We start from the raw sequence: 57,671 nt of genomic DNA on the forward strand, positions 1-57,671 counted from the left end.
TAACTGTTAAAGCTCTTGCTAACCACGCAAACCTAAGTTACCAAGAAGCAAAAAGAGCAAAAAAAGAAGCTAACTTCATTACATATGTTGTTGCAAAAGTTAATGATAAAATCGTTTATGAAGTATCGTCAAGTCAATTTTTATCTAAAAACCCTTATATGAAATTTAAATTCAACGCAGATGCAGTTGGAGCTAAAGAAGGTGATACATTAGTGTTCTCTTGGGTTGACTTAAAAGGTAACACAAGAACAGACGAAGCGAAAATTAAATAATCAATCACTTTTTGTGATTGATCTTATAAGGAGATATGTATGTTATTAAAAATTGCTAAAACGACTGCATTGGCTGCTCTTACTGTATGTACTTTAAATGCAGCAAATTTTAATGCACAAGCTGAGAAAGATAGACTTGCTTTAATTGATTACTTTGAAGCAAAGTTTGAAAATCCTGAGAAGAATAAAGCTACTTTCTTCCCTTATTCTACTGATGATGAATTAAAGAATAATATTATTAGTGGACTTAAGCATGAAGATTTTGCTATAGGAAACTATGCTTTCTCTAAAAATGGAAAAGTGTCATATGAAGAGATTAATGAATTCCCTCCATATGGAGAGTTTATTGAAAATGGTGAAGCTTTATATGAAGAGAAGTTTGCAAATGGTAAATCGCTTGCTACATGTTTCCCTGATCCAGTAGAAGCAGGTTCTAAATACCCTTACTTTGATGAAGAAAGAAAAGAAGTAATGACATTAACTGTTGCTATTAATGAGTGTAGAACAAATAATGGTGAGGAAAAATGGAATACTAAAAAAGGTAAAATGGCTCATGTACAAGCATTCTTTGTTTCTTCTGCAAAAGATGAAGATAAAGTTGTAAATACAAAAATTGAAAGTGCTGACGCTGCAGCTGCTTATGAAAGAGGAAAAGAGTATTATTATAGCCAAAAAGGTTATTTAAAACTTAACTGTGCAGAATGTCACGTACAAGGTGCAGCTTTAAGAGTTAGAAATGAGTCTTTATCTCAATTATTAGGACAAACTACACACTTCCCTGTATATAGATTAAAATGGGGTGCAGCAAGTGCTAACAATGATGGATTAGGTACTTTAGAAAGAAGAATGATTGGGTGTGTAAAAGATCAAGGTCAAGTTCCACCAAAAGCTGAAGACAAAGAATTGAGAGAACTTTTATTCTTTATGTCTTACATGAGTAATGGACTTAAAATTGATGGTCCAGATATTAGAAAATAAGTAGGAGATGGTTATGAGAAAATTATTATTAAATTTATCAATTGCAGCAACTACAGCTATAATTTTTACAGCTTGTACAGGAAATGCACCAACTCCTCAAAGTGCATATAAAGTAGATGAAAAAGCTCTTTGTAGTGTAGAAAAGAATGGTATTGAAAAAGTTTTAGAAACTGCAAAAGTTTATAACGAAGCAGCTAAAGCAAACAAATTAGAATTTAGAAGATTAGGTGTAAATAATTCTGATTTAATTATCGCAGTAGAAGAGGGTATTAAATCAGGGGCTAAAGAAGTTAATCCTAAAACTTTTAAAGGTAAAGAATCAAAAACTGTATTACCAATTGACTTTGCAGCAACAAGAGCTTGTAAATTTGGTATTGCAGCATTAAGTCAAGCATATGAAGCTAAATCTACTTGGAGACTTGCAGTTCCAGGAGATGGTTTCAAATACTAATTTATTAAATAATTAGACACAATTTAAAAAGTCAAGGATAACACCTTGGCTTTTTTTCTTTAAAATAAAAAAAGACTAGGAGAAGAGATGACAATTTTAAAAAAACTATTAACGGCTTCTGCAATTTTCGCAGTATGCTCAACATCAGTTATAGCTGAAGGGGACTCAAAGTTTGTTCCTATTTCAAAAGGTGTTAAATCTATTGAAATGAATTTAAATGGTGAAAAGTTTACTTTAATGAGAAATCAAAAAGCAGAAAATACAATTTCTGAGCTTTATAATACTACAAATAGAGGTGCTCCTCAACCTATGATTATAGCTCCTGGCGTAGAAACAGTAGGTGAATTAGAGTTTATTGAGTATATGAAAAAGGCTCAAACAGATAAATCTATTGCGATAATTGATTCTAGAAAACCAGGATGGAGTGCAAAACTAAGAATTCCAGGTTCAATTAATGTTCCATTTACAAACTTCAATGAAAAAGAGACTGCTATTGAGTGGATGGAAGATGAAATGGGTGTGATTGATAATGATGGAAAATTAGATTTTTCAGAAGCAAAAACTGTTGTTTTATATTGTAATGGTTATTGGTGTGGACAAACACCAGCAATGGTTAAAAAAGCTAAATACTCACTTTTAAACATGGGATATCCAGCTGAAAAAATCAAATACTACAGAGGTGGAATGCAAGCTTGGACTTCACTAGGATTTACTGTAGTAGGAAGTGGAAAATAGTTTTAAAAAGTTGTCAAAAATTAAAAGAGGATTTATAAATGAGTAAATTAAGTAGAAGAGAGTTTGTTTATATGATGGCAGTACTTGGTACTGCTCCTGTTTTTGCAAATTCTCATACAAGAATGACAAATACAAATAAAATGGAAGACTACTATAAGTTAAAGCCATTTGGTAATGCAAGATTTATGCATATGACTGACTCTCATGCACAGTTACTTCCTGTATATTTTAGAGAACCAAGTGTTAACTTAGGTTTTTATAGTAATTATGGAAAACCTCCTCATATTGTTGGAGAAAAGTTTTTAGATTATTATGGAATTAAAGATAATAAAAGATTAACTTACGCATTAACTTGTGTTGATTTTGAGAAACATGCAAAAGTAATGGGTAGAACAGGTGGTTTTGCTCAAATTAAAACTGTAGTTGATTTTTTAAGAAAAAGTTTTGGCGAAGATAAAACTTTATTACTAGATGGTGGAGATACTTGGCAAGGTAGTGCAACTGCTCTATATACTAGGGGTAAAGATATGGTTGGTGCTATGAACTTATTAGGTGTTGATGTTGCTGTTGGACACTGGGAATTTACATATAAAGCACAAGAAGTTTTAGATAATATAAAATTGTTAGATGCTGAATTCTTAGCACAAAACGTTAAAGTAAAAGAAGATGCATTATTCAATGAAACTGAAATTGCACAACAAGCTTATAGTGAAGATACAGGTCATGCATTTAAACCATATACTATTAAGAAAATGGGTAATGCAAGAGTAGCAGTTATAGGTCAAGCTTTCCCTTATACTACTATTGCAAATCCACAAAGATTTATTCCTGATTGGTCATTCTCTATTAATGATGAAGGAATGCAAGAATTAGTTGATGAAGTAAGAGAAACTGAAAAACCAGATGCTGTAATTGTTCTTTCTCACAATGGTTATGATACTGATAAAAAAATGGCAGAAGTTGTTACTGGTATTGATTTTATTATGGGTGGACATACTCATGATGGTGTACCTGAAGCATATCCTGTTAAAAATGAAGAGGGTGTTACATATGTTTGTAATGCTGGTTCAAATGGTAAATTTTTAAATGTTCTTGATTTAGATATACAAAATGGAAAAATCAAAGATTTTAAGTTTACTTTATTACCTATCTTCTCTGATTTAATTCCTGAAGATAAACAAATGAAAAAATATATTGAAGATGTAAGAGCTCCTTATAAAAAAGATTTAAATAGAGTAATTGCAACTACTGAACAAACACTGTTTAGAAGAGGTAACTTCAATGGTTCTTGGGACCAAATTATTTGTGATGCTTTAATGGATGTAAAAGGTGCTGATATCTCTTTATCACCTGGATTTAGATGGGGTACCTCTGTAATTCCAGGTCAAGACATTACTTTTGATGATTTAATGACTCAAACAGCCATGACTTATCCAGAAACATATGCAAGAGATATTTCAGGTAAAGATATTAAGCTTATTTTAGAAGATGTTGCAGATAACTTATTCAATGAAGATCCATTCTATCAACAAGGTGGAGATATGGTAAGAACAGGTGGAATTTCTTATAGAATTAATCCAACTGCTAAAATCGGGGAAAGAATTTCTGATATCACACTTACTAAAAATGGTCATAAACTTGAAGCAAATAAATCTTATAAAGTTGCAGGTTGGTCAACTGTTGGTTCTAAATCACCAGGTGAACCAGTATGGGAAACTGTAGAGACATATTTACAAAATGTTAAGCATATTGCTAATTTAAAAATAGATACTCCAGATATCGTTGGTATAAAAGGTAATCCTGGAATTGTTTAATAGTTTCAAAATGATAAAACATAAAGGAATACTCCTTTATGTTTTTGATTTATAAAGTATTTAAAAAAGTATTTTATAAATCAAAAGAAGGATAAAAAATGATTAAAAAGGCCTTTATAGTTATATTTGCCTGTTTTATATCTACAAGTTTATTTGCAGATTTTAAAGAGGGTAAAAAACTTTTTGAACAAAAATGTGCCCAATGTCATAAAGGATATATTTCATTTAAAAAACTAAAAGAAAATTTTTATGAGAGAAATAACCAATTATTAAATTTAGAGATACCTACAGAAAATATGCTTGCTTGGGCTATTATAGACAGTAGTAGAAAAATTGGTGATCCAAATGACGAAGAAATGAGGCTAATAGAAATTGAAGAGTATTTAAAAAACTATTTAGCAAACCCAGATACAAATAATAGTATTTGTGATCAAGCAGCCTTAAAGTATTATAAGAAGAAAGAACCACTTAAAATAACAGAAGAAGAAGCTGAACTTTTAGCTGAATATTTTATGGGATATAAAGAAGATAGACTTAAAAATATGCCAGAAGCAAATAAAGTTTTAAGCTCAAACTATGATGAAAAAGAGATTTTAAAAGAAGCACAAAATAAAGGAAAACATATAATTGTTTATGCTACTTCAAAAACATGCTATTTTTGTAAAAAAATGGAAAAAGATGTTTTAAGTAAACAAGATGTTAAAGATATAATGGCAGAAGATTATATTTTTTTAAAAGTTGATGTAGATTATGTAAAACTACCTTTTGGGCTAAAAAAACACTTTAAAGGAATGACGCCTACATTTTTTGTTTTAACTTCAGGAGGAGAGTTATTAAATACTTATCCAGGAGCTTGGGTTAAGAATGATTATTTACAAATTTTAAAAGAGAATTTATAATTTCATGGTTATAGGTAAAGTATTAGGTACTTTTAGTGCTAAAGAAGGTGATAGTGGACTTCCTAGACCAAAGGTTGATAGTTTAAAACTATTTGAAGGTTTTGGAATAGAAGAAGACAAATTTGCTGGAAAAAACTTAGAGAAAACAGTAATGATAGTAGGACAATATAGTTATGATATTTCATCAAAAGAAGGTATTATTATTGAAGTAGGTAGTTTAGGAGAAAATATTTTATTAGATTTTAACCCGCATGATTATAAGGTTGGAACAAAGTTTAAAATTGGTGAAGCAGTTATAAAAATAACTGAAAATTGTACCATTTGTAATCATTTATCAGTATTTGGTAAAAAACTACCATTTATTGTTAAAGATTGTAGAGGTATTTATTGTACTATAGTAAATAGTGGAGTTATAAAAAAAGATGACTCTGTAGAGTTAATATAAAGGATATATATGAAAAAAATTTTTATTTTGATGTTTGTAACTACTTTGTTTTTATTTGGAAAATCAGAGTTTAGTGAACCACATCCAACATTTGATGAACCAAGAAAAGTCGCAATTCAACTTTATGATTCAAATTTAGACAAAGTCAACCATAACCTTAGTACTATTTATAATATTTTAAAAGAGTATCCAGCAGAATCTTTAAAAGTAGTAGTTATTGCTTATGGAAATGGCGTAAGAGCTTTAAAAAAAGATTATGATGCAGCGACTCTTAAAAGAATTAAGTCTTTAGTAGAATATGATGTAGAGTTTATTGTTTGTAAAAATACAATGGAAACAATGAAATGGACAGAAGATGATTTTATTGATGATGCTTCATTCGTACAAGCAGGAATTGTAGAGCTTATAGAGAGACAAGTTGATGGCTATATTGGAATTATAGCTTACTAAATTTTGTATAAAGGAGTTAACATGTTAAAGAAAATTTTTACGTCAAGTTTTTTGTTATTAGTATTAAGTACTTTTGTTTATGGTTCTACTGTTACAAAAGAACAATGTGAAGCAAAAAATGGAAGTTTTATATATGCAGGAAATGAATGTATAGAATATAAAGCTTATGGTAGTGAAGACAGTGAGACTATTACTGTTATTGTTCATGGAACTTGGGATTTAGGTACAAATACATTAGGAAGATATGGTCCTTTTGCCGAAACAATGAATATGATAACTGATTTAACAACAATTGCAGTTGCTCTTCCTGGTTATTCAGATTCATCAACAAACAATTTAAAGCCTTTAGCTAGTAAAGAAGTTAAAAACTTAGCTGCAAAAAAGGAGTATGTTGAATTTTTAGGTTCTTTAATTGAAGCTTTAAAAAAGAAATATAACGCTCAAAATGTAAATTTTATTGGTCATAGTGCTGGGGCAATGATGGGTGCAACTTTAATTGGTTTAAAACCTGATTTAATTCAAAATATTGCTTTAGCAGGTGGAAGATATGATATTCATAAAGAAAGTGATGAAAAAGACTTAATCTCAATGATTGATGTTTTAGATAATATTAGTAAAGATACTAAAATTCTATTTATTTATGGTACAGAAGATAAAATCTCAAAACCAGAAGTTACTACAAGTTTTTATGAAATAGCTAAAGAAAAAGGTTTAAACGCAAAATTAGTAAAAGTGCAGGGCTCAGCTCATATAGATTTAGATATGACAGATACTGCTACAGAAGCAACTGTAGAAATGTTTGAAGGGGAGTAATTACTCCTTTTCAAAAACTTACTTCAATACTTTCTCTAACACCACAATATAATCAACAAACTTTAGGAACATTTATGGATAAAAAAAGACAAATGAATTTTAATTTAAATAACTTTTTATTGTTATTATCAAATGCACTTGATGAAGTTGAAGCAAGATACTTCAATACAAGTAAAAATCACTCTAAAAGAGTTGCTTACTTAAGTTTAAAGTTTGCCTTAGAATTTAATTATAAGCAAGATGCTTTATTTGATATTTGTGCATACTCTTTAATGCATAATATTGCTTTATCACAAGAACAAGAAGATAAAGAGAAGTTTTGTAACTTGGCAAATGAATATGCAATGAGACTTCCCTTTGATTTTAAAGAACAAGAAGATGTTTTAAAATATCAATATGAAAGTTTTGATGGAAGTGGACCATTCAATCTAAAGGAGTATGATATTCCCTTATTCTCACAGTTTATTTACTTTGCAAATAATATAGATACAAAATTTGATTTAAGTAAGACTTTAATAGAAAACAGAACAAAAATACTTGCTTATATAAAAGAAAATGAAAATATACTATTTTCAAGTGATTTAGTTGAGTGCTTTGAAGAGTTTGCTCAAAATCAAAGTTTTTGGCTTGATTTACAAAATGAAAATGAATTGCTTACTTTTATTTTTTCTACACTTCATGATAAAACTATAGTTTTAGATTTTGAAGAACTTTTAGAGATTAGTTCTATTTTTACATTACTTACAAATGAAGACCTAAATATTATAGAAAATGCTTCTAAAGTTGCGCAGTTTTACAATTTTGAACACAAAGATAAACAAACATTTATGATAGCAGCTTCTTTATGTAATATTGGAAAACTATACATAGATGAAAATATATTAAATAAAGAAAATACTTTAACAAAGAATGAATATGAAAAAGTAAAAGCATATCCATATTATACAAAGAAGATTTTATCAAATATAATAGGCTTTAATGATATTTGTTCATATGCATTTAAAGTACAAGAACAAATAGATTCAAAGGGCTATCCTTTCAATTTAGAGGCAAAAGATTTAAGCTTAAAAGATAGATGTTTAAGTTTAACAAATATTTATACTTCTTTAAGAAGTAATAAGTCATATAGAAAAGCTTATTCTAAAAATGAAGCTTTTAATATTTTAGAAGAGATGGCAAAAGAAAAGAGAGTAGATATTACTATAGTAAATGATTTTAAAGAGATTTTTAAATAGTAAATCAAATTAATGATTTACTATTCTGAAGTGGTAGTTAGGTTTAACATTTTCCAAGAATACATTCCACCTCTATACCAAGATATTTTATCTTGAGGATAACCTAATTTTATAAGATTCTCAATTGCAAGTGTTGATTGAGGACACCAAGCTCCATTACAAAATAAAACTAATTCTTTGGCCTTTGAAAAATCATATTTTCCTTTTGAAACTTCTTTTACTCCAATCATATCTAACACATCATAGAAGTCATCAGGATATTTATCTTTGTTAAAGTATGGAAAAGGAATATTTTCAGCAGTTGGAATACTCATTTGTAAAAACCAAGCAGGAAGTCTTGCATCAATTAGTAACATATCATCTCTATTTTGAGATTTCTTAATAAAGTTAATAACTTCAATTTCACCTATTGTTTGGATTTCATCTGTTATTTTTATAGGTGTGATTTTCCCTACAGTTGTAATAAACTTTTTAACACATTTTGAAGATAAGCCTTCTTTAGCATAGTTTCCTGACCAAATATTAATAGGATCTGCCCCATTTATATTTCTACACTCTTCATCATGTATTCTTTTTATGTTGTAAGTTTTATCATTAAACTTTACCTCTACACCATCACCTCTAAGATTTAACTCACTTGCACTTAAAGATAAACATAGTACTGAAGTAGCTACGGCTATTTTTAGTATTTTGCTAAACATATCAACTCCTTTGTAGTTATTAGTAAATTTTATAATAATTCCATATATTTAAACTTAAAAATTTTAAATAATAATTCCTTTAACAAAGGCTAAGTAAATATAACGTTACGTGTGGTACAATTGGGAAAAAATATGGAGAATACAATTAAATCTCAATCACAAGCATACAAATTTGCACTAATTGCAGTATTTCTTTGGTCAACTGTAGCTACAGCATTTAAGTACTCATTACAATATTTATCACCAGAAGAGTTAGTATTACTTTCTTCTTTAACTTCATTAGTTGCATTATTTTTTGTACTAATAGTAAATAAGAAATTAAATCAAGTAGTACCATATATAAAAAAGAATATAAAATTAGTATTTATTTTAGGGTTTATTAACCCTTTTTTATATTATCTTGTTTTATTTAAAGCATACGATTATTTACCAGCCCAAGAAGCACAGGCTATTAATTATACTTGGGCTTTAATGTTAGCATTTCTTTCTGTTCCATTTTTAAAACAAAAACTTACATTAAATGATATCGTTGCAGGTATTATATGTTATTTTGGTGTTTTAATAATCTCTACTAAAGGAGAACCTTTCTCTTTGAGTTTTTCAAATGTTGATGGAGTATTATTAGCTTTATTTAGTACTATTCTTTGGTCTTTATATTGGATATTTAATACTAGGTCAAAGGCGGAATCAACAGTAATGTTATTTTCAAACTTTTTAATTGCTACACCAATTATCATAATATACTTCTTTTTAACTCAACCTATTATTATTCCTAATTCAAATGGAATACTAGCAGCTATATATGTAGGTTTATTTGAAATGGGTATTACTTTTTTATTTTGGTTGAAAGCAATGCAGAGTGCTGAAAATACTTCAAAAATTGCAAATTTAATTTTTATTTCACCTTTTGTGTCTTTAATTTTTATATATTTTATTTTGAACGAAAAAATTTTTGTATCTACTTTAATAGGTCTTGCATTTATTATAATTGGATTACTAATTCAGCAAAAAAAAGTCAAAGAATAGCATTAAGATAGCATTTTATAGATTTTGTTACATATTGTATAAAAAGCAATCAGTTTTGTCTTGTATTTACAAAAATCTTAAGTTTCGATTTATATTTAATGTGAAATAATGAATAGTTTTAAAAAGTCATTACTTTTAGTACTACTAAAAAAACATTATAGGTTTTTTCTAGTTTTACTAGAAAAAAAGATTTAATTTAATGAAAGGGGATTAGATGAAATTAATTAAATTGGCTAGTGCTTTTGCACTAAGTGCAGCTGTTGCAACTTCAGTATTTGCAGCAGATACAGTTAAGATCGGTGTTCAAGCACCAATTACAGGAAAGTATGCAAATGAGGGGCAAGGTATTGATAACTTTGTTAGACTTATTGTAGATGAAAAGAATAAAGAAGGTGGACTACTTGGTAAAAAAATTGAGGTAGTTACTTGTGATGATGAAGCAAAAGCTCAAAAAGCAGCTGTTTGTGCTAAAAAACTAGCAAATGCAGGTGTTTTTGCGGTAATTGGTTCTTATACTTCAGGGGCAACAGAAGCTGCTCAAACTACATATTATAGAAATAAGATTCTTCAAACTTCAGATGGTACTTCTGATTCTTTAATCAAAAGAAAATATTGGACGTTCTTTAGAAACTCATTTCCAAACTCAGCTCAAGGTGAATTTACAGCAGACTATTTTGTAAATCAAAAGAAATATAAAAGAATTGCAATATTATCTGATTATTCTTCATATGCAGATGGTTTAGCAAATTCTGTGGAAGACTCAGTTAAAAAACTTGGTGGAAATGTTGCGTTTAGAGGAAAGATTAAATCTGGAACTCAAAACTTTACAGCTATCTTAACTAAGATTAAAGCGTTAAACCCAGATGTAATTTATTACTCAGGTTATTATACTGATGGTGGACTTCTAAGAGTTCAACAACAACAATTAGGAATTAAAGCTGATTTTGTTGGTGGTGACTCAAATGATAACCCAGACTTCTTAAAACTTGCAGGTGATGCTGCAGAGGGTGTTTATTTAGTAAATGTACCAACTCCAGATATCTTACCTTATGAAGCTGCTAAAAAATATTTAACAGCGTATGAAGCAAGATTTAATATGAAACCACCTTCAATTTGGGCAGTTGTTAACGCTGATGGATTAAGAGCAGTTATGGAAGGTGTTGAAAAAACAAACTCATTTGATACTAAAAAGATTTCTGAATATATTAGAAATGATATGAAAGATTTCCCAGGTATCACTGGACCATTTAATATTAGAGAAGATGGTGAAAGAGTTGGAGCATCTTTAATGGTTTATCAAATTCAAGAAGATGGAAGCTACAAAGTATCGTTCAATAAATAATAAGTGAGTTTAATAAATGGATATTTTTCTTCAACAGTTAATCAATGGTTTAACTATAGGAAGTTTATATGCATTAGTTGCTTTAGGTTATACGATGGTTTACGGTGTGATGAAGTTAATCAACTTCGCACACGGTGACCTTGTTGCCTTTTCAGCTTATGTAGGACTTACTATATTTACGCAGTTTTTTGGTGCAAGTGCAGTTTCTTTTGTTAATGTAATTATTATTTTCTTATTAACTGCTATTATTATTGCTTTTGTGGGTGTTCTTCTTGAGCGTCTCGCATACAGACCTTTAAGAACGGCACCAAGGCTTAGTGCAGTTGTTTCAGCACTTGGTGCAGCTTTAGTTATTCAAAATGGAATAATGCTTATTTGGGGACCAAATATGCAAATTTTCCCATCAGATATATTACCTAGTACAACTTGGAATATTTCAGGGGTAATTATGACATTTACACAAGTTTGTATTTTAGTTCTTTCAGCTGTTTTAATGATTGCTTTATACTTCTTTATTAATAAAACAAAGATTGGTACAGCAATTCGTGCTACAGCAATTGATCAAGATGCAGCAAAATTAATGGGTATTAATGTAAATAGAATTATTATGATTATTTTTGTAGTTGGTTCTATGCTTGGTGCTATTGGTGGTCTGTTCATTGGTATTTATTATAGATCATTAACATTCGATATGGGATGGGTTTATGGTTTAAATGCATTTATTGCAGCTATTATTGGTGGAATTGGTTCAATTCCAGGAGCTATGATTGGTGGATTATTACTTGGATTATTTAATGCTTTAATCGCAGGTTATATTTCAACACAATGGGCTGAGACACTTACTTTTGTTCTTTTAATTATTATTTTAATTGTTAGACCAACAGGTATTCTTGGTGAAAAAACAGCGGAGAAAGTATAATGAATAAAACTACTTTAATTGCTACTATATTTATTTTAGTTATGGCTGTTTTCCCATTTACTGTTGATTCAGCTTGGCTTAGTATTGGTATTACATTTTTAGTATTTGCTACAGTTGCTTTTTCTCAAGATATTATTCTTGGAAGAGCAGGGGTATTTAATATGGGACATGCCATTTTCTTTGGTATTGGAGCATATACAACAGCAATCTTAAATGTACATTTTGGTTTAGAAATAATTGCAACTATTCCATTTGCAATTATTTTCCCAGTTATTGTTGCAGTTGTTTTAGCAGGTCCAATTATTCACTTAAGAGGGGATTATTTACTTGTTGCAACAATTGGATTTAACATCATCTTTGAACAGGTTTTATCAAATGATTTATTTGGTTTAACAGGTGGTCCAAATGGTATTTTTGGAATCGATGTTGTAAGAATCTTTGGATATGAATTATTCTCTGATAAAGCTATTTATTATATGGCATTTGGTCTATTATTAATTACATTATTAATAATTAGAAATCTAGATAATTCAAGATATGGTAGAGCTTTATATTATATAAATAAAGATGAGATTGCTGCAAAGTCTATGGGGATTAATATTCCATATTACAAACTATTTGCCTTTGCTTTAGGTGCAGCTATTGCAGGTGTTGCTGGTTCTATATTTGCAATTCAGTATTCAGCTGTAAGTCCAGAGTCATTCTCATTTATGCAATCTGTTATGTTCTTTGCTATTGTACTTGTTGGTGGTTCAGCATCACTTCCAGGTGTAATTATTGGTACATTTGTAATGTTTGTATTACCTGAACTATTTACAGAGTTTAAAGAATCTAGATATTTAATATTTGGTGCAGCAATGGTTCTTACTATGGTTCTTAGACCAAATGGTGTATGGCCAGCAACTTTTGGAAACATTCCAAAATACTTAAAAGAAAAAGCACTAAAAGTAAAACCAAAAGGAGAAACTAAATAATGAAATATGTACTAGAAATAGATAACGTATCAAAGTTTTTCCATGGTCTTATTGCAATTGATGATTTAACTATTAAAGTAAAGCCTGGTCAAATTTATGGAATTATTGGTCCTAATGGAGCAGGTAAAACTACACTTTTTAACTGTGTTACTGGTATTTATACTCCTGAAAAAGGAACTATTAAATATAAAGGTGAAGATATTACAGGAATGCAACCTCATAAAATTGCCCAAAGGGGAGTTTTAAGAACATTCCAAAATATTAGATTATTTAAAGAAATGAGTGTAGCTGAAAATATTATGGCGGGATATCATACTAAATCAAAACAGAAATGGTATCACGGTATTATCCATACTCCTTTTTATAAAAAAGATGAGAAAGAAGCTTGGGAAAAAGTTGAAGAGTTAATGGACTTTTTTAATTTAACTCATTTAGCAAACAATGCAACTGGTGATTTATCATATGGTAATCAAAGAAAAGTGGAAATGGCAAGAGCATTAGCTGCAAAACCTGAACTTCTTATTTTAGATGAACCAGCAGCTGGTCTTAATGAAAATGAAACAATTGAATTAACAGGAATTATAAGAAAAATATCTGAAATGGATATTGGTATTATGATGATTGAACATGATATGGAAATGGTTATGAATTTAACTGATTATATCACTGTTATTAACTTTGGAAAAGAAATTTCTCAAGGTGAGCCTAATTTTGTACAAAATGATCCAAGAGTTGTAGAAGCATATATTGGTTCTGATGATGACGAGGAGGAAGAACAAGATGACAAATAATGAGATTTTATTAGATATTAAAGACCTTCACGTTTCATACGGAGCAATTTCTGCAATTAAAGGAATTAATATCCAAGTAAGACGTGGTGAAGTTGTAACAATTTTAGGGGCAAATGGTGCTGGTAAAACTACAACATTAAGAACAGTTTCTGGATTACTGAAAGCTAAAAGTGGTAGTATCATTTTTGATAAAAATGATATTACTGGAACTCCTGCTCATGATATTGTAACTTTAGGAATGTCTCATTCTCCAGAGGGAAGAAGAGTTTTTGGTACACTTACAGTTGAAGAAAACTTAATGATGGGTGCATATACTCTTAAAGACCATGATAAAGAGACTTTAGAATGGATTTATGATATTTTACCAAGATTAAAAGAGAGAAGAAAACAACTTGCTGGTACTTTATCAGGTGGTGAGCAACAAATGCTTGCAATAGGACGTGCTATCATGTCAAAGCCAAAACTTTTAATACTTGATGAACCATCACTTGGACTTGCTCCGATTTTAATTAAGGCAATTTTTAAAGCAGTAAAAGAGATTGCACAAAGTGGTGTAACTGTTTTATTAGTAGAACAAAATGCAAAGGCTGCATTGAAATTAGCTGATAGAGCTTATGTTTTAGAAGTTGGGCATATTACCCATGAAGGAACGTCAGAAGAGTTATTAAACTCAGAAAAAATCCAAGAAGCTTATCTTGGTAAAAAACATTAAGAAGAAATCAAATATTTCTTCTTTTGTAAACTATTACTAAAAAAGGGAAAGCTTGATTGCTTTCCCTTTTTTTATGATTTTAATTTGAGTTTTGAAATCACTAAATGGGGATTAATGTGCCATAAAAATTGGTAAACCAGAATGTTCTAAAATATATTTAGTTGTACCACCTAACATTAATTCTTTCAATCCTCTATGTCCAAATGCACCTGCAACAATCAAATCATAATTACCTTCTATTGCATGATGAAGTAGTGCTTGTCCAGGTATTTTAGTTGTTTCTATTTCTTCGTATGTTATTTCAATGCCATGAACTCTTAAATAAGATTGTATTTTCTTTATATCATCTATTGTTGAAATATACTCTTTTGAATATATAAGATGGATTTCTTTTGCCTTTTTAAGAAGAGGAATTGCATGACCAAGAGCTTTTGAAGCTTGAGGAGAATTATTCCATCCAATTAGTATTTTATCTGTATTAAATGAAGTCATTTCCCTTGGAAACATTAACACAGGCTTACCACTTTTTGTAACTGTTGCTTCAAAAGTAGCAGTTATTCTTCCATCATGGGGAGATGCCGTAATAACTAAGTCACAATATTTTGATTCTTGTTCAATTATTTGGCTTCTATATCCCTCTCCAATTATAACTTCAGCTGTAGCTGTATTTTCGATAGCTTTTTTAGAAAGTTTATTTCCTATTTTCTTCGCTTCTTCTTTAAAAATATTTTCCGTTTCAATTAAATCTTCACTTAATCTTCTTGATGCAATTGCATTTAATTCACTTAATACATTTGCAGGTATTTCACTATCCATTTTTAAAATTTTACTTGGTTTAGCTTGTGATTTTAGTATTTCTAAATGACAATTAAAATATTTGCCAATCAATAGTGCTCCATGGATTCTCTCTCTTAACTCTTCTCCCCCGCCAATTGGAAAGAATATTTTTCTGTACTCCATTTTGTATTCCTTTTATAAAATAATTGATAATAATAACTAAAGTATAATTAACTAAGTATATAAACTTAATTATTTAAAAAATGGTTCAATAATATAACAACTCATTGACCACTCTTCATCATCATCTGTTTTGTGAATTTCTCCACCTTTAAAAGTTGCTTTTAAATTATCATATTGTGCAACAACTTTATCAAATTTTTTGATTATTTCTGGAATTCTTTTATCAAGTTTTTTTCTAGCATCTTTTGTTATATCTGAATAGAAAGTAAATACTCCATAATCTAAAGTCGATTCTTTATAGTCTTCATCTCTTTGAATCATTTTACAGATTCTATCAATCTCATCTAGATACTCTTTTTTAGTATTTATTACGTTGTTTTTAACAGAGATAATTACCCTTGAAATAGAATCATTATGATTACTGTGAGGAATTCTTTCATCTAAAGTTATACTAAAAGTTCCTTCTGTTAAATCTCTTTTTGTCATAAAGTTAGGATACTCATTTCTATCAGGAAGTGAACATCTTAAAATATCAGTAACAGTTGCACTAATAAATATTTCTGGTGTATACTCTTCAATCTTTGCAATCTCTTGAGCTATATGAATTGTTACAATTTTGTGAGGACCATAAGAGAGACTTAATCTATCATTTGTCCAAAATAAAAAATTATTCTTAGCATTTACAATTCCATTTAAAATAGCATTTACTACTTTTTCTTGTTTTGGAAAATTATTCATAATAATTTTCCTCAACTTCTTCTATAATGCCACTTTCATATAAAATATTTTCAATAAGTCTATTTTTTGATACATTAATTTTTTCAGAAAGAATAACTAAGGCATCATCAAGTTTAGAATCAATTTTTATTGTTAATTGTGTAATCTCTTTTTTATTTTTTAAACTTTTATCTATTACATTTCTTATAATTTGTCTATCATATTTTTGTTTAGCCAAAAAATAACCCTTTAAAATTTATTTACTAATATTACTTTGATTTCTTTTAAAACTCCTTGAAGTAATGCTATTTATATTTTATAGAACAGTTTTACACAATGCTATAAAATAGACAGTTAAAGATAAAAAAAAGAAAAATTTTAAGTTTAAATTAAGTTTTTATGTGTGATAATTTTTGAAAGGTACTACTTTTTGTATTACTTAATAAAATTTATGCTTTTAAATATAAGGATATGGGATGAGAGAAGAAAAAGAGATTATTGAATCAGCAGTTAAACTGGCTGAAAAATGGCAAAGAAGAGCTACAGAATTAGTTAGCGATTATGACAGAGAGTTCTACAAGAAAATGAACAAAATGTTGGAACATCCAAAAGATAAAGCTTTATTAATTGAATTAATGGATCAATGCTTTAGATGTGAGTCAAATGATAGAATAGCAAATCAAATCATTTTTTTACTTGAAAAACATGGAATGGCACATTTCTTTACAACAAAAGATAGAATGCTTTTATGGTTATTCCAAAATGTAGGTAAATTTTTACCAAATCTTTCTGTACCAATGTTTGTAGATCAAATTAGAGATGATACAAAAACAGTTGTTTTAAAAGGTGAAGCAGAACCATTTAATAAACATCTTAAAATGAGAAGAGAAGAGGGTACAAGAGTAAATATAAATTTAATTGGTGAAGTAGTTTTAGGAGAAGAAGAAGCAGAAGAAAGAATTGAAAAATATTTAAAAGCTTTAGAAAATCCAAATATTGACTATATTTCTATTAAAATTTCTACTATTTATTCTCAAATAAGTGCTTTAGATTTTGAGCATACTGTTGAAGTATTAGTTGAAAAATTAAGTAAAATTTATGCACAAGCAAAAAAATATCCTTATATTGCTCCTGATGGAACAAAATCAAATAAATTTATAAATCTTGATATGGAAGAGTATAGAGATTTAGAGATTACAGTTGAAGTATTTAAAAGAACATTAGCAAAAGAAGAGTTTAAAGATTTCTATGCAGGAATTGTACTTCAAGCATATTTACCTGATTCATTTAATGTACAAAAAGATTTATGCCAATGGGCTAGAAAAAGAGTAGAAAACGGTGGAAGCCCTATTAAGTTTAGACTTGTTAAGGGTGCAAATATGGAAATGGAAGAAACAGAAGCATCTCAAAAACACTGGGAAATGGTAACTTATACTGATAAAAGTGATACTGACTCAAACTATAAAAGAATGATAAGATATGCATTAAAACCAGAAAATGCTCCATATATGCATGTAGGAACAGGTTCTCACAACTTATTTGAACTTGCATTTGCTACACAACTAGCAGAAGAAAATGAAACTTCAAAATACCATACAATTGAAATGTTAGAAGGTATGAGTGAATCTGCAAGACTAGCAATTAGAGAGATTTCTAAAAATGCAATTTTATATGGTCCAACAGCTTCTAAAGAGCAATTCACAAATGCAATTGCATATTTAGTAAGAAGATTAGATGAGAATACAGGTCCTAATAACTTTATTAGATACTCATTTGGTTTAGAAGTTGGAACAAAAGATTGGAAAGCACAAGAAGCCTTATTTAGAAAATCTTTTGAAAATGAAAAAACTTCTTTTGTTGGTGCAAAAAGACAACAAAATAGATTAACTGAAAAATGGGATGATTTTGCTAACTCTTCATATGATACTGGAAGTTATCATGCAGAAGCTGATACAGACTTTGTATTACCAGCAAACCAAGAGTGGGCAAGAGGTATTGTAGAAAAATGGAAATTCTCAAAAGATACTGAACATAAAATTGCTCCAGTTGTAGTTGCAGGTGAAGATTTAGTAGGTGATAGAAAAGTAGTAGATGCTATTGATAAATCTCAATTAAAAGAGGGTGTTTTAGCAGGAAGATTTGCTAATGCAACAGCTGAAGATTTACAAAAAGCAGTAGAAGTAGCACATGCTGATGTTGATGGTTGGAGAAGTAAGACTAATAGACAAAGACATGAAATCTTAAAACAAGCAGCTATAAAGGTGCGTGAAAGAAGAGATGACCTAATTGGTGTTGCAGCAGCTGAAGTTGGTAAAGTATTTACTGAAACTGATGTAGAGGTTTCAGAAGCAGTTGACTTTATTGAGTTCTATTCTCATTCAGCTGATTATTGGGAAAAATATCAAAATATTGAATTTAGTGGAAAAGGTGTAGGTGTAGTAGTACCGCCTTGGAACTTCCCTGTTGCTATTCCTTTAGGTGGAGTTGCATCAGCATTGTCAGCTGGAAATACAGTAATTATAAAACCTGCTTCTGTTGCAGCATTAACTGCATATGAAATGTGCAAATGTTTCTGGGATGCAGGTATTTCTAAAAACACTTTACAATTTGTTCCTTGTCCAGGTGCATTAGCAGGTGAGCATTTAATTTCAAATAAAAAAGTTGATTTTGTAATTTTAACTGGTGGTGAAGATACTGCTCAAAAAATGCTTGATACTAGACCAGATTTATTATTAACAGCAGAAACTGGTGGTAAAGATGCAACAATTGTTACTAATATGGCAGATAGAGACCAAGCAGTTAAAAATGTTTGTCTAAGTGCATTTAATAATTCAGGTCAAAAATGTTCAGCTACATCTTTATTAGTTCTTGAAGAAGAAGTTTATAATGATGCATCATTTAGAAAAGCTTTAGTTGATACTGCTAGGTCTATGAGTGTTGGTTCTGTTTGGGATTTTAAAAATAGAATTGGTACTTTAGCTAACCCAGTTGGTGGAGCACTTAAAAAAGCAATTTCAGAACTTGAAGATGGTGAAGAGTGGGCATTAGAACCTTCTTATGCTGATGACAATGAGTTTATGTTAAAACCTGCAATTAAATGGGGAGTAAAAGAAGGAAACTTTATTCATAAAACAGAACTTTTTGGTCCAGTTTTAGCAGTAGTGAAAGCAAAAGATTTAAAACATGCAATTGAAATTGTAAACTCTACAGGTTATGGATTAACTTCAGGAATTGAATCTTTAGATGAAAGAGAAGTTGAATACTGGAAAGCAAATCTAAAAGCTGGTAACTTATATGTAAATAGAGGAACAACTGGTGCAATCGTTCTAAGACAACCATTCGGTGGAATGGGTAAATCTGCAATTGGTGCTGGTAGAAAAGTAGGTATTTATAATTATATTACTCAATTTGTTGATTTTAAAGAGACTTCTACTCCTGAAGTATCTAAAAAATACTCTACAGATCTAACTAGATTTATTGAGTCTTGTAAAGCAAATACTGAAGATAAAAATGATATTGATAAGCTTTCAGTTGCTTTACAATCATATTATGAAAACTATGAAAATGAATTTTCTAAAGAGAAAGATTATTGTAAAGTAAGAGGTGAAGATAATCACTTTAGATATATTCCTTTAGATAATGTAATTATTAGAGTTAGTGATGATGATACTATTTTTGAAGTTGTTTCGAGAATTCTTGCGGCAAGAGTGTCTAAGGTTCATTTTAAAGTATCAATTGATAAAAATGAAAAAGTTAAAAAATTCTTAGAAGACTCATATGCAAAACTATTTACTTCAAGGGATAACTTAGTTGTTCAAGATGAAGAAAAGTTCAAAAAAGAGATTTCTAAATATGATAGAGTAATCTATTCAGATATTGCAAAAGTATCTGAAGAAGTATTTAAAGAAGCATCTAAATCAACAACTTTCATTGTAAGAGGTAAACCTATGATGGAAGGTAGATTAGAACTTCTAAACTACTTTAAAGAGCAATCTGTTTCACATTCTTATCATAGATATGGAAATATTGGAGCAAGAGAATTAGAAAACTAAGAAGAAGAGATTTTCTCTTCTTCTTAGAAGTTTTCCTTTGAAAAAGTAATTTTTTCTTCTAAAGTCTTATTGTCTTTTAAACTATCAATTAAATTAAATCTCTTCAAAGCACCAACATCATTTGCTATTTGTATTGCTAATCCTGGTCTGGCATTTAATTCTAAGACTAAAGGTCCTAGGTTCTTATCAATAACTATATCAGCACCTAAATAACCCATATTTGTCATTTCATAACACCTTGCAGATAAATGAAGTATTTGATCCCAAAATGGAACCACTAACTCTTTTAAATCTTTATTTGTGTCAGGATGGAATTTAATTGGTCTATCAAATTGAACAGCATTTAAAGCTTTTCCTGTTCTAATATCAATACCAACTCCAACCGCACCTTGATGAAGGTTTGCTTTACCATCACTATTTGATGTTGATAATCTCATCATAGATAAAGTGGGAAAACCTTTATATACAATTACTCTTACGTCTGGAACACCTTCATAGCTAAAACCATCAAAGGCATCATCAAAGTCTACTAGTTTTTCAAAAACAGCAACATCATTTTTGCCACCTAAAGAATAAAGTCCACTTAAAATATTTGATATATGCCTTTTAACATCATTATAATCTAACACTTCTCCACTTGGTTTAATAAAGGTATTTTTCTCTTTTTTTACAATAACAAGAATACCCTTACCACCACTTCCTTGAGCAGGTTTTATAACAAAACTATTTTGCCCTTTAATATAGTCTTCAAAATGATTTATTTCCACTTGATATTGAATATGCCCAAGTAATTCAGGAACTGAAATACCATGTTTTTGGGCTAATTTTTTAGTCTTTAATTTATCATCAACTAAAGGAAAATTTTTTCTTTCATTGTGTCTTCCTATGTAGTTGATATTTCTATCATTCATACCTAAAATACCAAGTTTTTTTAGTTTAAATGGGTTAGCAAACATCTATTTTACCATTGATTTAAATCTATAAAGCTCGCTTAATCTATATCCACTATATCTTCCAAGTAGTATGATTAATCCAAGAACTGCTAATAAAACCTCTGGAAAGTTAAAAGTTATAAAACTTAAAACAGAGTTTGTCATTGCAAAGTAAGCTATAATTGCAACAATTAAAGAACCACTACCTTGTAAGAATACTTCTTTTGAACCATCTTCTTCCCAAATAATAGACATTCTTTCAATTGTCCAAGCTAAGATAATAATAGGAAAGAAGGTAATACTAGTAGCGTATTGTAGTTCTAACTTTTGAGATAAAATTGCAACAAATGCCATAATTCCTACAACAACTATTAATACAGAAGATATTCTAGCTACTAAAAGCAAGTTTAAATGGGAAAGATATGACCTTACTACTAATCCCATAGTTACAACTATTATAAATAGTATGATACCAGGTAATAAACTTGTCTCAATAAATGCCATAGATAATAAAATAGGCATAAATGTACCAGATGTCTTAAGTCCAACTATAACTCTCATTATAACAACTACTAAAGCCCCTAACGGAACTAAAAGTAATAGTTTAAAAGTATTTTGAGACTCATTTGGTAATGTAAATAAAGAAAAGTCTAAAAGAGTACTTGTATTTTGTTTTTTCAAGTCTTTTGATAAAGCAGCAGTTCTAGCAGGAACAATATTTTTTGTTACAGAGAATCTTACATCAGAGTTTTTTACTCCTTCTGCTTCTAATAAAAATTGCGAACCTCTTTGCCAAATAAAAATTTCACTATTATTTTCAATAAGTCCATTGTTTATATCAAACAGATACCATTTATTTTTATGAAAAACTTCTAGCATAGGAGTTAAAGCTACATTTCTTTGTTTGTCTTCTAAATATAAAGCACCAATAGTTCTAACTTTGTACTGCATTTTGTTTAATAGTTGAACTAAGGCATCTCTTTTATCTGTTGCTTTTTTCATATAATTGTTTTTTATCATTTTTGCAGCTTGTGAAGGCTGTACCAAATTAAACTCTTTTATTAATAAGGAAGTAAAAGTTACAGCATCAGAACTTTTATCATATATTTTATTTAATAAAGAGTTTGCTGCTTGAACCATTACAGAAGGTACTTCCATTTTTTCTAATTCAATTGGTTCTTCTTCAAGTTTAGCTTTATAGTATTTATCTTTGATAATATCTATTGAATAATAAATAACTTGGCTTCCTTCTATTTCCCTTTTAGACCAAATACCTTTATCTACAGTGTTCAGTTTTCTTTTTGTAAACCCATAATCAGCTGAACTTGATTCTTCATTTACTATAATTATTCCATCTTGTTTTTTTGGAAGAATCATAGATACCAATGCACTTTGGTTTTTTTTACTATCAAAAGTTATTTTAGCTTCAATATTCCAAATATTTGTTGTTTCTTCTTGAAATAAGGGGAAATTAAGTACTTTAATTTTATAGCTCATTAAAGCAATAGACGTAAGGATTAAAACTATAGAAAATAATAGTATTTGATTTCTTGATGTCATTTATACTCTTTATTTATTATTTGTAATTGGTTCTTGAGTATATTTTTTAGATACATCAACTAAAATTAGTCCATTTAAAAAGTTTTTACCAATAAGAACAGGGTATGAGAATTTACTTCTATTAGTTAATGTTACATCTATTAATTGACTACTTTTTGCAACATTTATTCTCATCTTTACAACATATCTCTTTTGATTTTTTGCTCCATGCCTTTTTATATAAACTGTTCTACTAATAGGTAAGGCTTTATCTATGGATTTACCTTCTTCATTTTCTAAAGAAAATTTAACCCATTTTTTACCATCTCTTTCAAAAGCTTTAATATTTGTAGCATGTAAAGAAGTAGTTGTTGCACCTGTATCAATTTTAGCTTTTAACTTTAATTTTTCAGAAGGTATATAAGCATATTCATAGTTACCTAAAATTATTTTAGAGTCTTTTTCTTTTGGTTCTTTTGTAATATAAACAGGGACCTTTTTTTCTTTATATACAATCTTTTCTTTTATTATGATTTTTTCTTTAGGCTTTTCTTTTTCAACTTTTTGTGGAACAATTTGTTCATTTTTATTTGTAGTTGAACAACCAATAAGCATAATAGTTAAGATTGAATAAAATAGGGTATTAAAAAAAAGTTTTTTCATTATTTAATCCTTTCAAATGTTTATGAAAAGCATGATTATAGTATAACTATCTAAAAAAATAGTAAAGAATTTAATTTAAGCTAAGGAAAATATGTAAGAAGATACTTTAGTATCTTCCATTATATTTCATAATTAAGATTTGTTCATAAAGCATATTACCAAAACCTTCAGGCAAATCTTCATGCTCTTTTTCTACTAGATTTATGATTTCTCTTATTTGGTCCTCTGTCATATTCTGTACAATAGGAATTATAGATTTTGCTATTGTGTCTTTAAACTCTTTTATTTCTTCTTGTGTCATTAAATTAGTCTTTCTAGTAAAATTAAAAAAGAAATTATAGTGTAATTATCTAAAAAAGCAGTTAATTTAGTTTTTTTTGTTATAATCGCGAAAAATATAGTTAGGAAAGAGATTTTGGTAAACTTAAGTAAGAAAATTTCAAGTTTAGTTGGAAGAACAAATGCAGAATATGGATTGATTCAAGAAGGTGATAGAGTATTAGTTGGTTTCTCTGGTGGGAAAGACTCTACAACTTTAATTCATGCATTAAATCACCTAAAAAGAGTTACACCTTTTAATTTTGAATTTAAAGCAGTAACAGTAACTTATGGAATGGGTGAGCAAGTACAGTTTTTAGCAGACCATTGTAAAGAGCATGGAATTGAGCATGAGATTATTGATACAGAAATCTTTGAATTATCAAAAGATAAAATTAGAAAAAACTCATCATTTTGTTCATTCTTCTCTAGAATGAGAAGAGGGTATTTATATTCTACTGCACAAGAGCAAGGTTACAATAAAGTAGCACTAGGTCATCATTTAGATGATGCAATGGAGTCATTTTTTATGAACTTTTTATACAATGGTGCATTAAGATCAATGCCACCTATTTATAAAGCAGAAAACGGTTTACAAGTTATTAGACCTTTAATTTTCTGTAGAGAGAGACAATTAAGAGCTTTTGCTCAAACAAATGAAATCTCAGTTATTGGAGATGAAGCTTGTCCTGCAATGAGATTTGATATTAAAATGCCTCATGCTAGACAATCAACAAAAGAACTTCTAGAAAAAATGGAAGAAGAAAATCCTCAAATGTTTGTTTCTATGAAAGCTGCATTCAAAAATATACAAACATCAACATTCTTTGATAAAGAATTATTGGATAGAGATTAATATATGAAGTTATTGGTCTCTTCTTGCCTTTTAGGCGAAGATGTTAGATATGATGGGGGAAACTCTTCTGTAGCATTTAATCCAAAGTTTTCTTTTTCTTCAAAAGAGCTTTTCATGGATATTTTATGTGACAATGAAGTTTACTCTTTGTGTCCTGAAGTTAAAGGTGGATTATCTACTCCAAGAGATCCTGCTGAGATTACAAGTTTAGAAAAACCTTTTAAAGTTGAAACTATAAACAAAGAAGATGTAACTATAAACTTTTTGCTTGGAGCTAAAAAGGCTTTAGAACTTTGCCAAGAAGAGGGTATTAAAGTTGCATTATTAAAATCAAAATCTCCATCATGTGGAAATACAAAGATTTATGATGGTACCTTTTCTAATAATTTAGTTGAAGGACAAGGATTAACTGCTAGATTATTAAGTGAAAATGAAATCACTGTTTTCAATGAAACTCAATTAAAAGAATTACAACAGTTTATAAAAACTAATAGTTAATTTATAAAATGTAATATTCACTCTAATTTAATTATAAATTATTTATAATGCATACTTTAAAAGGAGATAATATGAAAAAACTTATTTTAATTTTATTCTTATTCATAAGTAGTTTATATTCTTTTGATAAAGTTGCATTAGAGTATGGAACTTCTAATCATGATATTGATATTTATGGAATATCTGTAATTAAAGATATTAATTATGAAATTATAAAAGACACGAACTTGAGTTGGGAATTTACCTTGCAAGATGCAGAAGGTAAAAAAGATGATATGGTTATTCTAAGCACTCAACCAATGTTAAATCATTTTTTTAATGAAAAGATTTATTTTGAATTAGGTCTAGGTGTTGCTTATTTTTCTCAAAAACATTTAGATAATGAAGAATATGGTACACACTTTCAATTCAAAGAGAGTGCAGGTTTTGGTTATAAATTTACAGATACTTTTGATATAACTTTAAAATATACTCATTATTCTAATGCCAATATTAATAATAAAAATGCAGGTATTGATTTAATTGGAGCGAGATTAGTTTATAAGTTTTAAAACTTATAAACTGATTGTATTATGCCTTTAGATTAAGAAGTGTATCTGCAACAGCTTGTTGCATTTCAATACCTTTTGCACTTGCTTCATAAGCAATTATTTGAGGAATATTACCAGCAATAGCATCAATCATATCTGCTGTTACTTCCATATTTTCAGGATCACCTACTACTTGTGCAATAGTAGATAGTTTTTGAGCGGTATCATTTACTTGCATTTGTGCTGCTAACATTCCATTTAAATTATTATCAATTCTCATAGTTTACTCCTTAAGCATCTTCTTGAGATTGTAGTAACATTCTGTTTAAGTTTGCTGTTCTTGCAATTTGTGCATCAGCTGAACTTAATTCATTTGGTGCACTAGAAGCACTTTTCAACTCTTCTAATTTTGCATTTGCAGCTGCTTCATCTTCAGGAATTGAGGTATCAAGTCTTACTGAACCACCATTTGCATAAAGTTTTCCATCAGGTCCAACATGATAATTATATTGAATTGGTGCTGTTGTAGTGCCATTTGCAGCATGTGCTTGTTCGTGAGTTTTAACTTCGGCATCTAAATTCTTATATTTATCTAAAACTCTATCATAATCTTGTTTATCAAACTTTTCATTAGATGCATTACTTTTATCATACTCATCTGAAGCAGCTTTTTCTACTTCTCTTTTGTCAATATTTGCAAGCTCAGATCTTTTCTGAGCTAACTCTTGGTAAATTGATGCGGCTGATTGTGAATAAGCATTTAATTCCATGTTAAACCTTTTTATATTAAAACAATTTTATCTAATTGCTCATAAAAAGTAAAGTTATTAACTTAATAGTTAATAGCTACTTTATACTTAGGATCATCTTCTTCATAGGTACAAAATGGACCTGCATCCTTAAGAATTTTTTTACAATCTTCACTTAAGTGTCTAATAGTAAGTTTTTTACCTTTTTTGGCATACTTTTTGGTAATATTGTCAATTGCTTCAACTCCAGAAATATCCATAACTCTTGCATCTTTAAAATCAAGAATAATATTATCTGGGTCATGTTTTGTATCAAATAGTTCAAAGAAAGAAGTTGTAGAACCAAAAAATAAAGGTCCATCAAACTCATAAACTTTTGTATTGTCATCTTCTCTGTAAGTTCTACTTCGAACTTTTGAATGATTCCATGCAAATACAAGTGCAGAGATAATAATACCTGTAATAACAGCAATTGCTAAGTCAGCAAAAATAGTTATAACTGTTACAGCAACTAATACAAATTTATCTGAGTTTGGCATAAATCTAATTCTATTCCCACTTTCCCACTCAAATGTTCCAATTGAAACCATAAACATAATTCCTACTAAAACAGCAACTGGAATTAAAGCAATATAAGGACTTAATGCAACAACAAAAGAGATAAGTAAAATAGCAGCAGTGATACCTGAAAGTCTTCCCCAACCACCATTAGAGAAGTTAATAATAGATTGTCCAATCATAGCACAACCTGCCATACCACCAAAGAAACCACAAGTAATATTTCCTGCTCCTTGTGCAATACACTCTTGATTTCCACTTCCTCTTTTCCCACCCATTTCATCTAAAACTGAAAGAGTTAAAAGAGATTCAATTAATCCTACTAGTGCAACTAAAATAGAGTATGGAAGAACCATTAAAATTGAATTCATATCAATATGTAATGTAGGGAAAGCAAAAGATGGTAAATTTCCTGAAATATCAGCTAAATCACCAACTCTTTTTGTATCTAAGTCCATTCCAATAACAACTGCTGAAATAACTATGATAGCAACAAGTCCCGATGGAACTGCAGTTGATACTTTTGGAAAGAATTTAACAATAAACATTGTAAAAGCAACAAGTGCATACATAATCCAACTTTCACCTTCAAATAGTGGAAATTGTGCAAGTGCAATTACAATTGCAAGACCATTTACAAAACCATACATTGCTGGTTGTGGAACAAGTCTAATTAATTTACCAAGTTTAAAAACACCAATTAAAACTTGGAAAATACCTGCAAGAATAGTAGCTAATAAAATATACTGTAGAATATATGTAGATAATTCGTCATTTGCAGTAAGCTGTGCCATTAAATCTTCAGGAATAGCTTCTTTTACTTTAACTCCTAGTCCAACTAAAACAACTGCTATTGCACCTGTTGCCCCAGAAATCATTCCTGCTTTACCACCAACTAATGCAGTAATCAGTCCCAAAATAAATGCTGTATATAAACCAACCAAAGGTGATACCCCAGCAATAATTGAAAATGCAATAGCCTCTGGGACTAAGGCAATAGCAACAACTATTCCTGATAAAACATCACTTTTTATTGATTTACCAATTATTGTATCTTTGATATTCAACAAAATAAAACCCTTTCTTATTAAAATCGCGATTGTATCTAAAAGATAATTAAGAATAAGTTAAGCTAATTTATAAGCATTTTTAATACTTATTAGATATAATTTTAGTATGAAAAAAGAGTTTTATAAAAGCGTTGGTTTTAAATTAGGTGTTCTTAGCTTCATTATTTTAGCTTCATTATTTACTTCTAGTTTTATGTTTAATTCTCAAATTGACAAATTAAAAAAACAAATAGATTATATTTATTTTGGCAATTATATGCCTGTATTAAAACTTCATAGTATAGAAGAAAATTATAATGACTTAATTAAATGTATGAGAAGTTATAAAAAATGCAAAAGAGACCCATTTTTTAAATCAATAAAAAAAGACTGGGATTATTATAATAACTCTTATAAAGATATTGAAGAAAGAAAAGTTGTTAGTAAAATAGATAAGTCTGTAAATAATTCTTTAACATATAAAACTAAGATTTCTACATATAAAAATGTTATTAAAAGAATTAACTTTTTAAAAGAGTATGAAAAGAAGATTGCCTATAAAAAAAGAGTAGAGTTCTTGAAAGAGTATTCATCTATGAAAGATTATTTGTTTTATAATATGATTGCTTTGATTATAGTTTCTTTTATTTTTATTTCTTTTATTATCTATTCAATTATAAAAAAAGACAATCAATTAAAAATACTTACCAAAAAATATGCCTTAGAATCAATAACTGATTCAATGACAAAATTATATAATAGAAAGTATTTTGATAAAATATTTGATAATATGCCATTTATTTCAAATCAAAATTCTTGGCATACTGCTTTTGTGATGCTTGATATTGACTTTTTTAAACAGTATAATGATACCTATGGGCATGATTTAGGTGATGAAACTTTAAAAGCAGTGGCAAAAGAACTTAAAGAGTATTTTAATAAAGATTACGAATATGTATTTAGATTAGGTGGAGAAGAGTTTGGAGTTATTTTATTTGATATTGATGAAAAAACTTTAAAAGAATGCCTAAAAGATGTAAACAATAATATACAATCATTAAATATTGAGCATAAAAATAGTAAGATAGCAAATGTAGTTACCATATCTATTGGAGCTGTTATTTATAAACCATATTCATATACATCTTGTAATAAGCTTTATAAAATAGCTGATGAATGTTTATATAAATCAAAAGAAAATGGTAGAAATCAGTTTACTATTTATAACGAAGGAGAATAATTGACGTTTCTATTTAATAAAAATAGTCATTTTAATTTAGCAAATTTGGCTACTTTTTTTAATATTGCTGCTGGTATGTTAGCAATTTATTATTTAACTCATAATAATTTTTTTGCAGCAGCACTTTTCGCATGGCTTGCAGGTGCATTTGATATTGTGGATGGTAAAATTGCAAGAAAATACAATTTATCTACAGAGTTTGGTATTCAATTAGACTCATTTGCAGACTTTTTATCATTTGTTATTGTTCCAACAATGTTTATTTTTTTTGCAGTAATTGATGGTAAAGAATTAATACTTTTTACTCCTTTAGTTGCATTTGCATTTATCTATTATGTAATTTCAGGTCTAAGAAGATTAATACAGTTTAATATTAATGCTCAAGAAGGTGAAGTAGAGAAGTATTTTATAGGTGTTCCAACTCCTTTAGGTGCTATATTATTATGGGTTGTTTACCTAGTATGGTTAACTGGACTTATAAATGAAAATATTGTTTTAATTTCAATGATTATCATTGGATACCTCCTAAATTCAAAACTTAAAATCAGACATCCTTAAATGAATCAAGTTACTGCTATTGATTTGGGCTCTAATTCTTTTAGAGTCCTTATTTATGATTGCTTAAATAATGAAGTAATTGGTGAGTATAATGAAGTTGTAGGTATGGCAGATGGTTTGAATAAAACAAACTGTATTTCACAAGAAGCACAACAAAGAGTTATCTTGGCTATTGAAGCATCAAGTAAAAAGCTTAAATATGATCCAAGTAAAGCAATTTGTGTTACAACCGCTGCAATGAGACTGGCTCAAAATTCTTCAGAGGTTTTAGAATATTTTAAAGAAAAAACAGGTGCAAATTTTAAAATAATTGATGGAAAAGAAGAAGCTAGACTTACTTTATTAGCTGTAAAGCATGCTTTAAAAAGAGAAAAAATAAACTCTTCAAAATTTATCTTACTAGATATTGGTGGTGGTTCTACGGAGATTATTGTAAATGATGATGAAGATTTTGTTTCTCATAGTTTTAATTTTGGAATTGTAACCTTAACACAAAAGTATGATAATTATGAAGATTTATATAAACAGTTGCAATCTCGTAAAAAAGAGATAAAAAACTTTTTAGTAGAAAATAATATAGATACTAAAGAGTATACTTTCGTTGCAACAGCAGGAACTCCAACTACTATTGCAGCTATAAAGCTTGGACAAGATTTTTTTCATTATGATAAAAATGCTGTAAATGGTACAAAAATTAAATTAAAAGATTTAGATGAGTGTTTAGAACTTTTTAGAAACTCTTCAACTTCTACAATTACAAAGCTTGTAGGACGAGGTAGAGTAGAGTTTATTGAAGTTGGCGTTTATATTTATAAAACTATATTTGAAATTTTAGATAAAAATGAATCAATAGTTTTAGACGATGGTTTAAGAGAAGGTGTAGCTATTAACTCTTGCTTACTTAGATAATAGTCTTACGCTTTGTTCTTGCATAATATTTGCTTGTGAAGCAGCTAAATATCCCATGTTAGAAGTGATATTTGTTTTTGAAAAGTCGTTCATCTCTTTGCCAAAATTTATTTCTTGAGCATTTTTTAGATTTTGCATATTAAGTTTTGATAATTCTATTTGCGTAGAAATTGAACCTTTTGCACTTGATTCAAGCTTTTCCCCTAAATCCTTGAATTGGTCCTTATATCCTTGAATCTCTTTTTGTGCTAGAGAAACTTGTTCTTTTGTTATATTTAATGCATCTTCATTATTAAAATCATTTCTGCTAAATTCTTGTGCAAGTGAATTTGCTATTTGAGGAGTATTTGGTTTATCAATAGAGTGATAAGCTTCTTTTGTAGAAACTGTAACTGATAAGTTTTCTTCATAATCATCAATTGCAATTAAATTTTCCCTTTGATATCTTGTTTGAAAAGCTTCTTCTTTAAAGTTCATAAGTTCTTTATTTAAATCATTTTTGATTTCATTTTTATTTTGAATATTTTCGTCTAAAGAGTTAAGTTTATCTTGAATATTATTTAGTATTTCTTCTTGTTTATTTAATCCATTTTCAGCTACTTTTGTAATAGCAATTCCAGTATTAAATGATTGTAAAGATTCTGAAAGTTCATCTCTTTTTTGATTGTATTCATTAATTGTAAGATGTAAAAAGTCACTACTATTATCAATAATTTTAGATGAATTATTAGTTTTATTAAGTTGATAGTCCGAAGAGCTATTTAACGAAGCAATATTATTATTTACGTTATTAATATCCATCAAAACCTCTTAAAGTAGTTTTTTAATTATACATTCTAGCAAAAATATAATAAATGTAAACTAAATTTAATTTTTAATCATCTGAATAGTTATTAAACTGCGATTAATCAATACTTCTGTATAATCTTTGATTATTTTATAAAAGGAAAAGGCAATGAGAATAACTGGCGCAAAAATGGTTACAGAATCATTAAAAGAGGAAGGGGTAGATGTAGTATTTGGTTACCCTGGTGGCGCTATTATGAATGTCTATGACGAAATTTATAAGCAGAGTTTTTTTCAACATATATTAACTAGACACGAGCAAGCAGCAATACATGCTGCTGAAGGTTTTGCTAAATCTACTGGTAAAGTAGGTGTTGCTATTGTAACAAGTGGACCTGGTTTTACTAATGCAGTAACTGGGTTAGCAGATGCATATATGGATTCAGTTCCAATGGTTGTTATTTCAGGACAAGTTCCAACAACAATCATCGGAACTGATGGTTTCCAAGAAATAGATGCAGTTGGTATTAGTAGACCATGTACAAAACATAACTATCTAGTAAATGATATTAAAGATTTACCAAGAATTATAAAAGAGGCATTTCATATAGCAGCAACAGGGAGACCTGGTCCTGTACATATTGATATTCCTAAAGATATTACAGCTGAAGTAGCTAACTTTGAATATCCTAAAGAGGTTGATATCCCAACATATAAACCTACTGTTAATTACAATAAAAGACAATTAAAAAAAGCAATGGGTGCAATTGCAAAATCTAAAAAACCACTACTTTATGTTGGTGGTGGTGCAATTTTAGCAAATTGTGCTTATGAGATTAGAGAATTTGCAAAGATGACAAATATTCCAGTTGTTGAAACACTTATGGCAAGAGGTGTTATGGGTGATGACAATGAATTATTTATGGGAATGTTAGGTATGCATGGTGAGTTTGCAGCTAATATGGCAGCTCATGATACTGATTGCATTATCTCTTTAGGTGCAAGATTTGATGATAGGGTTACAGGTAGACTTGATGAATTTGCAAAAAAAGCAAAAGTAATTCATGTTGATGTTGATCCAACTTCTATTGGCAAATTAGTGGATACAAATTATCCAATTGTAGGGGATTTAAAAGTAACTGTTGAAGGTATGATTGAAGCTGCAAAAGATATGCAGTTTAACGAATATACTAACTGGGTTTCTTTATTAAGAGACTATAAAGAAAAAGAACCATTAAGATATCAAGATTCTGATTCAGTTATTAAACCACAGTGGGCTATTGAAAGAGTTGGACAAATTTTAGGTGAAAATGCAATTATTTCTACTGATGTTGGACAACATCAAATGTGGACTGCACAATTTTACCCATTCTCTTTCCCAAGACAATGGAATACATCAGGTGGTTTAGGAACTATGGGATTTGGACTTCCAGGAGCAATGGGTGTTGCAAGAGGTAATCCAGACAAAGTATCTATTAACTTCACTGGTGATGGTTCAATTTTAATGAATATCCAAGAATTAATGACTTGTGTTGAATATAATTTACCAGTTATTAATATTATTCTAAATAATAACTATCTTGGAATGGTAAGACAATGGCAAACACTATTCTATGAAAATAGATTATCTGAAACAGATTTAAGTGCACAGCCTGACTTTAAAAAACTTGTAGAAGCATTTGGTGGAGTAGGATATAGAGTTTCTACAAAAAAAGAGTTTGAAGAAGCTTTAAAAGATGCAGTAGAAAAGAAAAAACCTGCAATGATTGATGTTATTGTAGCAAGAGATGAGATTGTATTACCAATGGTTCCAAATGGACATGCACTAAATGAAATGACTTTATTAGGAGATAGCAATGAATAATTTTAATCACTATTATGATTCAGAAACAACAAGACAGGTTATCTCAGTAATTGTCATTAATGAACATAACGTTTTATCTAGAATTGTAGGACTTTTTTCTGCAAGAGGTTATAATATTGATTCTTTAACTGTAGCACCAATGACTGGTTCAAAGTATTCTAGAATGACTATTGTTACAACTGGAAGTAAAAGAGTTATTGATCAAATTGTTAAACAATTAAATAAATTAATTCCTGTTTTAAAAGTAAATGAACACCAAAATGTTATTGAAAAAGAGACAGTATTAATTAAAATACCAATTGAACAACCTCTTAGTGATATTGAGGTGATTGCAAGAGCATACAACGGTCACATCCAAAATGTTACACATGATGCAATAGTTATTTCTGCAACGGATGCACCAAGTAGAATTGCAAATTTTACAAATATTATGAATAAATACAAACCACTAGAAGTAGTAAAAAGTGGTGTTGTAGCAATGGAAAGATAGGAAAAGCTTTGATTTTATCTGATATATTAGAAAAAGTAGATATTTATTTAGATTCTAAATTAGAGGTTTCTGGTTTAAATACACTTTTAGATGCAAGTGAAAATGAAATCTCTTTTTTAGAGAATAAAAAGTACGTTAAAGATTTATCAAAAACTAAAGCAGGAGCTGTTTTAGTAAAAGAAGAGTTTAAAAAAGATGTTCCAGAAAATACAGTCGCAATTGTTTGTGAAGAGCCTTATTTAACTTTAGCAAGATTAAGTAAGTTCTTTGCTCCTAAGTTAGTAGAAACTGAAGGAAATGATTGTATTGTAGGTGAAAATACAAATATTATGCCTAATGTATATCTTGGAAAAGACTCAAAGATTGGTAAAAATAGTACAATTATGTCTGGAAGTTTTATTGGAGATAATGTATCTATTGGAGATAATACTATTATTTATCCTAATGTATCAGTTTATAGAGATTGTACTATTGGAGATGATTGTATAATTCATGCTGGAACAGTTATTGGAAGTGATGGTTTTGGTTTTGCTCATACAAAAATGGGAAAATATATCAAAATATATCAAAATGGTAATGTAACAATAGGAAATGATGTTGAAATTGGAGCAAACTGTTCTATAGATAGAGCTACTTTTAATTCAACAATTATTGGAAATGGTGTTAGACTTGATAATTTAGTTCATATTGCACATAACTGTGTTTTAAAAGATGGTTGTATTTTAACAGGACAAGTAGGACTTTCAGGTTCAACTATTTTAAACGAGTTTGTTATAATGGGTGGGCAAAGTGCAACAGCAGGCCACCTTGAAATAGCACCTTTTACTACTATTGCAGCACGTGGTGGAGTAACTAAGTCTATTACTGAACCAAAGAAACAGTGGGCAGGCTTTCCATTATTTGAACATAGACAATGGCTAAAATTACAAAGTAGAATTGCAAAATTATTAAAATAAAGGCTTTAAAATTTTAAAGAAAATTTTTTCACTAATCATACTTTTTTTAATTGTATATTTTGAATATGCAACTTTCGTATCTGATAAAAGTAGTGTGGGGCAGATAGGCTCTGTATTTGCTAATTTTTCTCACGCAAATTTTGGATTTTTATCATATGGATATTTATTACTATTATTTATACCTCTTTATATTATAAATTTTAAAGAAAATTTTGATTGGAACGATTTTTCAATAAAAACTGTTTCAATTTTTTTATTATTGATTACTCTTTTAACTTTCCAATCTTTAATTTTAGAAGGAAAATTAAGTGGTGAAATAGGTAATTATATTGTGGATTCAATGATGCCTTTTATCGGAGTTGCAGGGCTTTGGATATTTGTTATTATAGGTTTTGTAATATCTTTTTTAATTCTTTTTGAAGATATGAGTTTCAATATTAATATGGAAAGAATCACTCCCAGTTTTAAAAAAGTAGATACTTCATCTAAACCTAAAAGAATTTCTAGTAGAAAAAAAGAGAAAAGACAAAGAACTCAAGCTCCTGTAAAAGAAGAAAAAACTTCTATTGAAGAAGAGGAAGAAATCCCTCAAATTGTAATTGAGGATAGTGCAGAGAGTATTACAGATATTAAAGTTGATGACTTAAATATAATTTCTTTAGATCAAGAAGAATTAAATGATGAAAATGTAAAAGAGATAAATATCTCTTCGGCTGAAGAAGAGATTTCTGATATTGATATAGAACAAGACAGTGCTTATCATGGAATTATTGTTGATGAATTAGAAGAAAATAAAAAACTTTTAGAAGATATTGAATTAGGGAAAATGGAAAAACCAAAGGATTTTGAACTTCCTCCAACTAAGTTTTTCCAAAATGCTCCAAAAGATAAGAAATCAAAAGTTTCAGAAGCAGTAATTGATCAAAAAATTGAAGATTTATTAGAAAAACTTTTAATGTTTAAAATTGAAGGTGATGTAGTTAGAACTTATACAGGACCAGTAGTTACTACTTTTGAGTTTAAACCAGCTCCAAATGTAAAAGTTTCAAAGATATTAAATCTTCAAGATGATTTAGCAATGGCTTTAAAGGCTCAAACAATTAGAATTCAAGCTCCAATACCTGGAAAAGATGTTGTTGGGATTGAAGTTCCAAATGAAGATATGCAAACAATTTATATAAGAGAACTTCTAGAAAGTGAAATTTTCCAAAATTCTAAATCACCTTTAACAATGGTTTTAGGTAAAGATATTGTTGGAAAACCTTTTGTAACAGATTTAAAGAAATTACCACATTTACTTATAGCAGGTACTACTGGTTCAGGTAAATCTGTAGGTATTAATTCAATGATATTATCTCTTTTATATAAGAATTCTCCAGATAATCTTAGACTTGTAATGATAGATCCAAAAATGCTTGAGTTTTCAATGTATAATGATATTCCTCATCTTTTAACTCCTGTTATCACAAAGCCAACGGATGCAATCAATGCTTTATCAAATATGGTTGCAGAAATGGAAAGAAGATATACATTAATGTCAAAAACAAAGACTAAAAATATTGAAAACTATAATGAAAAAGCAAAAAAAGAAGGATATGATAAAATCCCTTATATTGTTGTTGTTATTGATGAGTTAGCTGATTTAATGATGACAAGTGGAAAAGATGTAGAACACTCTATTGCTAGACTTGCACAAATGGCAAGAGCTAGTGGTATTCACTTAATTGTAGCAACACAAAGACCTTCTGTTGATGTTGTTACAGGGCTTATTAAAGCAAACTTACCAAGTAGATTATCATATAAAGTAGGTCAAAAGGTTGACTCAAAAATTATTTTAGATTCTTTAGGTGCTGAATCTCTTCTTGGAAGAGGGGATATGTTATTTACACCTCCTGGTACTTCAAATATTGTAAGAATTCATGCTCCTTGGTCAAAAGAAGATGAAATTGAAGCAGTAGTTGATTTCTTAAAGTATCAAAGAGAAGTTGAATATGATATGAACTTTGTAAAAGATAGAAATACATCAGATATTGCAGGTGCAACTGGTGTTGAACTTGGAGAATTAGATGAACTTTATGAAGATGCAAAATTAGTTGTGTTAAATGATAAGAAAACATCTATATCATATATTCAAAGAAAACTAAGAATAGGGTACAATAGAGCAGCTACAATTGTAGAACAATTAGAGCAAACAGGCGTTTTAAGTGAAGCAAATGCCAAAGGTAACAGAGAAATATTAATTTAATCTATTAATCTTTTATTATAAACCCTGTTTTTATGTATTTTGTGCTAAAATAATTTTATTATAAAGCAAAGGAGTATGTTATGAATACAAGTATTGTAGGAAGACACATAGAATTAACAGAGCCAATTAAAGATTACGTTAATAGCTCAATCGAAATTTTCAAAAAATATAATTTAGATATTATATCTGTTAATGCAATTATTGCACAAGAAGAAAAAAATGGTAGAAAAGCTTTTACTTTTGAATTCACTTTAAATATTGCACATTTAGATACTGTAGTTGTTAAACAAAAAGATAAAGATTTATATGCAGCTGTTGATATTGCTGTAGATAGAGTATCAAAAGTTTTAAGAAGACATCATGATAAAATTACTGGTCATAAAGCAACTAAGCTTACAGAAGTAGTTTCTCAAGAGATTGAAGATAATATTGCTAATGAATTAGATAAATTAGATTCTGAAATCTTCCCTGTTAGACTTGCATCTTATAAGCCAGTAGATATTGAAGAAGCATTAACTGAATTAAAAGAATCAGATGCATTATTCAAAGTATTCTATGATAAAGATGATAATATGAGAGTATTATACAAATCAAAAGACGAAGGTAAATTTGGATTATATTAAGATATAATCTAAGATTACTAATTTAAGGTATTAGCATTGTGCTAATGCCTTTTTTATTTTAAAAGGATATAAAGACTATATGGACAAAACACTTAAAAAGATTGCTTTAGTTGGTCAACCAAACGTAGGTAAATCATCACTATTTAATAGAATTGCAAAACAAAGAATAGCAATTGTTTCTGATATGGCTGGTACTACAAGGGATATTAGAAGACATGAAGTAGAAATCTTAGAAAAAGATGCTTTAATGCTTGATACTGGTGGAATTGACGAAACTAATGATGCAATTTTTAGTAACGTTAAAAGAAAAGCCATAGAGTGTGCAAAAGAGGCTGATATAATACTTTTTATGGTAGATGGTAAAAGATTACCTGATGAAAAGGATAAAGAACTATTTTATGAGCTTCAAGACTTAGGAAAACAACTTGCATTAGTTGTAAATAAGATTGATAATGATAAAGAAAAAGAAAGATTATGGAATTTCTATGAATTTGGAATAGATGATGATAATCTTTTTGGAATTTCTGTTTCTCATAATAGGGGAACTAAAAGTTTATTTGAGTGGATAGCTGCAAGGCTTCCTACAAGAAAAATTGAACCAGAACTTATTATTAATAGTGAAATAGAGAATGAAGATCTTTCTTTAGAAGAGTTTTTAGATCCAGTTGAAGATATTAATGAAACAGCACAATTAGATGATGGTGAAGTTAAAGTTGCTATTATTGGAAGAGTAAATGTAGGAAAATCTTCAATTTTAAATGCACTTGTAGGAGAAGAAAGATCTGTAGTTTCACCTATTGCAGGTACTACAATAGATCCAGTTGATGAATCTTTTGATTATAAAGACAAGCATATTACTTTTGTTGATACAGCAGGTTTAAGAAGAAGAGGGAAAATTGAAGGTATAGAAAAATATGCTTTAAATAGAACTACTCAAATGTTAGAAAAAGCTAATTTAGCTCTTTTAGTTTTAGATGCTTCTACTGAATTAGTTGATTTAGATGAAAAAATTGCTGGATTAGTTGATACTTATGGTTTAGGAACAATTATTGTTTTAAATAAATGGGATGAAAATATGGATACCTTTAAAAAGCTTGAAGATAAAATTCGTTCAAAATTCAAGTTTTTATATTATGCTCCTATTATTGCAGTTTCAGCTAAGACAGGAAGAAGTATAGATAGACTAAAAGATAAAATTATAGAAATTTATGAAAATTATGCACAAAGAATTCCAACATCAGTATTAAATAAAATAATTGAAGAAGCAGTAATTAGACATGCTTTACCAAGTCCAAATGGTGCATATTTAAGAATATATTATACAACTCAATACGAGGTGAAGCCTCCAAGAGTTGCACTTATAATGAACAAACCACGACTACTACATTTTTCATATAAAAGATACTTAATTAATTTTTTAAGAAAAAATATTAACTTTGAAGGAACTCCTATTCATATTATTGCAAGAGGAAAAGGTCAAAGAGATATAGATGAGGATGAAGTAGAAGATTTCTAATAAGGAGTTCTTCTTGAATATAAACACTTTTAAAAATGATATTTTTGGAGGTGTAACTGCAGCAATAGTTGCTTTACCTTTGGCATTAGCCTTTGGTGTAGCAAGTGGTGCAGGTGCAGCGGCAGGTCTTTATGGAGCAATTGTTTTAGGTTTTTTTGCTTCACTTTTTGGAGGAACTTCTACTCAAATTTCTGGTCCAACAGGACCTATGACAGTAATTACTGCTTCAGCTATAGTAACTTTTCAAAATGATTTACAATCTGTTTTTAGTGTTATCTTTTTAGCTGGTTTAATCCAAATCTCTTTTGGTATTGTTAAAATAGGAAAATGGATTAAATATATTCCTTATCCAGTTATTTCAGGTTTTATGTCAGGGATTGGAATAATAATTATTATATTGCAGATTAACTCTTTTTTAGGAGTTGCTTCTTATGGTTCTGTTATAGAAACAGTTATAAATATCCCAAATACGATAAAAAATGTAGATTTACATTCTCTTATAATTGCTTCAATAACCCTAACAATAATGTTTTTTACTCCTAAAAAGATATCAAGTGTAATCCCTTCTGCTTTAATAGCATTAGTTTTCGTAACTTTATTTTCTATTTCAATGGGATACTCAATTACAACTATTGGAGAAATTCCTATGGGATTGCCTAATATTGTTTTACCTTTTAGTTTTGATATTTTAAAACTTAGCACTATTATAACTTTAGCAATAACCTTAGCCCTTTTAGGTTCAATTGATTCTTTACTTACATCTTTGGTTGCAGATTCTATGACAAAAACAAAGCATAAACCAGATAAAGAGCTTATTGCACAAGGAATAGGTAACTCAATTTGTTCTTTCTTTGGTGCAATTCCAGGTGCTGGTGCTACAATGAGAACAGTAATAAATATAAAAAGTGGTGGAACAACTAGAGCCTCAGGAGTAGTACACTCTTTAACACTTCTTTTAATTGTTTTAGTTCTAGCACCCTTTGCATCAAGTATTCCCCTTGCTGTATTATCAGGTATTTTAATAAAAGTGGGATTTGATATCTTAGATTACAAGTTTATAAAACTTATAACTAAAGTTTCAAGACAAGACTTACTTGTAATGATTACAGTAGTTTTATTAACTGTTTTTGTTGATTTAATTATGGCTGTTGGAGTAGGGATAACTTTTGCTTCTATTATTGCAGTATATAAGGTTTCAAAAAATACTAAAATTAAAACTATCTATCCTAAAAAACAGTCAGGGTTTGATATAGATATTGAAGATAAATCAACTAAAATTATTAAAATTAAAGGTTCTTTATTTTTTGGAACAGCTTCTATTCTTGATAGAAGAATAGATAAAGTAAGAGATAGAACAAAAACAATTATATTGGATTGTTTAGAAGTTAGTGTATTAGATCTTTCTGCTATTTTTATGTTAGAAGAAGTTATAACAAGATTAAAAAACAGAGATATTGAAGTAATTTTATTACTAAAAATTTCTGATAAAAAAAGAGTCATTACTTTAGATAAAAATAATATATTCAAAAATATAAATATATTTAATAAGTTGGATGATGCAGTTAACTCAATACAAAAAAATAGTTATAAAAGAAGCCCATTATAGCATACTTTAATGTTTAATTCATATACAATTAGATAAAATAGTATATATCTAAGTAGCACGGGATTTCCATTGTTGAGGGTCCGATACTATATTTTTGTAGATAATGTAGATAACATGGTGTGTAGCTTTTCATTGCGTTTAGGCTCCTTAAATGTTACTCTTATTTGCTAACGTTGGCTTTTGTGGGCCGTTTAATGGTTAACGACTACTTGGGTATTTTAATAATTTTTAGGGGAAATCAAAGTGAATATTTTAATACTTGGTAGTGGTGGAAGAGAATACTCAATAGGACTTGCTATTTCTAAAGAAGAAGATAATCATAAATTATATTTTAATCCAGGAAATGGAGCTACTTCGCAAATTGCAGAGAATATCAATATTAAAGATTATAATGAGTTAGCTATTTGGGCAAAAAACAATGCAATTGATTTAACAATTGTTGGACCAGAAGCTCCACTAGTAGATGGTGTTGTTGATATATTTAAAGAACATGGATTAACTGTATTTGGACCTAGTCGTGCTGCAGCTCAACTAGAGGGTTCAAAAGTTTATATGAAAAATATTTTAAAGAAATATAACATACCAACAGCAGCATTTATAGAAACTACAAATGAAAAAGAAGCTCATGATTTCATTGATACTATGAGTGAACCAATTGTTGTAAAAGCAGATGGTTTATGTGCAGGAAAAGGTGTAATTATTGCTCAATCAAAGGATGAAGCAAAAAAGGCTGCTTCTGATATGTTATCAGGCTCATCTTTTGGTGATGCTGGAACTTCTATTGTTGTTGAAGAGTATTTAGATGGATATGAGTTATCTATCTTTGCTATTTGTGATGGTGATAATTATAAGGTATTACCAGCAGCTCAAGATCATAAAAGAGTAGGGGATGGTGATACTGGACCAAATACAGGAGGTATGGGTGCTTATGCTCCAACTCCTTTAGTAAATGATGATATTTACAAAAAAGTTGAAGAAAGAGTTATTAAACCAACTTTAGAAGGGATGAAACAAGAAGGAGCACCTTTTGAAGGTGTACTATTTATTGGAGTAATGGTAGTAAAAGGTGAGCCAATTATTTTAGAATATAATGTTAGATTTGGTGATCCAGAGTGTGAAATTTTAATGCCTTTATTAGAAACTCCTGTTTCAGAACTGTTTTATAAAGGTGCTACTAAACAATTAGATAAATTAGATATCAAAATCAAAGATGAATATGGGGTTGCAGTTGTTATGGCAAGTGGTAACTATCCATACGGTTCAAGTGAGCCTGCTGAAATTATTGTAGATGAAATTGTTGATGAAGATTTAAAAGAACATACTCACATCTCATATGCAGGTGTTGAAATGCAAGATGGTAAACTAATGGCAACAGGGGGAAGAGTTCTTCTTTGTGTTGGCTTTGGTAAATCTATTAGACAAGCAAGAGATAGAGCATATGGCCTTTGTGGGCAAGTTCATTTTGCAGGTAAAAAAATCAGAACAGATATCGCTTATCAGGCATTAAAATAAAAAGTATGAATACAGATAACTTAGAATTAGCATCAAATAGAAGAAGAGCTTTAGCTTATGTAATTGATGACTTTTTAGTAACTTTTATAATTGTTATAATGTTTTGGGATAAAATTGCAGTAAGTGGAACAGACCTTGTATCTGTTCTTGCAGTAATGAATACATTTATTTGGCAAGTATTATTATTAAAATTTATTTATCAAACATTTTTTATTTGGTATTATGGTGCAACTATAGGAAAAATAATAGCTAAAGTAAGAGTTATTGATTTTAATGATTTAGGAAGGGTTTCTTTGCTTACTTCTGCAACAAGATCTATTTTTAGGCTTTTTAGTGAAATGTTTTTCTATTTTGGATTTATTTTTGCTTTTTTTACAGAAAGCAGACAAACATTACATGATAAAGTAGGAAGGACATTAGTAGTTAATGCTTAAAAAAGTTTTAGCAACAGCCATTTTAGTTGTATCTTTACATGCTGAAAGTGAAAAGTTTCAAGTTATTGCAAATAATTTAAATACTAAGAATAATATTTTAGTAGCAAAAGGTGATGTTGTTGTATTTTCTCCTAAATATTATATAACGGCACAAAAAATAATCCATGATAAAGATAAAAATACCTTAGAGTTATTTGATGATGTAATTATTGTAAAAAACAATAATGTACAAACAAAAAGTGATTATGCATTTTTAGACTTAAATAAAGATGACCTTTATCAAAAACCAAATATCTTTTATGAAGAGAAGAGCCAAATTTGGATTAACTCAAAAGAAGCAGATAAAAAAAATGATCTAATTGAATTAGGAAAATCAATACTTTCAAGTTGTGATTGTGTTGATCCTGATTGGAGTATTAGATCTTCTAGTATGGATTATGATACAAAAGATATGTGGATTAATACATATAATACTACCCTTTATGTAAAAGATTTTCCGGTTATATATACCCCTTATTTAGGTTTTTCAACAGATACAAGAAGAAGAACAGGTCTTTTAATACCTTTACTAGGATATTCAACAGAAGAAGGTTTTTTCTATAATCAACCAATTTATTTTGCACCTGCACCTAACTACGATATAGAAGTTGTTCCTCAAATTAGAACAAATAGAGGATATGGTTCTTATTTTTATTTTAGATATGCTGACTCACCAGATTCAATGCTTAAAATTGGGACGGGTTATTTTAAAGAAAAAGATTCTTATGTTGAAAAAAATGATTTAAGAGATGATGAACATTATGGATTTAATTTAGATTATAAAAGGGTAAATCTATTTGCAGATACTTTTGATTCAAAAGATGGATTATATGCTTCTATTAGATATCTAAATAATGTAGAGTTTAATTCTTTAGAAGATAGTAGATATCAAGAGTCTATTGAAAGAAAGGTTGAATCTAAAATAAACTATATCTATAATACTCCTAACTACTTTTTAGGTGCATACTCAAGATATTATATAGATACACAAAAAGAGTCAAATAATGAGACTCTTCAAGAATTACCAAAACTTCAAGCTCACTCTTATAGTAGACCCTTAATTGATAAATTAATGTATTCTACAGATTTAAAGTATACTAATCACTATAGAAGAGATGGGTTAAATGCAAATCAATACGAGTTTAGTATTCCTTTATCATACTCTTTTTCTTTATTTGATGATTATTTAACACTTACTTTAAAACATCAAATAACAGCTAATAAGTTTTCATATGATGATAAGGATATAAACTTAGATCTTGAAGATGGAACATTTGTAGAAAGTGTTAGTAGTATTGTGTTAAATAGTGATTTGATTAAAGCCTATGAAAATTATATACATACTATGAATTTAAGTGCTGAGTATAATCATTTTAATACAATGAAAAAAGATGGTGATCTTTTCTCTATTTCAAATAACAATTCTCAATTAAGCTCTTTCCCTGTTTCAGAAAGTACAGATAATGTAGTCTTTGGGTTAAATCAATCAATTTATGATAAAGAGAATTTAAAGCAAATAATAAATCATAGAATTAGACAATCTTTTGAAAAAGATGAAAATGATAACTTTGAACTAGGAAACTTAGAAAACCAACTTACATATAATTATGCATTAGGTTCAATTTCTAATAAAGTAGTATATAACCATGAAGATGATCAATTTATTGAAAACTCTACTAGCTTTTCATTATCTTATGAAGATTATTATTTAAGACTTGGTTATTATATGTCTAAAGATACTCCTAACTCAGGAAAAGAAGAGTTAGAGTCTTATAATGTTTCTACAAATTATAGAATTTCTAATGATTATAAAATAGGTTATACTACAACCTATGACTTAGAAAGAGACTATAGAAGTAAGGAAGCTATTCATTTTGATATTAATGATAGATGCTGGGACTTTAGTATCAGCTTTGAAAGAGAAACAGAACCTGCTTCAACTATTGATTCTGAACCTATTACACAAGACATCTTCTATTTACAATTAGTTTTAAAGCCTTTAGGTGCAGTAAAACAAGAGTTTGAACTAGAAAGAGATAACTAATATGACTCCTGATAAAATATTTTTTAAAAATAGAGATGTTGCAGCATATAGACTAATTGATGTATTACCTGTAAATAAAATGAAGCTTGAAGAGTGGATTGTTATTGCAACTTCATATGGAGGTTATCCTGTTGCTCAAATTATTGCAAAAGAGTTAGAAGGAAATTGTGAAGTACTTTTCTCTAGAAAAATACTATCTCCTAATAATGAAGATTGTGAAGTTGCAATTGTTACTGAGACTGAAGAGGTTGTAATTCATGAAGAGCTAGTTAAAGCTTTTGATATTAGTTTAGATTTTGTATTCTCAAAATCTAGATATATCTATGAAAATGATTTGTCTAAAATGGTTTCAAAACATAGGAGAGGTAAAAAATTAGGTGATTTTACAAATAAAAATATTCTTCTTGTAGATGAAGGGTTAAATACTAGTTTAACTATGATGGCTTGTATTAAAACAGCAATTAATCTAGGGGCAAAATCAGTCTCTGTAGCGACTCCAATTTTGCCAAAGGTGAGTATTAATACTATAGAATCAATTGCAGATGATTTGTATTATGTAGAGAGTCTTGATCATTTTATAGATATCGGTTTCTATTATGATGAACTTGATGAATTACAATATGAAGACTTATTAAAAATAATGAATAAAGGATAAAACTTATGTCAACAGTATGTGAATTTGAATTAAATGAAAAACAAGAGGTTTTCGAATTTAATAAAGTAGCTAAACAATCAAACGGATCTGTTTTAGCACAAGTAGGGAATGCAGTTGTATTAGCAACTGTAGTAAGTGAGTTTGATAATCCTGTGGAAGAAGATTTTACTCCTTTAACAGTTCAATATGTAGAAAAAACTTATGCAGCAGCTAAATTACCTGGTGGTTTTATTAAAAGAGAAGCAAAACCAAGTGAGTTTGAAACTTTAACTTCAAGAGTTATTGACAGAAGTTTAAGACCTCTTTTCCCAAAAGGTTATGTTTATCCAACAACTATTACTGTAATGGTTTTAAGTGCAGATAAAGATGTTGATTTACAGGTTTTAGCTTTAAATGCAGCAAGTGCAGCATTATATACTTCTAACTTACCAGTTAAAAAATCTGTTGCAGGTGTAAGAGTTGCTAAAATAAATGGTAAATATGTTGTAAATCCAAATCTAAGTGATATGGATGAGTCAACACTTGATTTATATGTTGCTGGTTCTAAAGAAGAGCTATTAATGATTGAAATGAAATCAATTGCTTCAGAGGAGATGATAGAAGTTGATATTGAAGCATTTACAAAAGTTCATCAAACAAATGAAATGAGTGAAGATGATTTAGTAGAAGCTATTTCAGTTGCTCAAGAAGCATTAAAAGAATCAAATGAAACATATGAAAAAGGTTTTGAATCTGTTTGTAAAGAAATTAAAGATGTAAAACTAGTTGAGTTTACAATTGATGAATCAATTATTAACTATGTAAGAGATAACTATTTAGAAAATATTAAAAGTGCAATTCAAAAACTAGCTAAAAGTGAAAGAGCAACTGAATTAAAAGAAGTTGCAAGTCTAATTTTAGTAGATGAATATTGTGTAGAAAAAGAGATTGAATATAGCACAATTTATGAAGCAGTTTCAATTGTAAAAAGAGAAGCTGTAAGACAAATGATTGTAAATGATAAAGTTAGAGCAGATGGAAGAGGGCTTAAAGATGTAAGACCCATTTCTATTGATACTAATATTTTACCTTCAGCACACTCTTCTTGTCTTTTTACAAGAGGTGAAACACAAGCTTTAGTAGTTGGAACTTTAGCGGGAGCTAAAGATGGTCAAATGTTTGAAACATTAACTGAAAAATCGACTTCAACTGAAACTTTTATGGTTCATTATAACTTTCCAGGTTTTTCTGTAGGTGAAGCTAAACCAATGTTTGGTGTAGGAAGAAGAGAATTAGGTCATGGTAACTTAGCTAAAAAGGCACTTGAATCAACTATTGATAAAGATTATAGTGAAACTGTTAGATTAGTTTCTGAAATTTTAGAATCAAATGGTTCTTCATCTATGGCAACAGTTTGTGGTGGTTCATTAGCATTAAAAGCAGCAGGTGTTCCTGTTTCTAATTTAGTTGCTGGTGTTGCAATGGGTATGGTTGTTGAAGGTGATAACTATTCTGTATTAACTGATATTATGGGATTAGAAGACCATGATGGAGATATGGATTTTAAAGTAGCAGGAACAAAAGAAGGTATTACTGCACTTCAGATGGATATTAAACTTGGTGGAATTGAACTATCAGTATTAAAAGAAGCTCTACTTCAAGCAAAAGAAGGTAGAGAACATATTTTAGGATTAATGGAAGAAGCATCAGCTCAAATTGTGCCAAGTGAAGCACTACCTTTAATTGAACAATTTGCTATTGATCCAAGTAAATTTATGGTAGTAATTGGAAAAGCAGGGGCAACTATTAAAGAAATTATAGAAAAATTCTCAGTTTCTATTGATTTAGATAGAGATACAGGAAATGTAAAGGTAAGTGGAGAAAATAAACAAAATGTTTTAGATGCTTGCGAACATATTAAAACTATTTCTAACAATGCACCTGAGAGAAAAGATCATCAAAAAAAGAATATTGATTTTGAAAAACTATATAAAGTAGATGATGTATTAACTGGTAAAGTTGTTAGAATAGCAGATTTTGGTGCATTTGTTGAACTACCAAAAGGTGGAGAAGGCCTTTTACATATTTCAAAAATTTCTAAACAAAGAGTAAATAAAGTTGAAGATGTATTAAAAGTTGATCAAGATGTTGAAATTAAAGTATTAAAAGTTAAAAAAGATAGAATTGAACTAGCTTCAGCGCAGTTTTAAAATTTAATACTAAATTAATATTTGTTTAGTTAATATTGATTAAAATAATATATTTTTATTACAAATAAGGGGTTTATATGGCTAAGCTTTTAATCGTAGATGATTCTACAATGTTAAGGGATATGCTAAATTATGCACTAAATGAAGGCGGTTATACTGATGTAGTTGAAGCCATTGATGGAGTTGATGGTCTTGAAAAGGCTAAATCTAGCTCATTTGATTTAATAATTACAGATGTAAATATGCCAAATATGGATGGTTTAACATTAATTGGTGAATTAAGAAAATTACCTGAATATGCTTCAAAGCCAATTTTAGTATTAACTACTGAAAGAAGTGATGAGATGAAAGCAAAGGGTAAAGCTGCAGGTGCAACAGGTTGGATTGTAAAACCGTTTGTACCAGAACAATTATTAAAAGCAGTTAACATAGTTTTAAGTAGATAGTTTAAAGACTATAATTATAAATATAAAAAGGTTTTATCATGTCTGGTTTTGATATATCTAAATATAGAGAGATGTTTGTAGAGGAAGCTGAAGAGCTATTTGAATCTGCAGATAATGTGTTACTTGAAGCAGAAAGTAATGGTTCACTTACTGATGATGAAATGGGACAACTATTTAGAGATGTTCATACATTAAAAGGTAGTGGTGCTTCTGTTGAATTAAATCTTTTTGCTGAATTTACTCATGATGTTGAAAATATGATGGATAAATTAAGAAATCATCAGATTGAATTCAAACCAGAAATGGCAGGTACATTAATTGATGGTTTAGATGTTATGAGAGAACTTCTAAACTTAGAAGTTGCAGAAGAACTTACGAGAGAAACTTTTGAAGAGATGACATCTGATTTATTAGTTACAATTAGAGCTTATATTGATGGAGAATCTCCTGCTTCAGAAGCAACTCCTGTACAAGAAGCTCCAGTAGTAGAAGAAACAATAGAAGTTACTCCTACAGTTGAGACTAATATTTCATCTGAATCAGATAATATTGGATTCTACGATGAAAATATCCAAGAAAGTAATTTTAATGAAACTTATGGTTTTTTCAATGATGAAGAAATTGGAAAAAATAATGAGAGTTATGGTTTTTTTGATGAAGAATTAGACAGAATTTCAGAAACAGCTGCAACCCCAGTAATAGAACATGAAGATAGCGATGATTTTGGCTTTTTTGATGATATGGCTGAAATTACATCTGATTCAAAAATTGAAGCAAATAATGAAGACCAAAAAGAAGAAATAAAAGCACAAGAAACAAAAACTGTAGAAACTAAAGCAGCTCCTACAGCAGAAGAGAAAAAAGTTGAAACTCCTACTCCTTCAGCAGCAACTAGTGCTGATAGTAAGAAACCTGTGCCAGCTGCACCAAGAAAAGAAAGAGAAGCAAGTAAAAAATCTTCTGCTTCAAATAATATTAGAGTAAATCTTGAAAAAATTGATTTACTTATGAATAATGTTGGTGATTTAGTTATTACAAATGCAATGTTAACACAGTTCTCTACTACTATAGAATCTGATAAAACAAGAAATGCTGTATTAGAAAGATTAGAATTATTAGAAAGACATATTAGAGAAATGCAAGATTCTATTATGAGTATCAGAATGGTACCAATGGATGCTATTTATTCTAAATTCCCTAAAGTTGTTAGGGATATTTCTAGAAAACTTGGTAAAAAAGTTGAATTTAAACACTATGGAGATGGTGTTGAAATTGATAAAGCAATGATTGAAGGTCTTACAGATCCATTAATGCATATTATTAGAAACTCTTTAGATCATGGTTTAGAAACTCCAGATATAAGAGTTGCAAATGGAAAAGAAGAGGTTGGTACTATTGCTATTTCTGCAGAACAAGCAAATGGTCAAATGATTATTACTATTGATGATGATGGAAAAGGTATTGACGGTGATAGAGTTGCACTTAAAGCTTTAGAACAAGGTCAAATTGATGAAAACCAATACAATAGTATGAATAATAATGAAAAGGCTATGCTTGTATTTGGAGCAGGTGTTTCAACAGCTGAAAAAATTACTGATATTTCTGGACGTGGTGTTGGTATGGACGTTGTTAAAACAAATATCCAAAAATTAGGTGGAGCAATTAAACTTGATACTACTCCAGGTGAGGGAACAACTATTACTATTATGTTACCTCTTACACTTGCAATTCTAGATGGATTAGATATTGCAGTTGGAGATCAAAAATATATTTTACCATTAAGTTCAATTGTTGAGTCATTACAACCAACTCCTGATATGATTAAAAAGATTGGTGATGGTTCTCAAGACTTATTAATGTTAAGAGAAGAGTTTATTCCTGTAGTAAGATTACATCAATTATTTGGTGTTCCTCCAACGTTTGATAACCTTGAAGATGGTATGCTAATTGTTGTAAAATCGGGTAATCAAAAAGTTGCTATTTCTATTGATGAATTCTTAAATCAACATCAAGTTGTTGTTAAACCTTTAGATAAAAACTTTAGAAGTGTAGAAGGAATTGGTGCTGCTACTGTTAGAGGTGATGGAAGTATTGGTCTTATTCTAGATGTATTAGGTATTATCAATGCTCAAATTAAAATAGAAAAAGATTTAACAGCAGCTCAATTCGCTTCTTAAAAATATGGCTAGCGATAGAGTTTTACACCAAAGGGTAAAAAAAATACTTTATTCTCTAACAGGAATTACCCTTGCAGAGAATAAAGATATTATGATAGCAAATAGACTTCATAAATTAAAAAGAGACACAAAATATACTGGTGATATTGATCATCTTTTAGACTCTATAGAAGAGGGTTCTTTTACTATGGAGTTTATAAACTCTTTTACAACAAATAAAACTCACTTTTTTAGAGAAGAGTTTCATTTTACAGATTTAAGAGATAGAGTTCTTCCTGCTTTTGCAAATTCAGGAAAAGAGATTAAAATGTACTGCTCAGCTTCTTCAACAGGAGAAGAACCATATTCTATGGCAATGACAGTACTTGAAACACAAGAGTTACTAGGAAGAAGAATTAATGCTTCAATAATAGCAACTGATATTGATACAAATGTTTTGCAATATGCTGCAAATGGTGTTTACAGATATGCAAAATCATCTAGAGAGTTTCCTGAGTGGATAAAACCACCGAAATTCTTTAAAAAAAGAGTAAATAAAACATTAACTAGCGAAGAGATACTAATAAAAGTAAAACCAGAACTTCAAAAAATGGTAACTTTTCAAGTTAATAATTTAAATGATTTAACATATCCTTTTCAAAAAGATTACTTTGATGTAGTATTTTGTAGAAATGTATTAATTTACTTTTCATCAGAAGATCAAAATAAGATTTTAAAAAGGTTGTTTTCTCATTTGAAAATGGGTGGAACATTATATTTAGGGCATTCAGAAAATCCGCATGATTTAATTGATTATGTAGATAGAATTGGTCAAAATATTTTTATAAAGAAAAAGGAATTTAATTGATTGTTATAGGTCATAAAGATGGAAGTATTGAAAAAGCTTCTATCTCAAGATTTACACAAAAAACTAAAGGGTACAATACTCACACTGTAATAGGTGGAGAGTTTGCCGTTGGGAAAGATGCTGATAGCATAGCATTTAAAACACTTTTAGGCTCTTGTGTTGCAATTATGTTCTATGATAAAGTTAAAAAAATAAAAGGTATGAATCACTTTTTACTTCCTACTACAAATAGTAGTAACGACGATATGAAGTATGGATTATATTCTGTTGAAGCAATGCTTAATGAAATGTATAAATTAGGTTGCGATAAAAAAAATATGAGCGCTAAAATTTCTGGTGGTGCTGATATTATGCAGCTTAATATGTCTGCTATATCAATTGGACATAGAAATGTAGAGTTTGCAAAAGATTTTTGTAAATCTGAAGGTTTTAAATTAATAAGTGAACATACAAGAGGAGAACATGGTAGATTGATTCTTCTTGCAGACACTTTTGAGACATTTATCAAAGTTACTCAGAAAAGTGAAACTGATAGTAAAATTGTTAAAGAAGAAAAAGCATTACAAACAGAAATCACAAAAGCACCAGTTATCAAAGAATATGTTGGTGGTGTTGACTTATTTGATGATAACTCTAGTAAAGCAGAACCAGAAATGGAAATTGAATTATTTTAAATTTAAAAGTGTAGGGTGATTAAATGTATACTGTCTTAGTAATTGATGATTCTCCTTCAATGAGAAGAATTATTAAAGATATGGTCAACAATATAGAAGATTTTGAAGTTATTGCAGAAGCTTTTGATGCTTATGATGCAAGAGAAAAAATCAAAGAATATGAACCAGATTTAGTAACAATTGACATTAATATGCCTAAAATGGATGGAGTAACTTTTTTAAGAAACCTTATGAGACTTCATCCAATGCCTGCTGTTGTTGTTTCAGGAGAAAGTGTTAGAGGTAATGATATTTTTGATGATGGTGCAGTAGGTTTTATTCCAAAACCTGAAGCAGGGGAGTCTATGATTTCTTTTGGAGAGAGAATCAAAGAAAATCTTCTTAATCTTACTTTTTTACTAAAAAGATATACATTAAAAAAACCAAAAGCAAAAAAGCAAGTAAAAACTAAAACAACATTAGAAGCAAATAAGAAAAATCACCCAGACTTAGTAATACCATTGAGACAAGCCCCATTAATGGGTAAGAAGATTATTGCTATAGGTTCTTCTACTGGAGGAGTTGAATCATTGTTAAGGGTCTTTAAAAGGTTAACAAATAATCTTCCTCCTATAGTAATAACTCAACATATTCCATATGGTTTTTCTAAATCATTTGCTGATAGATTAAATGATAACTCTTCATTAATTGTTCATCAAGCTGAAACTGGAATGGTTCTTGAAAATGGACATGCTTATTTAGCTCCTGGTAATATGCATTTAACAATCGAAAGAACAGCTGGCAACAATTATCAAATAAGATTATTAGATGAAATGAAAGTCAGTCATCATAAACCAAGTGTTGATGTGATGTTTAGATCAGTAAATAATACAGTTGGTGGAGCTGCAATGGCTGTGATGATGACTGGAATGGGAGACGATGGAACAATTGCAATGAAAGAACTTCATGATAATGGTGCATATACAGTAGCACAGAATGAAGAAAGTTGTGTTGTTTTTGGTATGCCAGCAAAAGCTATTCAAGCTGGTGCTGTAAAAGATATTATTCATTTAGATGAAATAGCAGATTACATAATTGATTTTGCTAAGAACAAAAGAAGATAAGAGTGCTTCTTTTGTATGTATAAAAAAGTTTGAAAATTATAGTTTTCAATACTAATTAATATATATTTTGCTAAAATACAACTATTCTGTATAAAGGCACAATATGCGATATGAACTTGACTTTGAAAACACGTTTAACAAAACCTACTGTTTTTGGCTCTCCTTATTTGTAAGAAATAAATTAACAACACTTTCTAATACTCAAGTAAATGACAAAGAAAAATTTGCAAATATACTGCAAGTTTTAATTCGTGGAAATAAATCAATTGAAGAACTAAAGGATTTGGTTAAACAAGCTAGAAATATTGGTTTAACAGGAATAAATACATATTTTAACCCTCTTATGAAATTATATGAATTTTTGCAAACATTTGGACCAGCCTCTATGAAAGAAATTGATGAAGAGTTACTTATTGACTTTTTAGCTTCATATACAAGTGGTCTATCTGATGCAAGCAAGAAAAATCATAGAATTGCCCTACTTAACTTTTTTTCTTATATAGACAAACAAAATGAAAATCCTGATGGAAGCTCTTATCAGTTTAAAATTGAACTTAAAAACTGGGCAGGACTTGGTGGAAAATCTGGAACAAAACTTCCTGCTCATATGAATAAGGATGAAATTGATAGATTTTTAAAAGCTATTGATAAGTATGAGTTTTCAGCAGATACTGTTTATAGAAATAGAGTTATTCTAAAAATGATCATATATACAGGAATAAGGGTTTCTGAAATGTTAAACCTAAAGTTAAGAGATTTGTATAAAGAAGATGATGTTTATGTATTACAAGTTAGAGGTAAAGGAAATAAACCTCGTATTGCTATGATTAAAACAAAGATTATAGAAAATGACTTACAAAACTGGCTAAATCAAAGAGTCTGTGACGAAGACTATGTTGTTTGTAATAAAAAAGGAAATAGGTTAACTCAAGCCTATGTTAGTAGAATTGTAGAAAATATTCTAACTCTTGCTGGTATTAGAAAAGAGAAAAATGGTGCACATATGTTAAGACACTCTTTTGCAACCCTACTTTACCAAAAACACCATGATCTTATCTTAGTTCAAGAAGCTTTAGGTCATGCAGATATAAATACTTCTAGAATATATACACATTTTGATAAAGAGAGATTAAAAGCTACTACTAATCTTATGGATTAGTAAATACTTTACCATAAAGATGCAGTTTCAAGTTCTAAAGAGTTACTTGTTTCTTCTATCTCTAAATAAACTTCTTCATCATAATCTAAATATATAGAAAAATCTCCCGTACTAATACTATTTTGAATACTTCTTTTATTTAAATATATATCATCCATTCCGCTTGAAAGATCTGACAAGTAATAATCTACCATCGATGGAGCCATACTATTTATAGCTAAATCTAAACTTTGAAAAGAATCAACTCCAAAGGTAGAAAATAGAGAATCTTTATTTAATAGAAGTATCATGTTATCTTTTAATTATTGAAGCCATTTAATAATGATGCCATTCTATTTAAATCAATCTTTTCCGAAGAAGAACCACTTGTGTTATTATTTTGAGACTCTTTATTTTCTTTTATTTCATCATTGTCTTCTGAGTTTAATGGAAGTGTTTCATCATTATTTTTATCTACAATAACTTCTTGAATTGTTTCTCTTACCTTTGAGGTATCTTCATCATACTTATGCTTTTCTGGATGAGCCTTTTTACTCAATAGACCTTCTATTTTACTTAACATTGAGTTAATATTTGAAGAATCTTTCTCACTACTATCTTGTAAACTATTTAAGTTGTCCTCTAAGTTTCTAGTCTCAGCTTCTAAAGCTGAGATTTTATCTTTAAGTTTATTATTTTCGCTATTTAATTTTTCATTTTCATTTTCTAATGTATTATGTTCATCTTGTAGTTGATCATAAGAGTTTTGTAATTGTTCATATGCAACTATTAGTTTTTCTAAAGCTTCATTAAGTTTTGCGATTGTTTCTGCGTTTGTCATTTAAATAACCCTTATAAAATTCTATTATTAATTAAAAGTGATATTATTACAAAAACTAGCTAATAATTCCATCAATTTTTAATAAAGAATCAACACTTGGCTCTCTTTGTGCAAATTCATAGAATAATTTATCCATATCTTGTGAACCACCCTTTTCTAAAATAGCTTTTTTATATTTCATTGCTAACTCTTTGTTAAACACTTTACCTGAGTCAATAAACATATAAAATGCATCTGCACTTAATACTTCTGCCCATTTGTAAGAGTAATATCCTGCTGCATATCCCCCTGCAAAAATATGGGCAAATCCATTTTGAAACTTATTATACGCAGGTGGCTTTATAACGGCATATTCATTTCTTATGTTATCTAATAAATCCTGTATTTCAGTTTCCTTTTTGTATAACTTTTGATGGAGTTTAAAATCAAACAAAGCAAACTCTATTTGTCTTAACATTCCAAGTGCAGATTGAAAATTTCTTGCTTTAATTAATTTGTCAATTGCTTCGTCATCTAATACTTTTCCTGTTTCATAATGCTTTGCAAACATTTTTAATACTTCTTTATCGTAAGAAAAGTATTCAAGGAATTGTGAAGGGAATTCGACAACATCCCAAGCAACACCAGCAATACCACTAACAAAAGCCTCTGGAACCTTACTAAATAAATGATGTAAAGCATGTCCCATTTCATGAAATAGTGTCACAACATCAGAATGTCTTAATAACGATGGAACACCCTCTTTTGATTGTGGAAAGTTACAAACAATATAAGCAGTAGGAAGTTTTTTATTACCATCTTTATCTACATAATGAGAGTGCCAATTGTTCATCCAAGCACCACCTCTTTTCTCTTTTTTAGCTTCTAAATCAATATATATTCTTGCAAAAACTTTTGTGTTTTCTTTTATATTGCATACTAATACATCTTTATCCCAAGCCTTAGCATCTTTTGCTTCTTCAAACTCTACATTAAAGATCTTATTTAAAAAGTAAAAGAACCCATTTAATACAGAAGTTTTTTCAAAATAAGGTCTATAATATTCTTCATCAATATCATATTTTTCTTCTTTTAACTTCTCACTATAATAAGCTAAATCAAAACTTTTTATATCAGAAATTCCATCTTTTGAAGCATACACTTTTAACTCTTCTATCTCTTCTAATGCTCTATCTTTACCTTTTTTTGCAAGCTCTTCTAAGAAGTTAATTACCTCTTCTTCTTTCTTTGCCATTTTAGTTGAAAGAGAATATGAAGCATAGTTTTCAAAACCTAAAATTTTTACTTTCTCATCTTTTAAAGAAAGTATCTCTTCGATTATTTTTCCATTCTCAGGTGCTCTTGTCGAGTATGCTTTATAGATTTCTTCTCTTCTTTGTCTATTTGATCCATAAGTAATATATGCTAAATAAGATGGCATTTGAAGAGTAAATTTATATTTAGTTTTTCCATCTTCTTCAAACTTTGCAAACTCTAAATCAGAAGCTGGAATCTCTTTTACATCTTCATAATCTTCACAAATCATTTCATAAGCATTAGTTGCATTTAAAAGATTTTGTGAAAACTTGTGAGACAATTCACTTAGTCTTAAATTTATCTCTTTTAATCTATTTTTTATTTCGTTATTTAAATGACAACCACTTAATTCAAAGTCTCTAATTTCATTTTCAAGCACTTTTTTTTGTATATCATTTAAACTTGTATAATACTTATCTTGTATATCTTTTAAAGACCTATAAATATTATCATTTTGTGATATCTCAGTTTCGTAGTTTGAGATTAAAGGAAGGCACTCCTCATAAACTTTTTGCGTTATTTCTGAATTTTTAACTGAATCGATATGAAAGATTGGAGTGATGAAATCATTTAATCTCTCCCCTACTTCTTCATAAGGTTTTACAAAATTTTCATAACTTTTGTCTTCTATTTTTAATAACTCATCAATTTGTTTTTTACTATTTTCTAAAAGTTCTTCTAATTTACTTTTACTGTTTTCTAAATCTGTTAAATTAAATTCTTTAAACATATATACTCCTTTTTATTTTATATTTTTTTAAATTCAATTGTAAATCCTCTATCAAACTTTTCATAATCTTGATAAAATGAGTAGTCTTTAATTTCAAAATTATTTAAATAGTTTTCCAAAGGTTTTTTTTGGTCATATCCCATTTCACAAAGTAGATACTTTATATCTCTTTTTGAAGTTTGTTCAATGATTTCTTTTAATAATTCATCTCCAACCTCACCTCCAAAAAGAGCATTCCTAGGTTCATATTTTACATTTGCTGGAAGCTTATAATTATTTGCAATATATGGAGGATTTGAAATTGTCATATAAATCTCTTGATCTTCACTAATATTAGTATATAAGTCACTTTTTACAAAAGTGATTTTATCTTCTACCTTATGTTTTTTTGCATTCTGTTTTGCTAAAGCAATTGCATCATCATTTATATCAACGGCAATAATTTTAATGTCTTTAATTAAAAGAGCTAACATAACAGAAATTATTCCAGAACCAGTTCCTATTTCTAAAACTGTTTTATTTTTAGTATCTTTTAAAATTTCAACGGCATTGTCAACAAGAAGTTCAGTTTCTGGTCTTGGAATTAAAACATTCTCTTTTACTAAAAAACTTTCTCCATAAAAAGATGCTCTTTTAATTAAATACTCTAAAGGGTAATCTTTTTTTCTTTTTTCTACTAACTTTTCTAATTGTTTTATTTCTGTAAATTCATTATTATAATTAAGATGTAACCATATATTGTTTTTGTCTAAAATATAACATATTAATATTTCAA

The 57,671-nt window shown here is 29.0% G+C and carries 57 protein-coding genes (2 of these 57 running past the window's edge); 41 read left to right on the top strand and 16 right to left on the bottom strand.

Annotated elements, in window-relative coordinates; all coding sequences use genetic code 11:
• From soxZ to CRV01_RS11620, 10 genes are all read left to right on the top strand, one after another.
• Positions 1–272 carry the 3' portion of a thiosulfate oxidation carrier complex protein SoxZ gene (soxZ, locus tag CRV01_RS11575; protein WP_129008371.1) on the top strand. It extends 46 nt beyond the left edge of the window, so 272 of the gene's 318 nt are visible here — the last part of the coding sequence; the start codon falls outside the window, past its left edge; it ends in the stop codon at positions 270–272.
• 39 nt (positions 273–311) lie between these two features.
• Positions 312–1,250 (top strand): sulfur oxidation c-type cytochrome SoxA, encoded by a 939-nt coding sequence (gene soxA / locus CRV01_RS11580; RefSeq protein WP_129008372.1) that lies wholly within the window; start codon positions 312–314, stop codon positions 1,248–1,250.
• Between the two features lie 13 nt (positions 1,251–1,263).
• Positions 1,264–1,701 carry a hypothetical protein gene (locus CRV01_RS11585; protein WP_129008373.1) on the top strand — a complete coding sequence of 146 codons (438 nt, stop codon included), beginning with the start codon at positions 1,264–1,266 and terminating at the stop codon, positions 1,699–1,701.
• An 87-nt stretch (positions 1,702–1,788) separates the two neighbouring features.
• The gene (locus tag CRV01_RS11590) at positions 1,789–2,436 is read left to right on the top strand and encodes a rhodanese-like domain-containing protein (RefSeq protein WP_129008374.1); all 648 of its coding nucleotides are present in this window, start codon (positions 1,789–1,791) and stop codon (positions 2,434–2,436) included.
• Between the two features lie 38 nt (positions 2,437–2,474).
• The gene (gene soxB / locus CRV01_RS11595) at positions 2,475–4,250 is read left to right on the top strand and encodes a thiosulfohydrolase SoxB (RefSeq protein ID WP_129008375.1); all 1,776 of its coding nucleotides are present in this window, start codon (positions 2,475–2,477) and stop codon (positions 4,248–4,250) included.
• Positions 4,251–4,348: 98 nt separating this feature from the next.
• Positions 4,349–5,149, top strand: coding sequence for a thioredoxin family protein (locus CRV01_RS11600; protein WP_129008376.1), 801 nt, complete (start codon positions 4,349–4,351; stop codon positions 5,147–5,149).
• A gap of 4 nt (positions 5,150–5,153) precedes the next feature.
• On the top strand, positions 5,154–5,594 hold the full coding sequence (locus CRV01_RS11605) for an MOSC domain-containing protein (RefSeq protein ID WP_129008377.1): 441 nt from the start codon (positions 5,154–5,156) through the stop codon (positions 5,592–5,594).
• A gap of 9 nt (positions 5,595–5,603) precedes the next feature.
• Positions 5,604–6,044, top strand: coding sequence for a DsrE family protein (locus CRV01_RS11610; RefSeq protein ID WP_129008378.1), 441 nt, complete (start codon positions 5,604–5,606; stop codon positions 6,042–6,044).
• A 21-nt stretch (positions 6,045–6,065) separates the two neighbouring features.
• Entirely contained in the window at positions 6,066–6,857 is a 792-nt protein-coding gene (locus tag CRV01_RS11615; protein ID WP_129008379.1) for an alpha/beta hydrolase, read from the top strand.
• A 74-nt stretch (positions 6,858–6,931) separates the two neighbouring features.
• Positions 6,932–8,092 carry an HD-GYP domain-containing protein gene (locus CRV01_RS11620; RefSeq protein ID WP_129008380.1) on the top strand — a complete coding sequence of 387 codons (1,161 nt, stop codon included), beginning with the start codon at positions 6,932–6,934 and terminating at the stop codon, positions 8,090–8,092.
• A 20-nt stretch (positions 8,093–8,112) separates the two neighbouring features.
• Here the strand turns inward: CRV01_RS11620 and CRV01_RS11625 are convergent, their stop codons facing one another.
• Positions 8,113–8,793, bottom strand: a complete 681-nt coding sequence (locus tag CRV01_RS11625) for a rhodanese-like domain-containing protein (protein ID WP_129008381.1) — start codon at positions 8,791–8,793, stop codon at positions 8,113–8,115.
• Between the two features lie 132 nt (positions 8,794–8,925).
• On the opposite strand from CRV01_RS11625, the gene CRV01_RS11630 reads away from it, so the two are divergent.
• From CRV01_RS11630 to CRV01_RS11655, 6 genes are all read left to right on the top strand, one after another.
• The gene (locus tag CRV01_RS11630) at positions 8,926–9,819 is read left to right on the top strand and encodes a DMT family transporter (RefSeq protein WP_129008382.1); all 894 of its coding nucleotides are present in this window, start codon (positions 8,926–8,928) and stop codon (positions 9,817–9,819) included.
• 214 nt (positions 9,820–10,033) lie between these two features.
• Positions 10,034–11,161, top strand: coding sequence for a branched-chain amino acid ABC transporter substrate-binding protein (locus tag CRV01_RS11635; RefSeq protein ID WP_129008383.1), 1,128 nt, complete (start codon positions 10,034–10,036; stop codon positions 11,159–11,161).
• 16 nt (positions 11,162–11,177) lie between these two features.
• Positions 11,178–12,080 carry a branched-chain amino acid ABC transporter permease gene (locus tag CRV01_RS11640; protein ID WP_129008384.1) on the top strand — a complete coding sequence of 301 codons (903 nt, stop codon included), beginning with the start codon at positions 11,178–11,180 and terminating at the stop codon, positions 12,078–12,080.
• Positions 12,080–13,054 (top strand): branched-chain amino acid ABC transporter permease, encoded by a 975-nt coding sequence (locus CRV01_RS11645; protein ID WP_129008385.1) that lies wholly within the window; start codon positions 12,080–12,082, stop codon positions 13,052–13,054. The genes CRV01_RS11640 and CRV01_RS11645 overlap by 1 nt, the downstream gene beginning before the upstream one ends.
• A complete protein-coding gene (locus CRV01_RS11650; protein WP_129008386.1) occupies positions 13,054–13,845 on the top strand; it encodes an ABC transporter ATP-binding protein in 792 nt (263 codons plus the stop codon). The genes CRV01_RS11645 and CRV01_RS11650 overlap by 1 nt, the downstream gene beginning before the upstream one ends.
• Positions 13,835–14,557 carry an ABC transporter ATP-binding protein gene (locus CRV01_RS11655; protein ID WP_129008387.1) on the top strand — a complete coding sequence of 241 codons (723 nt, stop codon included), beginning with the start codon at positions 13,835–13,837 and terminating at the stop codon, positions 14,555–14,557. Before CRV01_RS11650 ends, CRV01_RS11655 begins: the two co-directional genes overlap by 11 nt.
• 111 nt (positions 14,558–14,668) lie before the next feature.
• On the opposite strand, the gene CRV01_RS11660 is transcribed toward CRV01_RS11655, so the two are convergent.
• The 3 genes from CRV01_RS11660 to CRV01_RS11670 all read right to left on the bottom strand — a co-directional run bounded on the left by CRV01_RS11660 (position 14,669) and on the right by CRV01_RS11670 (position 16,472).
• On the bottom strand, positions 14,669–15,517 hold the full coding sequence (locus CRV01_RS11660; protein WP_129008388.1) for a universal stress protein: 849 nt from the start codon (positions 15,515–15,517) through the stop codon (positions 14,669–14,671).
• Between the two features lie 69 nt (positions 15,518–15,586).
• Positions 15,587–16,255 (bottom strand): hypothetical protein, encoded by a 669-nt coding sequence (locus CRV01_RS11665; RefSeq protein ID WP_129008389.1) that lies wholly within the window; start codon positions 16,253–16,255, stop codon positions 15,587–15,589.
• Positions 16,248–16,472, bottom strand: coding sequence for a hypothetical protein (locus CRV01_RS11670; protein WP_129008390.1), 225 nt, complete (start codon positions 16,470–16,472; stop codon positions 16,248–16,250). Before CRV01_RS11670 ends, CRV01_RS11665 begins: the two co-directional genes overlap by 8 nt.
• Before the next feature lie 238 nt (positions 16,473–16,710).
• Here CRV01_RS11670 and CRV01_RS11675 point away from each other — a divergent pair, with 238 nt between their 5' ends.
• Complete coding sequence (locus CRV01_RS11675) at positions 16,711–20,286, top strand: bifunctional proline dehydrogenase/L-glutamate gamma-semialdehyde dehydrogenase (RefSeq protein WP_129008391.1); 3,576 nt, start codon at positions 16,711–16,713, stop codon at positions 20,284–20,286.
• Between the two features lie 23 nt (positions 20,287–20,309).
• Here CRV01_RS11675 and CRV01_RS13870 read toward each other — a convergent pair whose 3' ends face one another.
• From CRV01_RS13870 to CRV01_RS11695, 4 genes are all read right to left on the bottom strand, one after another.
• A complete protein-coding gene (locus CRV01_RS13870) occupies positions 20,310–21,242 on the bottom strand; it encodes an alpha-L-glutamate ligase-like protein (RefSeq protein ID WP_129008392.1) in 933 nt (310 codons plus the stop codon).
• Positions 21,243–22,778, bottom strand: a complete 1,536-nt coding sequence (locus tag CRV01_RS13875; RefSeq protein WP_129008393.1) for an inactive transglutaminase family protein — start codon at positions 22,776–22,778, stop codon at positions 21,243–21,245.
• 9 nt (positions 22,779–22,787) lie between these two features.
• The gene (locus CRV01_RS11690; RefSeq protein WP_129008394.1) at positions 22,788–23,420 is read right to left on the bottom strand and encodes an ATP-dependent zinc protease; all 633 of its coding nucleotides are present in this window, start codon (positions 23,418–23,420) and stop codon (positions 22,788–22,790) included.
• A 106-nt stretch (positions 23,421–23,526) separates the two neighbouring features.
• Entirely contained in the window at positions 23,527–23,721 is a 195-nt protein-coding gene (locus CRV01_RS11695; RefSeq protein WP_129008395.1) for a hypothetical protein, read from the bottom strand.
• A 114-nt stretch (positions 23,722–23,835) separates the two neighbouring features.
• Between CRV01_RS11695 and CRV01_RS11700 the strand changes: the two genes are divergently transcribed.
• From CRV01_RS11700 to CRV01_RS11710, 3 genes are all read left to right on the top strand, one after another.
• Complete coding sequence (locus CRV01_RS11700) at positions 23,836–24,594, top strand: ATP-binding protein (RefSeq protein WP_129008396.1); 759 nt, start codon at positions 23,836–23,838, stop codon at positions 24,592–24,594.
• Positions 24,595–24,597: 3 nt separating this feature from the next.
• A complete protein-coding gene (locus CRV01_RS11705; RefSeq protein WP_129008397.1) occupies positions 24,598–25,092 on the top strand; it encodes a DUF523 domain-containing protein in 495 nt (164 codons plus the stop codon).
• 71 nt (positions 25,093–25,163) lie between these two features.
• Positions 25,164–25,643: an acyloxyacyl hydrolase gene (locus CRV01_RS11710; RefSeq protein WP_164970057.1), complete on the top strand. Its 480-nt coding sequence runs from the start codon at positions 25,164–25,166 to the stop codon at positions 25,641–25,643.
• A 19-nt stretch (positions 25,644–25,662) separates the two neighbouring features.
• Here the strand turns inward: CRV01_RS11710 and CRV01_RS11715 are convergent, their stop codons facing one another.
• The 3 genes from CRV01_RS11715 to CRV01_RS11725 form a co-directional block, all read right to left on the bottom strand.
• Positions 25,663–25,902, bottom strand: a complete 240-nt coding sequence (locus CRV01_RS11715; RefSeq protein ID WP_129008399.1) for a hypothetical protein — start codon at positions 25,900–25,902, stop codon at positions 25,663–25,665.
• A 10-nt stretch (positions 25,903–25,912) separates the two neighbouring features.
• Entirely contained in the window at positions 25,913–26,392 is a 480-nt protein-coding gene (locus CRV01_RS11720; RefSeq protein ID WP_129008400.1) for a putative metalloprotease CJM1_0395 family protein, read from the bottom strand.
• Positions 26,393–26,454: 62 nt separating this feature from the next.
• The gene (locus CRV01_RS11725) at positions 26,455–27,999 is read right to left on the bottom strand and encodes a SulP family inorganic anion transporter (protein WP_129008401.1); all 1,545 of its coding nucleotides are present in this window, start codon (positions 27,997–27,999) and stop codon (positions 26,455–26,457) included.
• Positions 28,000–28,105: 106 nt separating this feature from the next.
• Here CRV01_RS11725 and CRV01_RS11730 point away from each other — a divergent pair, with 106 nt between their 5' ends.
• The 3 genes from CRV01_RS11730 to CRV01_RS11740 are packed head-to-tail and all read left to right on the top strand — an operon-like array spanning position 28,106 to position 30,685.
• Positions 28,106–29,218: a GGDEF domain-containing protein gene (locus CRV01_RS11730; protein WP_129008402.1), complete on the top strand. Its 1,113-nt coding sequence runs from the start codon at positions 28,106–28,108 to the stop codon at positions 29,216–29,218.
• Positions 29,219–29,776 (top strand): phosphatidylcholine/phosphatidylserine synthase, encoded by a 558-nt coding sequence (locus tag CRV01_RS11735; RefSeq protein WP_129008403.1) that lies wholly within the window; start codon positions 29,219–29,221, stop codon positions 29,774–29,776. It begins immediately after the preceding gene.
• Positions 29,777–30,685, top strand: a complete 909-nt coding sequence (locus CRV01_RS11740) for an exopolyphosphatase (RefSeq protein WP_129008404.1) — start codon at positions 29,777–29,779, stop codon at positions 30,683–30,685.
• Here the strand turns inward: CRV01_RS11740 and CRV01_RS11745 are convergent.
• The gene (locus CRV01_RS11745; RefSeq protein WP_129008405.1) at positions 30,674–31,486 is read right to left on the bottom strand and encodes a hypothetical protein; all 813 of its coding nucleotides are present in this window, start codon (positions 31,484–31,486) and stop codon (positions 30,674–30,676) included. The two genes, CRV01_RS11740 and CRV01_RS11745, sit on opposite strands and share 12 nt — an antisense overlap.
• A gap of 154 nt (positions 31,487–31,640) precedes the next feature.
• Here CRV01_RS11745 and CRV01_RS11750 point away from each other — a divergent pair, with 154 nt between their 5' ends.
• The 18 genes from CRV01_RS11750 to CRV01_RS11835 all read left to right on the top strand — a co-directional run bounded on the left by CRV01_RS11750 (position 31,641) and on the right by CRV01_RS11835 (position 54,050).
• Positions 31,641–33,335 carry an acetolactate synthase large subunit gene (locus tag CRV01_RS11750; protein WP_129008406.1) on the top strand — a complete coding sequence of 565 codons (1,695 nt, stop codon included), beginning with the start codon at positions 31,641–31,643 and terminating at the stop codon, positions 33,333–33,335.
• Positions 33,328–33,825, top strand: coding sequence for an acetolactate synthase small subunit (gene ilvN / locus CRV01_RS11755; RefSeq protein WP_129008407.1), 498 nt, complete (start codon positions 33,328–33,330; stop codon positions 33,823–33,825). Before CRV01_RS11750 ends, ilvN begins: the two co-directional genes overlap by 8 nt.
• A gap of 8 nt (positions 33,826–33,833) precedes the next feature.
• Entirely contained in the window at positions 33,834–34,781 is a 948-nt protein-coding gene (lpxD, locus tag CRV01_RS11760) for a UDP-3-O-(3-hydroxymyristoyl)glucosamine N-acyltransferase (protein ID WP_129008408.1), read from the top strand.
• A 94-nt stretch (positions 34,782–34,875) separates the two neighbouring features.
• Positions 34,876–37,026 carry a DNA translocase FtsK gene (locus CRV01_RS11765; RefSeq protein ID WP_375234266.1) on the top strand — a complete coding sequence of 717 codons (2,151 nt, stop codon included), beginning with the start codon at positions 34,876–34,878 and terminating at the stop codon, positions 37,024–37,026.
• Positions 37,027–37,106: 80 nt separating this feature from the next.
• Positions 37,107–37,649: a ribosome hibernation-promoting factor, HPF/YfiA family gene (gene hpf / locus CRV01_RS11770; RefSeq protein ID WP_129008410.1), complete on the top strand. Its 543-nt coding sequence runs from the start codon at positions 37,107–37,109 to the stop codon at positions 37,647–37,649.
• 79 nt (positions 37,650–37,728) lie between these two features.
• Complete coding sequence (gene der / locus CRV01_RS11775; protein ID WP_129008411.1) at positions 37,729–39,165, top strand: ribosome biogenesis GTPase Der; 1,437 nt, start codon at positions 37,729–37,731, stop codon at positions 39,163–39,165.
• 13 nt (positions 39,166–39,178) lie between these two features.
• Complete coding sequence (locus CRV01_RS11780; RefSeq protein WP_258238399.1) at positions 39,179–40,771, top strand: SulP family inorganic anion transporter; 1,593 nt, start codon at positions 39,179–39,181, stop codon at positions 40,769–40,771.
• 243 nt (positions 40,772–41,014) lie between these two features.
• Complete coding sequence (purD, locus tag CRV01_RS11785) at positions 41,015–42,283, top strand: phosphoribosylamine--glycine ligase (protein ID WP_129008412.1); 1,269 nt, start codon at positions 41,015–41,017, stop codon at positions 42,281–42,283.
• 5 nt (positions 42,284–42,288) lie between these two features.
• Positions 42,289–42,717: an RDD family protein gene (locus CRV01_RS11790; RefSeq protein ID WP_129008413.1), complete on the top strand. Its 429-nt coding sequence runs from the start codon at positions 42,289–42,291 to the stop codon at positions 42,715–42,717.
• Positions 42,710–44,800 carry an LPS-assembly protein LptD gene (locus tag CRV01_RS11795; protein ID WP_129008414.1) on the top strand — a complete coding sequence of 697 codons (2,091 nt, stop codon included), beginning with the start codon at positions 42,710–42,712 and terminating at the stop codon, positions 44,798–44,800. The genes CRV01_RS11790 and CRV01_RS11795 overlap by 8 nt, the downstream gene beginning before the upstream one ends.
• A gap of 1 nt (position 44,801) precedes the next feature.
• Positions 44,802–45,455, top strand: a complete 654-nt coding sequence (locus CRV01_RS11800) for a phosphoribosyltransferase family protein (RefSeq protein WP_129008415.1) — start codon at positions 44,802–44,804, stop codon at positions 45,453–45,455.
• Between the two features lie 5 nt (positions 45,456–45,460).
• Positions 45,461–47,644 (top strand): polyribonucleotide nucleotidyltransferase, encoded by a 2,184-nt coding sequence (locus tag CRV01_RS11805; RefSeq protein WP_129008416.1) that lies wholly within the window; start codon positions 45,461–45,463, stop codon positions 47,642–47,644.
• Positions 47,645–47,721: 77 nt separating this feature from the next.
• The gene (locus CRV01_RS11810) at positions 47,722–48,090 is read left to right on the top strand and encodes a response regulator (RefSeq protein ID WP_129008417.1); all 369 of its coding nucleotides are present in this window, start codon (positions 47,722–47,724) and stop codon (positions 48,088–48,090) included.
• A 38-nt stretch (positions 48,091–48,128) separates the two neighbouring features.
• Positions 48,129–50,267 (top strand): chemotaxis protein CheA, encoded by a 2,139-nt coding sequence (locus CRV01_RS11815; RefSeq protein ID WP_129008418.1) that lies wholly within the window; start codon positions 48,129–48,131, stop codon positions 50,265–50,267.
• A 4-nt stretch (positions 50,268–50,271) separates the two neighbouring features.
• Entirely contained in the window at positions 50,272–51,114 is an 843-nt protein-coding gene (locus tag CRV01_RS11820; protein ID WP_129008419.1) for a protein-glutamate O-methyltransferase CheR, read from the top strand.
• Positions 51,111–51,788: a chemotaxis protein CheD gene (locus CRV01_RS11825; protein WP_129008420.1), complete on the top strand. Its 678-nt coding sequence runs from the start codon at positions 51,111–51,113 to the stop codon at positions 51,786–51,788. The genes CRV01_RS11820 and CRV01_RS11825 overlap by 4 nt, the downstream gene beginning before the upstream one ends.
• Positions 51,789–51,811: 23 nt before the next feature.
• Entirely contained in the window at positions 51,812–52,891 is a 1,080-nt protein-coding gene (cheB, locus tag CRV01_RS11830; protein ID WP_129008421.1) for a chemotaxis-specific protein-glutamate methyltransferase CheB, read from the top strand.
• A 103-nt stretch (positions 52,892–52,994) separates the two neighbouring features.
• A complete protein-coding gene (locus CRV01_RS11835) occupies positions 52,995–54,050 on the top strand; it encodes a tyrosine-type recombinase/integrase (protein WP_129008422.1) in 1,056 nt (351 codons plus the stop codon).
• Between the two features lie 8 nt (positions 54,051–54,058).
• Here the strand turns inward: CRV01_RS11835 and CRV01_RS11840 are convergent, their stop codons facing one another.
• The 4 genes in view from CRV01_RS11840 to prmC are tightly spaced (at most 55 nt apart) and all read right to left on the bottom strand, a layout consistent with a single transcriptional unit that may run on beyond the window.
• Positions 54,059–54,340: a hypothetical protein gene (locus CRV01_RS11840; RefSeq protein ID WP_129008423.1), complete on the bottom strand. Its 282-nt coding sequence runs from the start codon at positions 54,338–54,340 to the stop codon at positions 54,059–54,061.
• 8 nt (positions 54,341–54,348) lie between these two features.
• A complete protein-coding gene (locus CRV01_RS11845) occupies positions 54,349–54,870 on the bottom strand; it encodes a hypothetical protein (RefSeq protein ID WP_129008424.1) in 522 nt (173 codons plus the stop codon).
• 55 nt (positions 54,871–54,925) lie between these two features.
• Positions 54,926–56,896, bottom strand: coding sequence for a M3 family metallopeptidase (locus tag CRV01_RS11850; protein ID WP_129008425.1), 1,971 nt, complete (start codon positions 56,894–56,896; stop codon positions 54,926–54,928).
• Positions 56,897–56,913: 17 nt separating this feature from the next.
• Positions 56,914–57,671, bottom strand: the 3' portion of a protein-coding gene (gene prmC / locus CRV01_RS11855; protein WP_129008426.1) for a peptide chain release factor N(5)-glutamine methyltransferase. 73 nt of this gene lie beyond the right edge of the window; the window shows 758 of its 831 coding nt (coding positions 74–831); its start codon lies beyond the right edge, outside the window; the stop codon is at positions 56,914–56,916.

This window comes from Arcobacter sp. CECT 8983, assembly GCF_004118855.1.
Taxonomy (GTDB): Bacteria; Campylobacterota; Campylobacteria; order Campylobacterales; family Arcobacteraceae; genus Halarcobacter.

What these genes read in the sequence shown, in the direction of transcription:
- soxA (WP_129008372.1), top strand. Translation starts at nt 312, where the DNA reads ATGTTATTAAAAATTGCTAAAACGACTGCATTGGCTGCTCTTACTGTA.
- CRV01_RS11585 (WP_129008373.1), top strand. Translation starts at nt 1,264, where the DNA reads ATGAGAAAATTATTATTAAATTTATCAATTGCAGCAACTACAGCTATA.
- CRV01_RS11590 (WP_129008374.1), top strand. Translation starts at nt 1,789, where the DNA reads ATGACAATTTTAAAAAAACTATTAACGGCTTCTGCAATTTTCGCAGTA.
- soxB (WP_129008375.1), top strand. Translation starts at nt 2,475, where the DNA reads ATGAGTAAATTAAGTAGAAGAGAGTTTGTTTATATGATGGCAGTACTT.
- CRV01_RS11600 (WP_129008376.1), top strand. Translation starts at nt 4,349, where the DNA reads ATGATTAAAAAGGCCTTTATAGTTATATTTGCCTGTTTTATATCTACA.
- CRV01_RS11605 (WP_129008377.1), top strand. Translation starts at nt 5,154, where the DNA reads ATGGTTATAGGTAAAGTATTAGGTACTTTTAGTGCTAAAGAAGGTGAT.
- CRV01_RS11610 (WP_129008378.1), top strand. Translation starts at nt 5,604, where the DNA reads ATGAAAAAAATTTTTATTTTGATGTTTGTAACTACTTTGTTTTTATTT.
- CRV01_RS11615 (WP_129008379.1), top strand. Translation starts at nt 6,066, where the DNA reads ATGTTAAAGAAAATTTTTACGTCAAGTTTTTTGTTATTAGTATTAAGT.
- CRV01_RS11620 (WP_129008380.1), top strand. Translation starts at nt 6,932, where the DNA reads ATGGATAAAAAAAGACAAATGAATTTTAATTTAAATAACTTTTTATTG.
- CRV01_RS11625 (WP_129008381.1), bottom strand. Translation starts at nt 8,793, where the DNA reads ATGTTTAGCAAAATACTAAAAATAGCCGTAGCTACTTCAGTACTATGT.
- CRV01_RS11630 (WP_129008382.1), top strand. Translation starts at nt 8,926, where the DNA reads ATGGAGAATACAATTAAATCTCAATCACAAGCATACAAATTTGCACTA.
- CRV01_RS11635 (WP_129008383.1), top strand. Translation starts at nt 10,034, where the DNA reads ATGAAATTAATTAAATTGGCTAGTGCTTTTGCACTAAGTGCAGCTGTT.
- CRV01_RS11640 (WP_129008384.1), top strand. Translation starts at nt 11,178, where the DNA reads ATGGATATTTTTCTTCAACAGTTAATCAATGGTTTAACTATAGGAAGT.
- CRV01_RS11645 (WP_129008385.1), top strand. Translation starts at nt 12,080, where the DNA reads ATGAATAAAACTACTTTAATTGCTACTATATTTATTTTAGTTATGGCT.
- CRV01_RS11650 (WP_129008386.1), top strand. Translation starts at nt 13,054, where the DNA reads ATGAAATATGTACTAGAAATAGATAACGTATCAAAGTTTTTCCATGGT.
- CRV01_RS11655 (WP_129008387.1), top strand. Translation starts at nt 13,835, where the DNA reads ATGACAAATAATGAGATTTTATTAGATATTAAAGACCTTCACGTTTCA.
- CRV01_RS11660 (WP_129008388.1), bottom strand. Translation starts at nt 15,517, where the DNA reads ATGGAGTACAGAAAAATATTCTTTCCAATTGGCGGGGGAGAAGAGTTA.
- CRV01_RS11665 (WP_129008389.1), bottom strand. Translation starts at nt 16,255, where the DNA reads ATGAATAATTTTCCAAAACAAGAAAAAGTAGTAAATGCTATTTTAAAT.
- CRV01_RS11675 (WP_129008391.1), top strand. Translation starts at nt 16,711, where the DNA reads ATGAGAGAAGAAAAAGAGATTATTGAATCAGCAGTTAAACTGGCTGAA.
- CRV01_RS13870 (WP_129008392.1), bottom strand. Translation starts at nt 21,242, where the DNA reads ATGTTTGCTAACCCATTTAAACTAAAAAAACTTGGTATTTTAGGTATG.
- CRV01_RS13875 (WP_129008393.1), bottom strand. Translation starts at nt 22,778, where the DNA reads ATGACATCAAGAAATCAAATACTATTATTTTCTATAGTTTTAATCCTT.
- CRV01_RS11690 (WP_129008394.1), bottom strand. Translation starts at nt 23,420, where the DNA reads ATGAAAAAACTTTTTTTTAATACCCTATTTTATTCAATCTTAACTATT.
- CRV01_RS11695 (WP_129008395.1), bottom strand. Translation starts at nt 23,721, where the DNA reads ATGACACAAGAAGAAATAAAAGAGTTTAAAGACACAATAGCAAAATCT.
- CRV01_RS11705 (WP_129008397.1), top strand. Translation starts at nt 24,598, where the DNA reads ATGAAGTTATTGGTCTCTTCTTGCCTTTTAGGCGAAGATGTTAGATAT.
- CRV01_RS11710 (WP_164970057.1), top strand. Translation starts at nt 25,164, where the DNA reads ATGAAAAAACTTATTTTAATTTTATTCTTATTCATAAGTAGTTTATAT.
- CRV01_RS11715 (WP_129008399.1), bottom strand. Translation starts at nt 25,902, where the DNA reads ATGAGAATTGATAATAATTTAAATGGAATGTTAGCAGCACAAATGCAA.
- CRV01_RS11720 (WP_129008400.1), bottom strand. Translation starts at nt 26,392, where the DNA reads ATGGAATTAAATGCTTATTCACAATCAGCCGCATCAATTTACCAAGAG.
- CRV01_RS11730 (WP_129008402.1), top strand. Translation starts at nt 28,106, where the DNA reads ATGAAAAAAGAGTTTTATAAAAGCGTTGGTTTTAAATTAGGTGTTCTT.
- CRV01_RS11740 (WP_129008404.1), top strand. Translation starts at nt 29,777, where the DNA reads ATGAATCAAGTTACTGCTATTGATTTGGGCTCTAATTCTTTTAGAGTC.
- CRV01_RS11745 (WP_129008405.1), bottom strand. Translation starts at nt 31,486, where the DNA reads ATGGATATTAATAACGTAAATAATAATATTGCTTCGTTAAATAGCTCT.
- CRV01_RS11750 (WP_129008406.1), top strand. Translation starts at nt 31,641, where the DNA reads ATGAGAATAACTGGCGCAAAAATGGTTACAGAATCATTAAAAGAGGAA.
- ilvN (WP_129008407.1), top strand. Translation starts at nt 33,328, where the DNA reads ATGAATAATTTTAATCACTATTATGATTCAGAAACAACAAGACAGGTT.
- hpf (WP_129008410.1), top strand. Translation starts at nt 37,107, where the DNA reads ATGAATACAAGTATTGTAGGAAGACACATAGAATTAACAGAGCCAATT.
- der (WP_129008411.1), top strand. Translation starts at nt 37,729, where the DNA reads ATGGACAAAACACTTAAAAAGATTGCTTTAGTTGGTCAACCAAACGTA.
- CRV01_RS11790 (WP_129008413.1), top strand. Translation starts at nt 42,289, where the DNA reads ATGAATACAGATAACTTAGAATTAGCATCAAATAGAAGAAGAGCTTTA.
- CRV01_RS11795 (WP_129008414.1), top strand. Translation starts at nt 42,710, where the DNA reads ATGCTTAAAAAAGTTTTAGCAACAGCCATTTTAGTTGTATCTTTACAT.
- CRV01_RS11800 (WP_129008415.1), top strand. Translation starts at nt 44,802, where the DNA reads ATGACTCCTGATAAAATATTTTTTAAAAATAGAGATGTTGCAGCATAT.
- CRV01_RS11805 (WP_129008416.1), top strand. Translation starts at nt 45,461, where the DNA reads ATGTCAACAGTATGTGAATTTGAATTAAATGAAAAACAAGAGGTTTTC.
- CRV01_RS11810 (WP_129008417.1), top strand. Translation starts at nt 47,722, where the DNA reads ATGGCTAAGCTTTTAATCGTAGATGATTCTACAATGTTAAGGGATATG.
- CRV01_RS11815 (WP_129008418.1), top strand. Translation starts at nt 48,129, where the DNA reads ATGTCTGGTTTTGATATATCTAAATATAGAGAGATGTTTGTAGAGGAA.
- CRV01_RS11820 (WP_129008419.1), top strand. Translation starts at nt 50,272, where the DNA reads ATGGCTAGCGATAGAGTTTTACACCAAAGGGTAAAAAAAATACTTTAT.
- cheB (WP_129008421.1), top strand. Translation starts at nt 51,812, where the DNA reads ATGTATACTGTCTTAGTAATTGATGATTCTCCTTCAATGAGAAGAATT.
- CRV01_RS11835 (WP_129008422.1), top strand. Translation starts at nt 52,995, where the DNA reads ATGCGATATGAACTTGACTTTGAAAACACGTTTAACAAAACCTACTGT.
- CRV01_RS11840 (WP_129008423.1), bottom strand. Translation starts at nt 54,340, where the DNA reads ATGATACTTCTATTAAATAAAGATTCTCTATTTTCTACCTTTGGAGTT.
- CRV01_RS11845 (WP_129008424.1), bottom strand. Translation starts at nt 54,870, where the DNA reads ATGACAAACGCAGAAACAATCGCAAAACTTAATGAAGCTTTAGAAAAA.
- CRV01_RS11850 (WP_129008425.1), bottom strand. Translation starts at nt 56,896, where the DNA reads ATGTTTAAAGAATTTAATTTAACAGATTTAGAAAACAGTAAAAGTAAA.